48 protein-coding genes (2 of these 48 cut by a window edge) are annotated in these 56953 nt (G+C 71.6%); 19 read left to right on the plus strand and 29 right to left on the minus strand.

The features are described from left to right. The 8 genes from EDD93_RS00795 to EDD93_RS00830 form a co-directional block, all read left to right on the plus strand. Window positions 1-3242 carry the 3' portion of a nitrate- and nitrite sensing domain-containing protein gene (locus EDD93_RS00795; protein WP_123523322.1) on the plus strand. 550 nt of this gene lie to the left of the window's left edge, so 3242 of the gene's 3792 nt are visible here — the last part of the coding sequence; its start codon lies beyond the left edge, outside the window; the stop codon is at window positions 3240-3242. A gap of 9 nt (window positions 3243-3251) precedes the next feature. Beyond that, entirely contained in the window at window positions 3252-3665 is a 414-nt protein-coding gene (locus tag EDD93_RS00800; protein ID WP_024495006.1) for a roadblock/LC7 domain-containing protein, read from the plus strand. Window positions 3666-3798: 133 nt separating this feature from the next. Beyond that, window positions 3799-4206, plus strand: a complete 408-nt coding sequence (locus EDD93_RS00805; protein ID WP_073738726.1) for a DUF742 domain-containing protein — start codon at window positions 3799-3801, stop codon at window positions 4204-4206. Next, window positions 4187-4768: an ATP/GTP-binding protein gene (locus tag EDD93_RS00810; protein WP_073738725.1), complete on the plus strand. Its 582-nt coding sequence runs from the start codon at window positions 4187-4189 to the stop codon at window positions 4766-4768. Before EDD93_RS00805 ends, EDD93_RS00810 begins: the two co-directional genes overlap by 20 nt. A 347-nt stretch (window positions 4769-5115) precedes the next feature. Next, a complete protein-coding gene (locus EDD93_RS00815) occupies window positions 5116-8373 on the plus strand; it encodes a nitrate- and nitrite sensing domain-containing protein (RefSeq protein ID WP_123523323.1) in 3258 nt (1085 codons plus the stop codon). Between the two features lie 10 nt (window positions 8374-8383). After that, window positions 8384-8797 carry a roadblock/LC7 domain-containing protein gene (locus EDD93_RS00820; RefSeq protein WP_037779127.1) on the plus strand — a complete coding sequence of 138 codons (414 nt, stop codon included), beginning with the start codon at window positions 8384-8386 and terminating at the stop codon, window positions 8795-8797. 89 nt (window positions 8798-8886) lie between these two features. Continuing rightward, window positions 8887-9582 carry a DUF742 domain-containing protein gene (locus EDD93_RS00825; RefSeq protein WP_123523324.1) on the plus strand — a complete coding sequence of 232 codons (696 nt, stop codon included), beginning with the start codon at window positions 8887-8889 and terminating at the stop codon, window positions 9580-9582. Continuing rightward, on the plus strand, window positions 9563-10144 hold the full coding sequence (locus EDD93_RS00830; RefSeq protein ID WP_014048542.1) for an ATP/GTP-binding protein: 582 nt from the start codon (window positions 9563-9565) through the stop codon (window positions 10142-10144). The genes EDD93_RS00825 and EDD93_RS00830 overlap by 20 nt, the downstream gene beginning before the upstream one ends. Before the next feature lie 109 nt (window positions 10145-10253). On the opposite strand, the gene EDD93_RS00835 is transcribed toward EDD93_RS00830, so the two are convergent. The 9 genes from EDD93_RS00835 to EDD93_RS00875 all read right to left on the minus strand — a co-directional run bounded on the left by EDD93_RS00835 (window position 10254) and on the right by EDD93_RS00875 (window position 26137). After that, complete coding sequence (locus tag EDD93_RS00835; RefSeq protein ID WP_123523325.1) at window positions 10254-10457, minus strand: acyl-CoA carboxylase subunit epsilon; 204 nt, start codon at window positions 10455-10457, stop codon at window positions 10254-10256. 32 nt (window positions 10458-10489) lie between these two features. Further along, complete coding sequence (locus EDD93_RS00840) at window positions 10490-12073, minus strand: acyl-CoA carboxylase subunit beta (RefSeq protein ID WP_123523326.1); 1584 nt, start codon at window positions 12071-12073, stop codon at window positions 10490-10492. Window positions 12074-12238: 165 nt separating this feature from the next. Beyond that, a complete protein-coding gene (locus EDD93_RS00845) occupies window positions 12239-13477 on the minus strand; it encodes an extracellular solute-binding protein (RefSeq protein WP_123523327.1) in 1239 nt (412 codons plus the stop codon). Further along, window positions 13474-14496, minus strand: a complete 1023-nt coding sequence (locus EDD93_RS00850) for a hypothetical protein (protein WP_123523328.1) — start codon at window positions 14494-14496, stop codon at window positions 13474-13476. The genes EDD93_RS00845 and EDD93_RS00850 overlap by 4 nt, the downstream gene beginning before the upstream one ends. Continuing rightward, on the minus strand, window positions 14484-15941 hold the full coding sequence (locus tag EDD93_RS00855; protein WP_185092182.1) for a hypothetical protein: 1458 nt from the start codon (window positions 15939-15941) through the stop codon (window positions 14484-14486). Before EDD93_RS00855 ends, EDD93_RS00850 begins: the two co-directional genes overlap by 13 nt. 85 nt (window positions 15942-16026) lie before the next feature. Continuing rightward, the gene (locus EDD93_RS00860; RefSeq protein ID WP_123523329.1) at window positions 16027-18339 is read right to left on the minus strand and encodes a tetratricopeptide repeat protein; all 2313 of its coding nucleotides are present in this window, start codon (window positions 18337-18339) and stop codon (window positions 16027-16029) included. Next, entirely contained in the window at window positions 18336-19727 is a 1392-nt protein-coding gene (locus EDD93_RS00865; RefSeq protein WP_185092183.1) for a serine protease, read from the minus strand. Before EDD93_RS00865 ends, EDD93_RS00860 begins: the two co-directional genes overlap by 4 nt. A 79-nt stretch (window positions 19728-19806) precedes the next feature. Then, window positions 19807-22149 carry a polysaccharide lyase 8 family protein gene (locus EDD93_RS00870; protein ID WP_398902635.1) on the minus strand — a complete coding sequence of 781 codons (2343 nt, stop codon included), beginning with the start codon at window positions 22147-22149 and terminating at the stop codon, window positions 19807-19809. Window positions 22150-22267: 118 nt separating this feature from the next. After that, window positions 22268-26137, minus strand: coding sequence for an endo-alpha-N-acetylgalactosaminidase family protein (locus tag EDD93_RS00875; RefSeq protein WP_123527523.1), 3870 nt, complete (start codon window positions 26135-26137; stop codon window positions 22268-22270). Window positions 26138-26598: 461 nt separating this feature from the next. Here EDD93_RS00875 and EDD93_RS00880 point away from each other — a divergent pair, with 461 nt between their 5' ends. Next, window positions 26599-27819, plus strand: a complete 1221-nt coding sequence (locus tag EDD93_RS00880) for a glycoside hydrolase family 64 protein (RefSeq protein ID WP_123523330.1) — start codon at window positions 26599-26601, stop codon at window positions 27817-27819. Window positions 27820-28153: 334 nt separating this feature from the next. Further along, window positions 28154-28804: a peptidoglycan-binding protein gene (locus tag EDD93_RS00885; protein ID WP_123523331.1), complete on the plus strand. Its 651-nt coding sequence runs from the start codon at window positions 28154-28156 to the stop codon at window positions 28802-28804. Between the two features lie 94 nt (window positions 28805-28898). Here the strand turns inward: EDD93_RS00885 and EDD93_RS00890 are convergent, their stop codons facing one another. Genes EDD93_RS00890 through EDD93_RS00910 form a run of 5 tightly spaced genes read right to left on the minus strand, consistent with a single transcriptional unit; the run spans window position 28899 to window position 35257 of the window. Continuing rightward, window positions 28899-29834, minus strand: a complete 936-nt coding sequence (locus EDD93_RS00890; RefSeq protein ID WP_123523332.1) for an ROK family protein — start codon at window positions 29832-29834, stop codon at window positions 28899-28901. After that, complete coding sequence (locus EDD93_RS00895) at window positions 29831-31540, minus strand: ABC transporter ATP-binding protein (RefSeq protein ID WP_123523333.1); 1710 nt, start codon at window positions 31538-31540, stop codon at window positions 29831-29833. The genes EDD93_RS00890 and EDD93_RS00895 overlap by 4 nt, the downstream gene beginning before the upstream one ends. Further along, the gene (locus EDD93_RS00900; protein ID WP_123523334.1) at window positions 31537-32433 is read right to left on the minus strand and encodes an ABC transporter permease; all 897 of its coding nucleotides are present in this window, start codon (window positions 32431-32433) and stop codon (window positions 31537-31539) included. Before EDD93_RS00900 ends, EDD93_RS00895 begins: the two co-directional genes overlap by 4 nt. After that, a complete protein-coding gene (locus tag EDD93_RS00905) occupies window positions 32430-33389 on the minus strand; it encodes an ABC transporter permease (RefSeq protein ID WP_123523335.1) in 960 nt (319 codons plus the stop codon). The genes EDD93_RS00900 and EDD93_RS00905 overlap by 4 nt, the downstream gene beginning before the upstream one ends. 50 nt (window positions 33390-33439) lie before the next feature. Continuing rightward, window positions 33440-35257: a peptide ABC transporter substrate-binding protein gene (locus EDD93_RS00910; protein ID WP_123523336.1), complete on the minus strand. Its 1818-nt coding sequence runs from the start codon at window positions 35255-35257 to the stop codon at window positions 33440-33442. Window positions 35258-35545: 288 nt separating this feature from the next. Here EDD93_RS00910 and EDD93_RS00915 point away from each other — a divergent pair, with 288 nt between their 5' ends. Genes EDD93_RS00915 through EDD93_RS00925 form a run of 3 tightly spaced genes read left to right on the plus strand, consistent with a single transcriptional unit; the run spans window position 35546 to window position 39065 of the window. Continuing rightward, on the plus strand, window positions 35546-36766 hold the full coding sequence (locus EDD93_RS00915; protein ID WP_185092184.1) for an ROK family transcriptional regulator: 1221 nt from the start codon (window positions 35546-35548) through the stop codon (window positions 36764-36766). 23 nt (window positions 36767-36789) lie between these two features. Next, window positions 36790-38313 (plus strand): M81 family metallopeptidase, encoded by a 1524-nt coding sequence (locus tag EDD93_RS00920; RefSeq protein ID WP_123523338.1) that lies wholly within the window; start codon window positions 36790-36792, stop codon window positions 38311-38313. Next, window positions 38310-39065 (plus strand): copper homeostasis protein CutC, encoded by a 756-nt coding sequence (locus EDD93_RS00925; protein WP_123523339.1) that lies wholly within the window; start codon window positions 38310-38312, stop codon window positions 39063-39065. The genes EDD93_RS00920 and EDD93_RS00925 overlap by 4 nt, the downstream gene beginning before the upstream one ends. A gap of 81 nt (window positions 39066-39146) precedes the next feature. On the opposite strand, the gene EDD93_RS00930 is transcribed toward EDD93_RS00925, so the two are convergent. After that, window positions 39147-39668, minus strand: coding sequence for a hypothetical protein (locus EDD93_RS00930; protein WP_123523340.1), 522 nt, complete (start codon window positions 39666-39668; stop codon window positions 39147-39149). A 226-nt stretch (window positions 39669-39894) separates the two neighbouring features. Here EDD93_RS00930 and EDD93_RS00935 point away from each other — a divergent pair, with 226 nt between their 5' ends. Beyond that, window positions 39895-40527 (plus strand): YceI family protein, encoded by a 633-nt coding sequence (locus EDD93_RS00935; RefSeq protein ID WP_123523341.1) that lies wholly within the window; start codon window positions 39895-39897, stop codon window positions 40525-40527. A 65-nt stretch (window positions 40528-40592) separates the two neighbouring features. Here the strand turns inward: EDD93_RS00935 and EDD93_RS00940 are convergent, their stop codons facing one another. After that, window positions 40593-40907: a hypothetical protein gene (locus EDD93_RS00940; RefSeq protein WP_123523342.1), complete on the minus strand. Its 315-nt coding sequence runs from the start codon at window positions 40905-40907 to the stop codon at window positions 40593-40595. A gap of 70 nt (window positions 40908-40977) precedes the next feature. Between EDD93_RS00940 and EDD93_RS00945 the strand changes: the two genes are divergently transcribed. Beyond that, window positions 40978-41877: a LysR family transcriptional regulator gene (locus EDD93_RS00945; protein WP_123527524.1), complete on the plus strand. Its 900-nt coding sequence runs from the start codon at window positions 40978-40980 to the stop codon at window positions 41875-41877. Between the two features lie 44 nt (window positions 41878-41921). Here the strand turns inward: EDD93_RS00945 and EDD93_RS00950 are convergent, their stop codons facing one another. The 5 genes from EDD93_RS00950 to EDD93_RS00970 all read right to left on the minus strand — a co-directional run bounded on the left by EDD93_RS00950 (window position 41922) and on the right by EDD93_RS00970 (window position 45147). After that, window positions 41922-42281 carry a hypothetical protein gene (locus EDD93_RS00950; RefSeq protein ID WP_123523343.1) on the minus strand — a complete coding sequence of 120 codons (360 nt, stop codon included), beginning with the start codon at window positions 42279-42281 and terminating at the stop codon, window positions 41922-41924. Window positions 42282-42349: 68 nt separating this feature from the next. Continuing rightward, window positions 42350-42904, minus strand: a complete 555-nt coding sequence (locus EDD93_RS00955) for a DinB family protein (RefSeq protein ID WP_123523344.1) — start codon at window positions 42902-42904, stop codon at window positions 42350-42352. Window positions 42905-42976: 72 nt separating this feature from the next. Continuing rightward, the gene (locus tag EDD93_RS00960; protein ID WP_123523345.1) at window positions 42977-43624 is read right to left on the minus strand and encodes a cyclopropane-fatty-acyl-phospholipid synthase family protein; all 648 of its coding nucleotides are present in this window, start codon (window positions 43622-43624) and stop codon (window positions 42977-42979) included. Beyond that, on the minus strand, window positions 43621-44676 hold the full coding sequence (locus tag EDD93_RS00965) for an NAD(P)/FAD-dependent oxidoreductase (RefSeq protein ID WP_123523346.1): 1056 nt from the start codon (window positions 44674-44676) through the stop codon (window positions 43621-43623). Before EDD93_RS00965 ends, EDD93_RS00960 begins: the two co-directional genes overlap by 4 nt. Before the next feature lie 15 nt (window positions 44677-44691). Further along, the gene (locus EDD93_RS00970; protein WP_123523347.1) at window positions 44692-45147 is read right to left on the minus strand and encodes an ATP-binding protein; all 456 of its coding nucleotides are present in this window, start codon (window positions 45145-45147) and stop codon (window positions 44692-44694) included. A 111-nt stretch (window positions 45148-45258) separates the two neighbouring features. Here EDD93_RS00970 and EDD93_RS00975 point away from each other — a divergent pair, with 111 nt between their 5' ends. After that, the gene (locus EDD93_RS00975) at window positions 45259-46080 is read left to right on the plus strand and encodes a helix-turn-helix transcriptional regulator (RefSeq protein ID WP_123523348.1); all 822 of its coding nucleotides are present in this window, start codon (window positions 45259-45261) and stop codon (window positions 46078-46080) included. Beyond that, window positions 46077-46328 carry a DUF397 domain-containing protein gene (locus EDD93_RS00980; protein WP_123523349.1) on the plus strand — a complete coding sequence of 84 codons (252 nt, stop codon included), beginning with the start codon at window positions 46077-46079 and terminating at the stop codon, window positions 46326-46328. Before EDD93_RS00975 ends, EDD93_RS00980 begins: the two co-directional genes overlap by 4 nt. 49 nt (window positions 46329-46377) lie before the next feature. On the opposite strand, the gene EDD93_RS00985 is transcribed toward EDD93_RS00980, so the two are convergent. Beyond that, complete coding sequence (locus EDD93_RS00985) at window positions 46378-46863, minus strand: MarR family winged helix-turn-helix transcriptional regulator (RefSeq protein ID WP_123523350.1); 486 nt, start codon at window positions 46861-46863, stop codon at window positions 46378-46380. A 49-nt stretch (window positions 46864-46912) separates the two neighbouring features. After that, window positions 46913-47605 carry a TetR/AcrR family transcriptional regulator gene (locus EDD93_RS00990; RefSeq protein WP_260255581.1) on the minus strand — a complete coding sequence of 231 codons (693 nt, stop codon included), beginning with the start codon at window positions 47603-47605 and terminating at the stop codon, window positions 46913-46915. 235 nt (window positions 47606-47840) lie between these two features. Here EDD93_RS00990 and EDD93_RS00995 point away from each other — a divergent pair, with 235 nt between their 5' ends. Next, the gene (locus EDD93_RS00995) at window positions 47841-48929 is read left to right on the plus strand and encodes a zinc-binding dehydrogenase (protein WP_123523351.1); all 1089 of its coding nucleotides are present in this window, start codon (window positions 47841-47843) and stop codon (window positions 48927-48929) included. Window positions 48930-49143: 214 nt separating this feature from the next. Continuing rightward, window positions 49144-50268: an NAD(P)/FAD-dependent oxidoreductase gene (locus EDD93_RS01000; RefSeq protein ID WP_123527525.1), complete on the plus strand. Its 1125-nt coding sequence runs from the start codon at window positions 49144-49146 to the stop codon at window positions 50266-50268. A 12-nt stretch (window positions 50269-50280) separates the two neighbouring features. On the opposite strand, the gene EDD93_RS01005 is transcribed toward EDD93_RS01000, so the two are convergent. The 6 genes from EDD93_RS01005 to EDD93_RS01030 form a co-directional block, all read right to left on the minus strand. Next, entirely contained in the window at window positions 50281-51534 is a 1254-nt protein-coding gene (locus tag EDD93_RS01005) for an MFS transporter (RefSeq protein ID WP_123523352.1), read from the minus strand. A 131-nt stretch (window positions 51535-51665) separates the two neighbouring features. Next, on the minus strand, window positions 51666-52898 hold the full coding sequence (locus tag EDD93_RS01010) for an RNA polymerase sigma factor (protein ID WP_123523353.1): 1233 nt from the start codon (window positions 52896-52898) through the stop codon (window positions 51666-51668). Further along, on the minus strand, window positions 52895-53266 hold the full coding sequence (locus tag EDD93_RS01015) for a YciI family protein (protein WP_123523354.1): 372 nt from the start codon (window positions 53264-53266) through the stop codon (window positions 52895-52897). The genes EDD93_RS01010 and EDD93_RS01015 overlap by 4 nt, the downstream gene beginning before the upstream one ends. A gap of 123 nt (window positions 53267-53389) precedes the next feature. Beyond that, a complete protein-coding gene (locus EDD93_RS01020; protein ID WP_123523355.1) occupies window positions 53390-53986 on the minus strand; it encodes a dihydrofolate reductase family protein in 597 nt (198 codons plus the stop codon). A gap of 99 nt (window positions 53987-54085) precedes the next feature. Next, window positions 54086-55531 carry a hypothetical protein gene (locus EDD93_RS01025; protein ID WP_123523356.1) on the minus strand — a complete coding sequence of 482 codons (1446 nt, stop codon included), beginning with the start codon at window positions 55529-55531 and terminating at the stop codon, window positions 54086-54088. A 96-nt stretch (window positions 55532-55627) separates the two neighbouring features. Beyond that, a protein-coding gene (locus tag EDD93_RS01030; protein WP_123523357.1) for a discoidin domain-containing protein crosses the window boundary here: on the minus strand, window positions 55628-56953 show its 3' portion. The gene runs 546 nt beyond the window's last position; the window shows 1326 of its 1872 coding nt (coding positions 547-1872); its start codon lies beyond the right edge, outside the window; the stop codon is at window positions 55628-55630.

Here is a 56953-nt window from a genome sequence, read left to right on the forward strand (position 1 = left end):
AGGCGCTGGAGAGCATCCACTCCAGCGTCCAGCAGATCGCCTCGCAGCTCGGCGGCATCCGCGACATCCGCAAGCAGGCATTCACCGACGGCTCCCCGAGCCTGCAGACCGTCGACGCGTACAGCCAGCTGATCACCTCGCTGCTGAGCCTCTCGCAGGACATGGCGCAGGCGACCAGCAGCCCCGAGATGATCAAGCGGACCCGCGCCCTGGCGGCCTTCTCCTCCGCCAAGGAGTACGCCTCGGTCCAGCGCGCGATCATCGCCGCGGCGCTGCCGGGCGGCAACGACAAGCAGCCCGAACTCGACTCGAACGACCGGCAGTTCGGTCTGGCGGCACTGCGCAAGGAAGCCCTGGCGCGCCGCTCGTTCGAGCTGATCTACACGACCACCGGGAACAGCGCGAGCGATCTGACCGCCACGCTGGACGACGGCAACCCCGAGATCAAGGCCGCCGACACCTACGCCAAGAAGGTGCTCGACAGCCCGACCAGCATGACCGGGACGGCCCGGCGTTCCTACCTCGACTGGTACGACCAGGACTCCACCAAGATCCAGGCCATGAAGCAGATCGAGGAGACGCTCCTCAGCGACATGGAGGGCAAGGCGCGCGAACTGCGCGACGAGTCCCAGCGCGAGGCGATCATCTCCGGTGCGCTCATCCTGCTGGTGCTCGGTGTCTCGCTGGTCGGCGCCTTCGTCGTCGCCCGCTCCATGATCCGTTCGCTGCGCCGGCTCCAGGACACGGCGACGCGCGTCGCCCAGGACCGGCTGCCCGAGCTCGTCAAGCAGCTCTCCGAGGCCGACCCGCAGGACGTCGACACCTCCGTCGAGTCGGTCGGTGTGCACTCCCGGGACGAGATCGGCAAGGTCGCCGCGGCCTTCGACGACGTGCACCGCGAGGCTGTCCGGCTCGCCGCCGAACAGGCCCTCCTGCGGGGCAACGTCAACGCGATGTTCACCAACCTCTCGCGCCGTTCGCAGGGCCTCATCCAGCGTCAGCTCTCCCTCATCTCCGAGCTGGAGTCGCGCGAGGCCGACCCGGACCAGCTGTCCTCGCTCTTCAAGCTCGACCACCTCGCGACCCGTATGCGCCGTAACGGTGAGAACCTCCTCGTCCTCGCGGGCGAGGAGCCGGGCCGCCGGTGGACCCGTCCGGTTCCGCTGGTCGACGTGCTGCGCGCCGCCGCCTCCGAGGTGGAGCAGTACGAGCGCATCGAACTGGCCGCGGTGCCCGCGACCGAGGTCGCCGGCCGGGTCGTCAACGACCTCGTGCACCTCCTCGCCGAGCTGCTGGAGAACGCCACCTCGTTCTCCTCGCCGCAGACGAAGGTCCGGGTCACCGGTCACGCACTGCCCGACGGCCGGGTGCTCGTCGAGATCCACGACACCGGCATCGGCCTCTCCCCCGAGGACCTCGCGGCGATCAACGAGCGGCTCGCGTCGCCGCCCACCGTGGACGTCTCGGTCTCCCGCCGCATGGGTCTGTTCGTGGTCGGCCGGCTGTCCCTGCGTCACGGCATCCGTATTCAGCTGCGGCCCTCCGACTCCGGCGGTACGACCGCGCTGGTCATGCTCCCCGTCGATGTCGCGCACGGCGGCAAGATGCCGGTGCCGAAGCAGGCCCAGGGCCAGCAGCCCGCTCCCGGCGGCCTGCTCGCCGGCGGCGGTCCCGCGCCCCGTCCCGGTCTCGACAGTGCTCCGTCGGCGCCCGGCGGCCGGCTCCCGGCCGGCCCGGGTGCCAACCGCGGCCAGGTCGGCGCGGGCTCCGGTCCGCGGGCCGCGCTGCCCGCCCGGGACACCGCGGGCAGGTCCCAGAACCCGCAGGGCCAGGGCGGTCCGAGCGGCCCGGGTGCGCCGAACGGCAGGCCGGGTCAGCCCGGTCAGCAGGGCTCCGGCTTCCAGAGCGCCGGGTTCCCCGGCACCGGCCCGCAGCCCAGGCAGCCGCAGGACGGCTCGCGTCAGGAGCCGCCTCGTCAGGGCGGCGGCCTCTCCGGCGCCTTCGGCGGCGGTGCCCGGCTGGGCGCCCGGGGCCAGGGCGACGGCGCCGGGCGTACGGACTCGGGCCAGCCCAGCCTGTTCGGTCAGCGTCGTCCGGAGCAGAACGGCCAGGGTGCCGGGAACGGCCCCGGCCGGCAGGCTCCGCAGGGCGGGCCGAACCAGGCGGGCCAGGGCGGCTTCCAGCAGCCCGGCGGTCCGGGCGAGAACAGCCGTCAGCTGCCCCCGGTCGGCGGTCCGCGTGCCGAACTGCCCGGTGGCAACCCCTCGCCGGACGCTCCGGACCGGGGATTCCCCGCTCCGCAGCGCCCGCAGACCACCAGCTGGGGCTCGGACGAGCAGTCCGCACCCCAGCAGCGCTCCCCGCTCGACGCCCCCCGCGGTCACGAGGAGCCCGAGTCCGCCAACCAGTTCCAGCGGCCGCTGAGCCCGCCGCCGCTCACCCCTCGCCGGCCGATGGACGACCGGCAGGGGCCGGGCGCGACCTCGGAGTTCGCCCGTCCGGACTTCTCGGCGCCCGCTCCGGGTGCGCAGACGCCGGACCCGGCGAGCACCGCGCAGTTCGCCCGCCCCGACTACAGCCGTCCGCAGGACCAGGGACAGGGACGGCCCGCGCCGTTCGGTGGCGACCGGGGCAACGAGGACTTCGGTGCTCCGCGACCGCCCGAGCAGCAGTACCGGCCGGCCCTGCCCCAGCAGCCCGAGGCGCTTCCGCCGGCCTCCGGGCCCGGCGACGGCCGCACGCCGCTGTACGACACGCTGGAGACGAACTGGTTCCACGGTCCGCAGCAGAACGGTCAGCAGCACGCGCAGAACGGCCAGCAGCAGTACGGCCAGCAGCCGCCCGCCGCGCCGCAGCCGTCCGGCTTCCCGCAGCAGCCCGCCGAGGAGCGTCCCGCTCCCCCCGCACCGCAGCGCGGTCCGGGCGACACCACCGGCGTCACGAGCTCCTGGCGCGCCTCGCCGAACGACGAACTCGGCCGGCAGGCGGAGCGGGTGAAGAAGCCCGCAGCAGGCGGAATTACCACTTCCGGTCTGCCTCGCCGGGTACCGCGTGCCAATCTGGTGCCGGGCACCGCCCAGCAGCAGAATCACCAGTCAGGTCCCCAGGTCTCGCGTGCGCCCGATGATGTGCGTGGGCGTCTTACCAATCTCCGCCGGGGCATCCAGCAGGGACGTCAGGCCAACAACGGCCAGTCGACCGGCAGTTTCCCAATCGGCCCCACTCACCAGCAGGAGCGTTAGTTGAGCCCGATGAGTCAGGCCGCGCAGAATCTGAACTGGTTGATCACCAACTTCGTGGACAACACCCCCGGGGTGTCGCACACGGTGGTGGTCTCCGCAGACGGCCTGCTGCTGGCGATGTCCGAAGGTTTCCCGCGCGACCGCGCCGACCAGCTGGCGGCAGTCGCCTCCGGTCTGACCTCGCTGACCGCGGGTGCCTCCCGGATCTTCGAAGGCGGCGCCGTCAGCCAGACCGTGGTGGAGATGGAACGCGGGTTCCTCTTCCTGATGTCCGTCTCGGACGGTTCCTCACTTGCCGTACTCGCCCATCCGGACGCCGACATCGGTCTGGTCGGATACGAGATGGCGCTGCTGGTGGACCGGGCGGGCACTGTCCTCACCCCGGACCTCCGCGCCGAGCTCCAGGGCAGCCTGCTCCACTAGGCGGCCGTGAACCGGTGACACAGACGATTACCCCAGGTACTGCAATCAACCCTCGCCCGTCCGGCCGCTTACAGCCCCCCACCGGCCCCTTCCGACGGCAAGCCGACATCCTGCTGTCACGCCCGGAGGATTCATGACCCCGCCACCCGCCTCACCCGATCCGTACGGCGCGCTGAACCACGCGTCGTACGAAGGTGAAGGCGACCAGCCGCTGGTTCGTCCGTACGCCATGACAGGCGGCCGGACCCGACCGCGCTACCAGCTAGCGATAGAGGCCCTGGTCAGCACCACGGCCGACCCCGCGCACCTGGGAACGCTGCTCCCCGAGCACCAGCGGATCTGCCACCTGTGCCGCGAGGTCAAGTCGGTGGCCGAGGTGTCGGCCCTGCTGTCGATGCCGCTCGGCGTGGCCCGGATTCTCGTCGCGGACCTGGCGGAAGCCGGCATGGTGGCCATCCACCAGCCGGGCAACGGAGAGGCCGGCGGCGCGCCGGATGTGACACTGCTCGAAAGGGTACTCAGTGGACTTCGCAAGCTCTAGTGGCGGTGCTGCCCGCGCCACCACCTCGGCGAAGATCGTGGTGGCAGGCGGGTTCGGCGTGGGTAAGACCACGTTTGTCGGTGCTGTTTCGGAGATCAATCCGCTGCGCACCGAAGCCGTGATGACGTCCGCGTCCGCGGGCATCGACGACCTGACACACACCGGAGGCAAGACCACCACGACGGTGGCCATGGACTTCGGACGCATCACCCTGGACCAGGACCTGATCCTGTACCTCTTCGGTACACCCGGCCAGGACCGCTTCTGGTTCATGTGGGACGACCTCGTACGCGGCGCCATCGGCGCCGTCGTACTCGTCGACACCCGCCGACTCGCCGACTGCTTCCCCGCCGTCGACTACTTCGAGAACAGCGGACTCCCCTTCGTCATCGCCCTCAACGGCTTCGACGGACACCAGCCCTACACCCCCGACGAAGTCCGCGAAGCACTCCAGATCGGACCCGACACCCCGATCATCACGACCGACGCGCGGCACCGCGGTGATGCCAAGAGCGGTCTGATCACGCTGGTGGAGCACGCGCTGATGGCAAGGCTCAAGTAGGCACAAGTCGGTATTGCCGTACGGCAGTTAAAGTAGTCACACGGGGGCGGGCTGTGTCCTTTGACACGATCCGCCCCCGTGTTCATAACGTTTCGAAAGAGAATTACCTCACGGCCGACACCCGATGCGTACGCGCGGTACCGCTGTGCTCACATGAGCCCCGTCTTTTGGCGGGGCTCGTTCTTTATGCCCGTTTTATCTGAGGCCTGCGCCACTTGGAACCGGTGGTTCCGACTGTTTGGAACGCGGCCGTTTCCCGTGCTGCAATTCGACGAACTCCCGAGTAGGTACGGCCCTGAACAAACACGGCACAGCGTAGGTGCCGACGCCGAGAGGTTGTTGGTCGAGTGAGGCGTAACAACGAGGGCTCCACGGCGCAGCCGGAGCGGGGCAACTTCACCCCGCCGCGCGCCGCGGCGTCGTCCGCCGACGTGTCCGAAGGGGCGTCCGCCGGTGGCAGCACCAGCCGGATGTCCCCGCGCAACTGGCGGGTGCCCACCAGGCTGAACGCGATCCTCCTGATCCCCGTACTGGTCGGCCTGGTCATGGGCGGCTTCCAGGTGAAGGGATCGGTCGACACCTGGCAGGAGGCCCAGGACGCCGAGAAGACCGCGCTGATCGTGCGGGCGGCCTCCGAGTACGGCCAGGCGCTGCTGAACGAGCGCGACCTCAGCGCCCAGCCGCTGCTGTCCAACAAGCGCGACGCGGCGGCCGTCACCGAGGTGCGTGCCACCACGGACGCGGCCGCGGACAAGTTCGACGCGGCCGTGAAGGACATGCCTGGGAAGGAAGGCCTGGAGCGCCGCCTCAAGCTGTTCCGGCTGGAGGAGCCCACCCTTCCCGACCTGCGCAAGTCCGCCTACGCCGAGGCCATGGACCCGGTGAAGACGGAAGAGGGCTACGTCCAGGTCCAGCACTCCCTCATGGAGTTCTGCAACGAGCTCGGTCTCGGTACCGGCAACATCACCAGCTACGGCCGTACCGTCTACGCGATCGAGCTGGCCAAGGCTGCAGAATCGCTTCAGCGCTCCATCGGCATGCACCTGCTGGTACGGCCCAGCCAGGAGAGCGGCAAGTTCAACGACCAGGTCAAGGCGTTCGGCTCGTACAACTACCTGGAGCAGATCGCACTCGGCGAGTTCGTCTCCGGCGGCACGGAAGCCGACGCCGCCCGGCTGAAGAAGGTCATGGCCGGCAAGGCGACCGAGGGCGCTGCCCAGGTCAAGGCCGCCAAGGAGAAGGCCGACGCGGCGGGCGTCCCGTTCGTGACGCCGCCCACCGCGAACGGCTCGGTCTTCGACGGTATGGCCCAGCAGCTCGGCCTCGGCAGGACCCCCGCCCAGCTGAAGGCGAAGGGCATCACCCCCGAGACCTGGATGGCCGCGGCCACCGCGAAGTTCGACGGGTACACCACGGTCGAGGAAGAGCTCGTCGACAAGGCCGTGACCGAGGCCGCGGACATCTCGTCCAGCGCCCGCACCGACGCCATCGTCAACGCCGCGATCGTGATCGTCGCCCTGCTGGCCGCGTTCGTCCTGGCCGGTCTCATGGCGCGCCAGATGAGCCGCTCGATGCGCCGGCTGCGCAACGCCGCCTTCGGCATCGCGGAGCAGCGGCTGCCCTCGCTCGTCGACCAGTTGTCCCGGACCGATCCGGGCCGGGTGGACACCCGCGTGCAGCCGATCCCGATCAACAGCCAGGACGAGATCGGCGAGGTTGCCCGCGCCTTCGACCAGGTGCACCGCGAGGCGGTCCGGCTGGCGGCCGAGCAGGCCATGCTGCGGGGCAACGTCAACGCGATCTTCACCAACCTCTCGCGCCGCAACCAGTCGCTCATCGAGGGCCAGCTGACCCTGATCACCGACCTGGAGAACAACGAGGCCGACCCGGACCAGCTGGAGAGCCTGTTCCGGCTGGACCACCTGGCGACGCGCATGCGCCGCAACGGCGAGAACCTCCTGGTGCTCGCCGGCGAGGAACCCGGCCGCCGCTGGAACCAGCCGGTGCCGCTGGTGGACGTCCTGCGGGCCGCCTCGTCCGAGGTGGAGTCCTACGAGCGCATCGAGCTGTCCGGGGTGCCGGAGAGCGAGATCCACGGCCAGTCCGTCACCGACCTCGTCCACCTGCTGGCCGAGCTGCTGGAGAACGCCACCACGTTCTCCTCGCCGCAGACCAAGGTGCGGGTCACCGCGACCCGGCTGCCCGACAGCCGCGTGATGATCGAGATCCACGACAAGGGCATCGGCCTCACCGCCGAGGACTTCGCCGACATCAACCACAAGCTGGCCAACCCGCCGACGGTGGACGCCGCGGTCTCCCAGCGCATGGGCCTGTTCGTGGTCGGCCGGCTCGCCGACCGGCACGGCATCCGGGTCCAGCTGCGCCCCTCGGGCGAGCAGGCCGGAACCACCTCGCTGGTCATGCTGCCCGACGCGATCACCCACGGTGGCGGCGGCGAGGGCGCGCCCGCGCCCGGCGACTTCACGGTCTCCTCGATCATTCCGCAGCAGCAGGCGTTCGACGCGCCGCCGCTCCAGCCCCAGCTGCGTACGGCGGCGGAGCTCGGCTTCGACGACTCGCGCTACGGCGCGGTGTCGGAGGATGCGGCGCAGCTCGACCCGGTGGGCCGTTCGCTGATGCGCGAGGAGCGCCGTGCGGCCCTGGAGACGCAGGCCGGCGGCGAGGAGCGTCCGGTGTTCCCGCAGCAGGAGTCCCGGGAGCAGTACGCACAGGCCGCGTACGAGGAAGGCCCCTACGCCGCCCCGGACCAGCAGTACGCCCTGGAGCCCCAGCAGGGCGCCCAGGACGGCGGTCAGTACGCCCTGGAGCCGCAGCAGCGGGACGGGCAGCAGGAACAGCAGTACGGGCAGGCCGGGTACGAGGGCGGCTACGACCCGTTCCGCGGTGACACCGGCTACGTCCAACAGCCGGGCTACCAGCAGCAGAACGGCTATCCGGAGTCGGCATACCCGGCCCCCGAGGCACCCCAGCAGGCCTACGACGGGCAGTACAACACCCAGCCCCAGCAGGAAGAGTGGCCAGATCAGGCCGGGTACCAGGGGACCTACGAGCCCTCGGCGCAGGTCGAACCGGAATCTGACGGGAGCGCCCCCGCCGCATCGCTGGACAGCGTAGGCTTCGACCGTTCGGGCCCCGTGCCGAACTCCGGCCACGAGATGACCGAGGCCGGTCTGCCGCGCCGGGGCGGCCAGCAGCACTGGCAGCCCACCGGACGCGGGAACGAGCGGCCCGCCGCCGCGCAGGAGCAGCGGCAGGAGCCGCCGCAGCAGCCTCTGCCCGAGCGGCAGGACACGGACGGTGCGGACGGAACGGAAGACTGGCGATCGGCGAACGACGAGCGCTGGGAGCGGGCCGAACAGCTCCGGGACCCGAAGGCGGGCGGGGTCACCCCCTCCGGTCTTCCCCGGCGCGTCCCCAAGGCCAACCTGGTCGAGGGCACGGCCGAACAGACCCAGCAGGGCGGCCCCCAGGTCTCCCGCGCCCCGGAGGACGTGCGCGGCAGGTTGAGCAACCTGCGCCGCGGTGTCCTGCGGGGACGTAACGCGGGTTCGGACAGCAGTAATACCTACAACCAGGAGCGTTAGTGTGAGCCCGATGAGCCAGGCGGCGCAGAATCTCAACTGGTTGATCACCAACTTCGTGGACAACACCCCCGGGGTGTCGCACACGGTGGTGGTCTCCGCCGACGGACTCCTGCTGGCGATGTCCGAGGGATTTCCGCGTGACCGCGCCGACCAGCTGGCGGCTGTCGCGTCCGGTCTGACCTCGCTGACCGCGGGCGCCTCGCGGATCTTCGAGGGCGGCGCGGTGAATCAGACAGTTGTGGAGATGGAGCGAGGATTCCTCTTCATCATGTCCGTTTCCGACGGATCCTCCTTGGCTGTTCTTGCACACCCGGACGCCGATATCGGTCTGGTTGGGTACGAAATGGCGCTTTTGGTGGACCGCGCCGGCGGTGTCCTCACTCCGGACCTCCGCGCCGAACTTCAGGGAAGCCTTCTTAACTAGTAGACAGACAGTGCGTTTCGCGTCACCGCGCCATAAGGTGCGGTGGCGCGGACCCACTGGGACCGGGACCGGCAGGCGGAGGAGGAATCGTGGGTACACCCCCAGGCGGACACCAGTTCAACGGTGGTCAGCAGGTACCGGGTGAGCACAGGGGCGATGGCTTCGACTTCCCCTCCCCGCCCGGCAGACAGGGCGGGCAGCAGCCTTTTCAGCCGTTCCGGCAGCCCCGGCGCGCCCAGGGCTCGGACGACTGGCCGCAGCAGGACGCGCGCGGCTCGGACGACTGGCCCCAGCAGGATGCGCGTGGCTCGGACGACTGGCCCCAGCAGCCGCAGCAGCCCCAGCGGCCGCAGCGCCCGCACCGGTACGACTCCCCGCAGCCGCCGCCCCGTATCGAGCCGGTGCAGCCGCGGTGGACCCCCGAGCCGACCGCTCCCGCAGCGCACAATCCGCTGGTTCGTCCGTACGCCATGACAGGCGGCCGGACCCGACCGCGCTACCAACTCGCCATTGAGGCGTTGGTCAGTACTACGGCTGATCCGTCCCGGCTGCAAGGGCAGTTGCCCGAGCACCAGCGGATCTGCCGGCTGTGCATCGAGATCAAGTCGGTGGCCGAGATCTCGGCCCTGCTCTCGATCCCTCTCGGCGTTGCCCGGATCCTCGTAGCCGACCTGGCTGAGGCCGGACTCGTCGCTATCCACCAGCCCGGCGGCGAAGAGTCCGCCGGCGGCCAGCCAGATGTGACACTGCTCGAAAGGGTGCTCAGTGGACTTCGCAAGCTCTAGCGGCGGAGCGGCCCGCTCCACTACCTCGGCGAAGATCGTGGTGGCAGGGGGCTTCGGCGTGGGTAAGACCACGTTTGTCGGTGCTGTTTCGGAGATCAATCCGCTGCGCACCGAAGCCGTGATGACGTCCGCGTCCGCGGGCATCGACGACCTGACACACACCGGGGACAAGACCACCACGACGGTGGCCATGGACTTCGGACGCATCACCCTGGACCAGGACCTGATCCTGTACCTCTTCGGTACACCCGGCCAGGACCGCTTCTGGTTCATGTGGGACGACCTCGTACGCGGCGCCATCGGCGCCGTCGTACTCGTCGACACCCGCCGACTCGCCGACTGCTTCCCCGCCGTCGACTACTTCGAGAACAGCGGACTCCCCTTCGTCATCGCCCTCAACGGCTTCGACGGACACCAGCCCTACACCCCCGACGAAGTCCGCGAAGCACTCCAGATCGGACCCGACACCCCGATTCTCACCACGGACGCGCGGCACCGGGCGGATGCGAAGAGCGCTCTGATCACGTTGGTGGAGCACGCGCTGATGGCGCGCCTGCGGTAGGGCCCGCGGCCCGCTTTCCCGTACACGAAGGCCCCACGCTCCCTGGAGGAGTGCGGGGCCTTCGTGGTGTGCGTCCGGCCTTCTGCCGGGCGCCGGGGTGGGCTGGTGGTCAGCCCTGCCAGCTGTGGGGGGCGCGGAAGCCGGGGGTGCGCTCCAGGCGGCGCCAGCCGGCTGTGTCGCGGCCTCGGTGGGCGGGTGCTGCTGCGGGCTGGGCGGCGGCGCGGGCGAGCAGGACCGCGGTTATGGCGGCCAGCTCCTCGGGGTCGGCAAGACCCTTCTCGACGCGCAGCACGGACTCGGCGGCAGTGGTCATGAGTGTCTCCGTCTTCTCGGCAGGGCTGTGGACTACTGCGGGGGGTTGCCGTGCTTGCGGGACGGCAGGTCTGCGTGCTTGGAGCGGAGCATGGCCAGTGAGGCGATCAGGACCTCGCGGGTCTCGGCGGGGTCGATGACATCGTCGACCAGGCCGCGCTCGGCGGCGTAGTAGGGGTGCATCAGTTCGGCCTTGTACTCCTTGACCATGCGGGTCCGCATGGCCTCGGGGTCCTCGGCGTCGGCGATCTGCCGGCGGAAGATGACGTTGGCGGCGCCCTCGGCGCCCATCACCGCGATCTCGTTGGTCGGCCAGGCATAGGTGAGGTCGGCGCCGATGGACTGGCTGTCCATGACGATGTACGCACCGCCGTAGGCCTTGCGCAGGATCAACGAGATCCTCGGCACCGTGGCGTTGCAGTAGGCGTAGAGCAGCTTCGCCCCGTGCCGGATGATTCCACCGTGCTCCTGATCCACACCGGGCAGGAAGCCGGGTACGTCCAAAAGGGTGATGATGGGGATGTTGAAGGCGTCGCACATCTGGACGAACCTGGCGGCCTTCTCGGACGCCTCGATGTCCAGGACACCGGCCAGGGCCTGCGGCTGGTTGGCGACGATGCCGACGACCTGGCCGTCCAGGCGGGCCAGCGCGCAGATGATGTTGCGGGCCCAGCGCTCGTGGATCTCCAGGTAGTCGCCCTCGTCGACGAGCTCCTCGATGACCTTGTGCATGTCGTACGGGCGGTTGCCGTCGGCCGGGACCAGGTCCAGCAGGACGTCACCACGCCGGTCGGCCGGATCATCACTCTCCGCCACCGGCGGGTTCTCACGGTTGTTCGAGGGCAGCATCCCGATCAGGTACCGGACCTCCGCGATGCACGTCTCCTCGTCGTCGTACGCGAAGTGCGCGACACCCGAGGTCTCCGCGTGCACATCGGCACCGCCCAGACCGTTCTGGGTGATCTCCTCACCCGTGACCGCCTTCACGACGTCCGGTCCGGTGATGAACATCTGCGAGGTCTCACGGACCATGAACACAAAATCCGTCAGCGCCGGGCTGTAGGCCGCACCGCCCGCGCACGGGCCGAGCATCACGCTGATCTGCGGGATCACACCCGAAGCCCGCGTGTTGCGCTGGAAAATACCGCCGTACCCGGCGAGCGCCGACACGCCCTCCTGGATACGGGCGCCGGCACCGTCGTTCAGCGAGACCAGCGGCGCACCCGCCGAGATGGCCATGTCCATGATCTTATGGATCTTCGTCGCGTGAGCCTCACCCAGCGCCCCGCCGAAAATCCGGAAATCGTGCGCGTAGACGAAGACCGTACGGCCCTCCACCGTGCCCCAGCCGGTGATGACACCATCCGTATACGGCTTCTTCGCCTCCAGACCGAACCCCGTCGCCCGATGCCGACGCAACTGCTCGACCTCCCGGAACGAACCCGGATCCACCAGCAGCTCAATGCGCTCACGCGCCGTCAGCTTGCCCTTCGCGTGCTGCGCCTCGGTCGCCCGGTCACTCGGCCCACGCCGCGCCTGCTCACGCAGCGCCAGCAGTTCGGCCACACGGCCACGGGTATCGCTCGGCCGGCCCGGGGTTTCGTCCACAACGGTCATGTACCGACCCTACGAAGTCCGGCAAGAAAATCGTGCCGTCGACTCCGTACAGTCTCCCGCCCGGTTTCCTGGTGGAGCCTGACAGAAGCCGTGGACCATGCAGGCGAAGTGCCAGCCCACCCCCCTCGCCGCTTGTGGGAACTCCACAAAGGTATCCGTGGACGTTCACTGTGCTCTGCCACACACCCCGGTCAGCCGGGGGGTGGCGGACGGCTGGGCGTCCTGGACCTTCTGGATGTCCTCCAGCCGGGGCCGTACCGGCTCCTCCGGATGGGCGACGGTCAGCAGGACCGCCTCGTAGAACGCGTCCCGCACGGCGGCCGGCATGACGTCGGAGGCGTCCAGGCAGAGCGGGACCCGCTGATCGGTGAAGCGGGTGCTGATCTCCCTGTCGACCTTGCCCTTCTTGGCCGGGACCGCCGCGTTCGGTGAGAACACCCCGCCCTTGCGCCCCCAGTCCTCCTGCGCTTCCCGGGAGGCGAGCCGCCTGATCATGTCACGGGCCCGGCCGCCCCGGCCGAACAGCGCGGCGAAGTCGGCCGCCACCTCGTGGGCCTTCACCGTGTACGGACCGCCGGGCAGCAGTGACGCCGAGTCCATGAAGCCTGCCTGCTCCTGGTGGTCCCCGTAGAAGGCGCGGGCGAAGGAGCCCTGGTGCTCCAGGTCGCAGCCGCCGCCGAAGAGCAGCCCGTGACCGCCGACCGGGCCCCGGTGGTCGGCGAGCAGCGCCCTGCGGGCGGCGTCCCGGTCCTGGGCGAGCAGCCCGGCCCAGGTGGTCCAGGCGCTGCTCACGCGCTCGTCGGTCCACTTCAGGTCGCCGGTCGCCCAGTCCTCGTAGAGGTTGGGGCCCGCCCGCTGGAGGATCAGGTCCTCGATCCAGTCGCTGCCGGGCCAGCCGGACGCGCCGTCGTCGCCCATGCCGACGCACCAGGAGCTCAGGGGCGCGGGAACCGGGTCCGGGGGCTCGTCCCCCCGGTACCAGACGATCGACTTGAGGTCCGCCTTGAGCGGCACCCACAGGTCGTCAGCTATGCCGCGCGCCCCGGGCCGCCACGGGTTCCCGTACTCTGCGGGCTCGTACAGCCCGCTCAGCGGCTGCAGCCGCTCCTCCTCTGCATACTCGACGAGTTCACCGACGCCCGGCAGGATCGCGATGTCGGGCGGATTGCCGGCCTGCACCGCGGCGAGCAGCACCTCGCGCGTCGCGGCGGTCCCCTGGTAGGTGTACGGGATGCCGAAGCCGTCCAGCACCTCCTTGAACTGCCGTTCCTGCTCGTCGGTCCACGGGCCGAGGATCGTCACCTTCGGCTCCTCGTCGCTGCCGCCGGGCGCCGAGAGCCCGCAGCCCCCGGCGGTCAGCAACAGCGCCAGGACGAGCAGCAGGGCGCGGGTCCGTCGGGTCATCCGGCCCTCCAGTAGTCGGCGTTGAGCCGCCGGCAGATGCCGACGGCGGGCAGCAGGACGATCAGCGCGCCGCCGCCGAGTACCCCGTAGTAGGTCCAGCTCTGCCAGCTCCGTGCGGCCAGCCCGCCGCGCAGGAGCGTGGACTCGTCGATGACGTCCCGCTGGGACTCGGCCAGGTGGTCCCGGTGGTCGTGGGCGCGCTCCTCGATGGCGACGAGCCGGTGGCGGGCGGTGTCCAGGCGCTCCTGGGTGGCGGTGGTCGCCCACAGCGGGACGACAGCCAGGGCGACGGCCGCCAGCAGCGTCAGCAGCAGCCAGGGATCGTGGCTGCGCCCGCAGCGCACGCGCAGTACCCACAGCGCCGAGAGTGCGGTCAGGGCCAGTACCAGCAGGCCCAGTTCGGCCACCGCCCAGCCGGTGCGCTGGAGGGCGCCCATGGAGCTGACCCGGTCGACGCGCTGCATCTGGTGCCGCTGCAGGACGTCCAGGCGCGGCACCACTCCGGTGCCCGGCCGGCTGAGGATGCCCTTGGCCTCCGCGAACTTCTCCCGCTGCATCCAGTAGTCGTCCACGTACTTGACCGAGCCGGGCGTCATCGAGCTGCTGTACGAGGTCAGCAGGCCGCCGTTGACCGTATCGAGCACGCCGCGGCCGCGTTCGCCGTCGATCTGTACGTCCGAGAGCCGGGACAGCCCCTGGCTGGCGGCGGAGAGCTGGTTCTCGTAGCGCGCGCCGGCGCCGCTCACGTTGTCGATGTTCTTGGCGACGGAGATCTGCGCCTCCTCGTGGGCGCGGAGCAGCGCGAGCTGGGTGGCGGCGACTCCCTGGACGGCGGGTGCGCCGCGGGTGCGCATCTCGCCGGCGGAGTTCTGCACCTCGCGGTAGGAGGTGAGCAGGACGGTCATCGAGACGAGTGCGGTCACCACCAGCACCACCAGGTGCAGTTCGAGCAGCCGTCTGGTGCGGGAGCCGCCGGTCCGGGTCCGGAAGGCGCGTGTCCAGCGAGTCAGCCAGGGCATCCCAGCCCCCTTCCGCAGGCGATGCAGTACTGGGCGTGGGCCCCGGCGGGGTGGTCGCAGACCGGGCACTTCACCGGCTTCCCGGCGAGCTGCTCGGGCAGGTCCAGCAGATGGCCGTTGGCGATGTTCAGCCGGCCCCGGCGCACGCTGTCCAGGTCCACGTCCGGGCCGATCCGGACCACGCCCCGGGAGCCGTCCAGGATCTCGGCCACCTCGCGCACCCGGGCCACGACCCAGCTGGCGCCGATCTCGTTGGCCAGCCTGACCGCGAGGCCCAGCTGCTGCCCGGCCTCCTCCCGGCTCAGCGGGTCCAGGGCGAGGAATCCCCGGTCCAGGGCGGCCCGCATCCGGGTGGCGACGTCCATCGTCTGGAGGGTGCTGCCCCCGTCGCCGCCCGCCCCGACCCCGACCGCGTCTCCGGGCGGCAGCCAGCGGACCAGGAGCGGGGCGATGGAGTCACCGACCGAGACGGTGGCCAGCTGCAGCAGCACGCCCAGGGGGTCGGTGCTCGCGTCGACGCCCAGGGTGAGGAGGTAGTCGCGGGTGCCCGGCTCCCACTGGTGGGTCGGGAAGTCGAACCGGCGCGGGTCGCCGGCCGGGTGCACCGCCTGGAGCGCCTGCCGGCGGGGGGCGGTCTCAGTCAGGGTCACCCCGTGCACCGCCGGACGCACGGCCACCGAGACGGGCAGTTCGGGGCTGCGGACCCGGCGCAGCCGACGCACGGCCTCCGTGACCGAGGGCTCGAACCGCTCGGGCGCGTCGACCGGGCTGCCGTGCAGCCGCTCGGCGACGGCGAGCAGCGGCGCGGGGTCCCAGTCGCCGCCGAGCGCGAGCACGTCCGCGGTGAACCACCCCGCGCAGCGGCCCAGTTCGGTGTTCAGCTCGCCGCCGTCCCGGCCGGGTTCGTCGAGGTCGGGGGCGGCCGCCCCGTCGTGGCTGCTCCCGTCGGTGATCAGCAGCAGGTGCCGTACGGGCAGCGGGCGCCGGGCGAACAGTTCGCGGGCTGCGGCGAGCCAGGCCTGGTACCCGGCGGGCGGCCGGTCACCGGCGGCCGGGAGGATCCGGCCCGCGCTGAACGCCGCCCGGCGCTTCTCCCCCCTGCCGGCCAGCGCCCACCGGCCGCGCAGCGGATAGCAGCCGCTCAGAGCCCCGGTCTCGTCGGCGCCGCCCAGGACGGTGAACGAGAGGCCGTCGGGCAGGGCCCGCAGGGCGGCGGCCAGCGCGCCGGCCGCCGCCTCCCGGCGCCCCGCCGCGACGTCCAGCGCGATGACGACGGCGAGTTCGACGGCGGGCAGCTCGTCGCTGGGTCCGATGCCGACCGCCTTGACCCGCACGTGGGCGTCGATCCGCGCGTCGCGGTGCGGCTGCTGATCGCGCCGGACGTCGACGGACACCTTGAGGCCGACGGGCAGCCGCGGGGCGGGCGACGGATCGGTAGCGCCCAAGGGGCTGCCTCCAGTTGAGTCGTTGCGGGCGGACACGGGGAACGGGTCTGCGGGCGGACACCAGGGCCGTTTCGGCGGGCGGGCGTCAGGAGCGGGTCTGCGGGCGGACCGCGTGCGAGAGGTCGATCAGCCGCTCGTACTCGGCCGGCGCCTGCCGCTGCCGGGCCAGCCAGCGGTAGCACTGCTCCAGCTCCATCCGGACGTCCCGTTCCCCGGGCACGGCCGGGGGCGGCAGGCCCGTCCGCGCCCAGCGCCCGCGTGGCTTCGGCCCGCCGGCCGCCGCCCGTACCGCGTCGAGCTTCCACTCGTACAGCTCGGTCCGCAGCAGCCAGGCGGGTTCGTCGCCCGCGACCACCGGGGGATGCGCACCCGGTGTGGGGGCGAGCAGGGCGAGGCAGGCGTCGATGTCCGCCTCATCGGGCAGTGGCCGCTCCCCCGCCGCGAGCCGCGCCGCCCGGATGCGGAAGGCGGCGATCCGCGCGACGGTGTGGTCGCGCGACTCGTCGGGCACCTGGTCGAGGACCTTGATCGCGGCGGCCCGGTCCCCGCGTGCCAGGGCGAGCCGGGCCAGCCCCAGGGCGGCGCCGACGTGCGAGGGGTTGCGGGCGTGCACGGCGCGGAACAGCTCGTACGCGGAGCGCCCGGCGGAGGCCGCCCCCTCCTCCCCGAGGTGTTCGACGCCGAGCTGTTCGGCGCCGTAGGCGAGCGCGAGCTTGGCCGCGTACTCGCCGGGCAGCGCCCGGTGCACGGCGGAGAACTGCTTCAGGGCCTCATCGAGCATCGCCCGCCGGTCGTCCAGCACATCTGCGCCCCGCAGCGCGACGAGCCCCCGGTGCCAGCTGAGCCGCCACTCCCTGACCGGTCCGGGGCCCGGTATGCCGGCCGCCGCCTCGACCTGTTCCCGGGCGGCCGCGAGTGCCTCGTCGCCCTCCTGGCCGAGCAGCAGCCGGGCGTTGTGCAGGCAGATCTCCACGGACCGCTCACCGCGGGAGGGCTGGGCCAGCGGCTGCCCGGGGTCGTAGCTGCTGACGCCGAAGCGGGCCGCCTGCGGGTCGCCGGGGTAGGGCCTCGGCACCGGCAGCCGGCGGGCGATCTCGGTCGGGGTGGGCAGCCCGGAGTCGAGCGCGGGCGAGCGGGGTGTCTCCCGGCGGCCGTGCAGCGGGCGGCGCAGCCAGTGCGCGTAGTCGGGCACCGAACCCAGCCGGACGCCGAGGAGTTCGGTGGACGGGGTGAAGTAGTCGGAGGGTTCGGGCTGGTCGCGTTTGCCGCGCAGGGCCCGGATCTCGCGCAGTACTCCGCGCAGTTGGCCCGCCATGTCGTCGGCGGAGCCGAAGCGGCGCTCCGGGGCGTGTGCCGTGGCCCGCTCCACCACCAGCCGGAAGGAGCTGATGCCGAGTCCCGGCACGTCGTCCCCGACCGCCCAGCCGGCCAGTTCGCCCAGGGTGACGCCGACGGTGTGCAGGTCGTGCGCGACGGTCAGCGGTTTGCCGCCGTCCATCTCGGGGGCGGCGAACCAGGGGGTGATCACCGGAGGCGGGTCGGTGGCACCGGCCTTGCGGACCCCGCCGAGGTCGATGACCTTGATGCCGTCGCGGTGGTGGATGACGTTGGACGGCTTCATGTCGCCGTACAGGAAGCCCATGCCGTGCAGATGGGCGAGGGCTTCCAGGATCTGGCAGCCGTAGGTGATGACGTGCTCGATGTCGAGGACGAAGTCGCCCTGCCTGGTCAGTTCGACGACGGCCGACAGCGTGCGGTCGCCGACGTCCTCCATCACGATGTAGCCGCCGGACACGGTGCCGTCGGCGTTGCGGGTGCTGACGAAGTCGCGGATCTGGACGATGCGTTCGTGCCGGATCGCGACCAGGCTGCGGCGCTCCTCACCGGCCTGGGCCGCGCCGCGCTCCGCGTAGCGGTTGAGGAGACCCTTGACCGCGACGAGGTCCTCCAGGTGAGTGTCCTGCGCCAGGTAGACCCAGCCCTGGCCGCCGTGGGCGATGGGGCCCCGGATCCGGTACTGGTCCTGGAGCGGCGGCCCGCCCTTCGTCAGCTCGGGGCGGTAGGAGTAGGGGGCACCGCAGCGGGGGCAGTGGCCCTCCTGCGGCGGTGACGCCGCGGTGTACGGCGGGACGAACGCCACCCCGCAGGCCTTGGCCGAGCACGTCATCACGATGCGCACCGGCCGCTCGGCCGCGCTGAGCCGCTCGGCCGGGGTGCCCGGCTCCAGCAGCGGGAGTTCGAGGAGTCCGGCGGGCCCGTGCTCCTCGGGGGCGGCGGGCAGCGGCGGAAGTCCGGGGTCCGACTCGTCGCGGCCGCAGGTGTCGCAGTAGCCGGTGGGCTGGACGGCCCCCTCGCAGGGGCCTCCGGTGAAGCGGCGGTGCGGGCACCGGATCCTCATGCGCGCCCCGCCGGACCCGGGCCGGTGCGCTGCCCCGGCAGCTCCGGGGGCCTTGACCGCGACCGCTCGTCGAGGTCACCGCGCAGCTCGCGTAACAGCTGTTTCAGCGCGGCCAGCCGCTCCCCCGGGTCGGCGACCGACCGCAGGGCGTGCAGCTGACGGCGGCGGGTGGCCGCGTCGACGGCGGGGCGGGGGACCAGGGACGCCGAGTCGAGCAGGCCGCTGAGCCTGACCCACTCGCGCTCCGAGCGCTCGGTCCTGCGCACCAGTACCTCGGCCCGTTCCTCCAGGGCCGGTACCAGCAGGTCCCGGCCCACCGCGTCCAGCGCCGCTCCCTCGCCGCTGCGGAAGATGACCAGCAGCCGGAATCCGAGCGCCCGCACGCGCGTCAGCAGGGAGACCAGTGCGCCCGGGTCCGGGTCCTCGTCCAGGCCGATCACGGCGAGCACCGGGCCCGAGCCGGCCGGGGAGCCGGCCAGCGAGCGCTCCGGCTCGTCGCCGCCCTCCAGGAGCCAGTCGCGGTAGGCGTTGCGCTGGTGGCGGGGCGGCCGCAGCTGCCTCACCAGTGTCTCGACGAGCTCCTCCGGCCGGGTGCGCCCGCCCCGGTGGACGAGGTGGGCCCGGTGGAGCTGGTGCTGCAGCGTACGGTCCCGGCCGCCGCCGTGCGGGACGACCCCGACCCGCACGGCGGGCTGGTCGACGCCCGCGAACCAGGCGCGCAGCCGCTCGGACAGCCCGCTGTCCCAGCCGTCGGGCCCGCTCAGTTCGGCCACGAGCGGCACGAGTTCGGCGATGCGGTCGACGGGGATCATGTACGAGAACGCCAGGTCGTTCTCGTCGGGCAGTTCCAGTTCCAGATCGCCGCGCCAGCTCACCACCAGACCGACGACCAGGTCGGTGCCGGCTCCCTCGCCCCGGGTCTGGACGGCCGCGCCGCTGAAGCCGGGGCGTACCACCTCGACGTTCCGGCCGGCGTCGAGCTGCACCCACGCACCGTGCAGCCCGCTGATCCGGCCGGTCAGCCACATGCCCTCGTCGAAGGCCTGGGAGTAGCCGCCGATCCACACTTCCTGGCCGCGCTCCATCCGCCGCGCCAGCCGGGCGGGGGCCGCCTGCGGGCGTGGGCTGTCCAGCGCGAGCACGGCGATGTCCTCATGGGCGTGCCCGTCCCGGCCGGGCAGCCAGCCGTCCGGTGCGACCCGGGCGGCGACCGGCGGGATCGCGGGGCTCTCGGCGAACTCCACCCACATCCGGGCGTCGGCCTCCCCGACGACGTGCGCGCAGGTCAGCATCCGGTCCTGGGTCAGCAGCACGCCGGCCCCGCACACCTCGCCGTCGGGACCGCCGCGGCGTAACCGGAGCCGCCAGTCCGCTCTCAACTCCCCCATGGCTCCTGAGCGTACGCGTGCGACGGCGGTCCTTCCCAGACTCCCGGCAGACTCCACCCGCCGGATCGCGCGCGAGGAGCTACCGGAGGTCACACCTGAGGGTGGCCCCTGCCTTCCCCGGATCGACGCCCAGCACCAGTCGCCGGCCGGTGGCGCGGACCTCGATGCCCGGGTCCGCGGGGACGGCCTCGCGCACCGTATGGTCCCAGACCACCTCGAAGGGGCTGCCGCTCCGGTCGGGGCCGCTGATCCGGATCGTGGCGGTGCCCCGGCGCTCGCGCAGGAGGACACTGGCCGGTCCGGTCGAGGAGAGCCGCCCCGCCGGGCCGGGCTGCCAGAAGTTGGCGGCGGTCAGCCCGAGCGAGCGCACGGCGACCGCCTGCACGGCCGGGGTGTTGGCGAGGACCCGCAGCCAGTGCCGGTCGGCGGCGCGGGCGGCGACGGTGCGCCGGGAGGCGCCGGGCATCAGGAGGTAGAGGTAGCCGGCGTCGGCCGGGTCGGTGCCGTGGTCGAGCCAGAGGGTCTGCCAGTGGCGGGTGCGCTGTTCGGCAGAGCTGGTGGTGTTGATGTCGGACCAGGCGCCGGTCCGGGCCTCGCGCAGGGTGCGCAGTTCGGCGCCGCCGGGCAGCACCCAGCCGCCGTGGCCCGCCAGATGGGCCCAGCGGGGGCGGCGGCGGTCCTCGACGGTGAGGGCCTGCCCGTCCCCGTCCGGGCCCAGGTTGCGGTTGTCGACGACGGTCTCGACGGGCACGCCGTCGGCGGCGGTGATGCCCGCGCCGAGGCAGATGACCGTGTCGGCGGCGCAGAACCAGGACTTGCGGGCCTCCAGGGTGGAGTCCAGGCCCTTCACGTGCTGGCCGATCGCGGCGAACTCGCCGTCGTGCGCGCCGCCGGTCCAGCGCACGTCGGGCCGGGGTTCGCCCCACTCGCCGCCCGCCCGGTCGGCGAGCCGTTTGGTGGAGACGGTGGTGCCGGGCAGCCGGTACCAGTCGACGGTGGGCCAGAACCAGTCGGTGTACTGGTCGCCGCCGTCCCGGCCCTGCCACCAGTAGAGCATTCCGGCCCCGGTGTGCCAGCCGCGCGGGTTCTCGCCGTTGCCGCACTCGTAGGAGCTGATCCGCTCCGACGACATGGCGAGGTTCGCGACCCAGCCGGGGCGCCGGTGCACGGCCCGGTCCATCGCGGCGAACAGGGTGTGGCCGACGGGTTCGGGCGCGGCGGGCACCGGGGCGCCGGCCGCCGCGTGCAGCCGGGCGAGGTCGGCGACCCCGAACTGCGGGGCGGTGAGGACCGGGCTGACGGTGTCGCGTTCGATCCAGCCCTTGATCATGCCGTGCCACCGGTCGCGCTCGGCGGCGGAGGCGCCGTTCGCCAGGAGCGCGACGGCGGCGATCAGCCCCTGACCGTGGAAGTGGTCGCTGCGCATGACGTGGAGTTCGTCGCTCTTGAGGAGTCCGCGGCTGATGGCCCGGCCGTTGACGCTGTCCATCATCAGACCGTCGTGGATGAGCGGCGCGTAGGCGTGCTCGACGCTGTCCAGGATGACCTGGCGGCCCGGGTCGGTGACCTCCCAGGTGGATCCGGCCAGCAGGGCGAAGAGGCGGCCCAGGCCGTCGAGCATGACCTGGCCGTACGTGCCGGAGTAGGCGATCCAGGTGTGCTGGATGAACGAGCCGTCGGCGTAGAGGCCGTCGCCCTCGTTCACGTAGGGGAAGACCGGTGAGAGGGCGTCGCGGGCGAGCGCCGTCTTGGCGGCGTCGCGGCCCAGGATGCCGCGCAGGGCGACCGAGCGGCAGAGGTCGACCCGGTTGGCGCCGGTGGAGGTGCCGCTGTAGTCGGTGAGCGCGGTGTCGGGGATGAAGTGGTCGACGGCGGCGCAGGCGGCCTGCACGCGCTCCTCGCCCAGGTCGGGGCGGAGCACCGCGACGATGTCCATGAGCAGGCGCGGGCTGCCGATCTGCCATTCCCACCAGTTGCCGTACGGGGTGGTGGACGGGTTGTAGACGGTCGTGGAGAGGTGGTCGAGTCCGCGGACGATGTCGGCGAGCAGCCCCGCGTCCCCGGTGTGGCCCGTGCCCTGCTGGGCGTAGGCCTGGGTCATCGTCCACAGCCGGGTGTAGCTCCAGGTGATGCCGGACGGCGGGTCGAAGGTGTGCCCGGCCCAGAGCGAGTCGGCGGCGGGGGCCATGGTCGAGCGGAACCCGGCGGCGAGTTCACCGGTGCCGGCGAGCCGGGAGGCGTAGGGCTCGGCGGCGGGGTCGTAACCGGTGCCGAGCGAGAGCTCGTTCCAACGCAGCCGCAGCGTCTCGAACTCGTCGTCGGCACCGGCCGCGCGGGCGGCGGGCGCGAGCGCGAGGCCCAGCGCGGTGGCACTTGTGGTGGCGAGGAAGGTGCGGCGTGACCAGGCGGGCAGAAGTGACACGGGGCTACCTCCGGTGTGCAAGTGGTTTAGACCGGGCGGAGCTTGGTCTAGCACGCGCTTACTACGACGGGGAAGGGGCGGGCCGTCTTCGGCCCGCCCCCTCCCCTCATGGAGCCGGTCAGCCTCCGCAGTGGAAGCGGGCGCTGCCCCAGTCGGCGTGGTCGTTGCCGTTGCTGTCGCCGCCGTCGCCGACGACCAGTTCGGCGTACTTGGCGCCGGTGACGTCCGCCGTCAGCGACCAGGCGCTGTCGGCGGCCTTGAGGACCGGCGACTTCACCTTCTCGGTGCCGTCGGCCGTCACGGAGAACTGCACGCTGCCGGCGCTCTTCTGCACGTCGTCCACGCCCACCTCGGCGGTGAACGAGGTGCACTTCCCGCCCAGGTAGTAGCGGACCTTGGCGGGTGCGTGGGTGCCGAGGCCCTTCTCGTAGACCGCTCCGCCGATGGTCAGCGGGGTGCCGTCGCCGGTGCCGGTCTCGCCGTTGGAGAGGTCGCGCTCGACCGGTCCCCAGCCGTTCTCGGAGGCCGTCCAGTCCAGGTCACTGGCCCAGCTGTCGGTGGTGGGCGGCGGCGGCAGGGTCCGTACGGAGGTCTGCGCGCCGAGGGTGCGCCGTTCGCCGCCGACCGTGTACGCCGCCTGCGAACCCAGTGCGTACGTCCGGTACTCGGCATCCACCGGCGGGGTGACCTGCCAGCTCCCGGTGACCTTCGCACCGGCGGCGACCGAGTCGAAGGTGACGGGGCCCGCAGGCTCGGCGTGCCAGCCCTCGGGGACGGTCAGGCCCACGGTGACGCCGGTGACGCCGGTGGCCTCGTAGTTGGTGAAGCTCGCCTTCACGGTGTTGGCCGTGCCCGGCTCCAGGGTCTCTGCGGCCGGTGCGACGGTGAGCGTGCCGCAGGCGGCCTGCTCGCCCGCGGGGGCCTTGCCGAGGTCGGTCACGGTGAAGCCGTCGAGGGCGAAGTCGGCGCCCTCGGGGGCGTCGCCGCGCTTGCGCAGCCCGGTCCAGGTGTCGCCGCAGCCCGCCGTGACGGTCTCGGTGAAGTGGCCGGTGGTGTGCTGGGCGCCGATGGCGGTGGCCCGGGTCTCGACCGAGCCGGGCTTGCCGTCGGCGGTGATCCGGTCGTAGCCGTCGACCCACTCGTAGGCGCCGGCGTGGCTGGACTGGTAGTCGTACTCGACCCGGTAGCGGTGGCCGTCGGCCATCGGCACGGTCCAGGGCGTGGTCCGGTAGACGAGTCCGGCGTTCTCCTCGTGGGCCTTGAGGGACTCGCTGCCGCCGAGCACGTCGTCGATGAGCTTCCCGTTCCAGCCTGCCTGGGTGTACGGGGCGTGCAGCTGGGAGATGCTGGTGCGGGGGTCTGTGGAGCCGCCCGCGTCGCCCTTGAGGAAGGGGCCCCAGCCCTGGTCGACGTCCTCGAAGTCCTCGTACACGACGGTGTTCTTCTTCGTGGCCGGGGCGTTGGCGACGACGCGTACGTCATCGGCGCGGACGGTCGCCGCGCTGCCGCCGGCCGCCTCGATGCGCAGGGTGGTGCGCCCGTTGGCCGGGGCGGTGAAGTTCACCTTCGCGCGCTGGAAGTAGGTGCCGTGCCAGTCGGACGCGGCGACCTGGTCCTTGGCGGTGGAGCGGTCCACGGCGACGGACTTCCCGCCGGCCGACAGGGTGGTGTGCCTGGTCTTTCCGGGCTGGACCTCGATGAGGGCGGACGCGGTGTAGCGCGCGCCGGGCTTCAGCCCGCCGATGGACTGGGAGAGCGCGGCCGTGCCGGTGCCGGAGAGCTTCGCGCTGTTGCGGCCCTGGCCGTCGGTGTCGCGGACGGCGGTGCCGGTCTTCGACCAGTCACCGAGCCTGCCGTCGTTGAAGCCGGGGTCCTCGACCGGGGTGCCCTCGCCCCACTTGGCGTCGGCGGCCTTCGGTGCCTTGTCCGGGTAGAGGACGTAGGGCTGTCCGGCCTCGGACGTCAGCGTGACCTTCCCGTCCACGGGACGCACCGTGCCGGTCTTCACCCGGCCGTTGTCGGTGAGCTTGTAGACGGTGTACGTGCCCTTGGAGGGCACCGCCCAGCTGCTCGTGCCGCCGGACTCGCTGTAGTGGTACAGCTTCTTGCCGCCGTCCCAGGGCAGCAGGTAGTCGGTGCCGCTGAGCACCTTGCGGCCGTGGTCGTAGAAGGTCCGCTTCCCGTCCTCGACGCTGCCGCTGACTCCGCCGGTGAAGGTGATGTCGTTGCCGTCCCAGCGGGTGATCTTCTGCTGCTGGAGGTACTTGGCGGGCAGGTTGCGCTGCCAGATGTTGTCGTAGAAGGCGTTCCAGTCCGTCTCGCCGGTCCAGCCCTCGAACTCGTCGATCGCGCTCTGGCCGAGGACCGGGTCGTTGTTCCAGACGTCCTTCTCGTCGTTGCGGATGAAGCGGATGATCTGCGAGTTGAGGCCCTTGTTGGTGGCGCCGCCGTAGTCGAGGTCATTGGCCCAGTGCGACCAGAGCGAGCCGCGCTCGAACTTGTCGGCCCACTCGCTGGAGACGTTCCAGCCCTGCTTCTGGAGGGACTGGAGGGTCTTGTCGGCGATCCAGCCGTGCGTGTAGTAGACGTCGATGTACAGCATGCTGAGGTTGCTGTCCGTCTCGTCCCGCAGCTGCTGGAAGCGCCTGGCGAGGTCGCCGCTGTTGATGTCGCGGCGCTGGTCTATGTAGTAGCTCTGGTTCAGCCAGTTCCAGCCGGGCTTCGACTTGTCGACGAGCTTCTCGTCGAACGCCTTCGCCTCCGGGTAGGCCTCGGTGGCGTTGACGTGGACGCCGAAGGTGGCGCCCCACTTCTTGCCGTCCTTCAGGAGCTCGTTGAGGTCCTTCAGCCCGCCGGCGCGCTTGTTGTAGTTGCCGCCGTAGTCGGGGTGGGCGGAGTCGTGGCCCTCGGAGGCGTACCCCTTGAGCAGCGCGAGCTGTCCGAGGCCGTCGGTGGCCAGGGAGATCCGCTTGACGTCGTCGAGGGTGCGCAGGAAGGGGTGGGTGGCCTGGCTGGCGAAGTTGAACGGGATGTGGGTGACGACCCGGTCCGCGGTGTCCTCGCTGCCCGGTGCGACCACGCCGATGGAGCGGAAGGCGACGGCGCCGTCCTGCCAGTCGACGGACCTGTCGCCGTTGGCGTCGGGCGTGACGACGACCTTCGCCCAGGGCAGGTCGTCGCCGCTCGAAGGCTTCGGTGCGCCCTCGCCCCGGTAGGTCCACTGCCCGGACCAGACGCCGACCCGCGTCGAGCCGTCGTCGGCCTTGCGGGCCTGGTGCCAGAAGCGGGCGTCGTCACCGCCGGTGGCGCCGGCGGGCTTGTCGTACGAGGAGTTGGACTCGACGGCGGCCGCGAGCGATCCGGTATTGACGATCGCGTAGGTGCCGCCGACCGGTGCCGCGTCGGCCTTGGTGGCGTCGGTGACCTTCGCGAAGACGTCGGCGGTCCTCGTCGAGTCCGGGTCGAGCTTGGTGAAGGCGGTGGCGGCTCCGGCGTCGGTGCTCGCGACGGAGACGAGGTCGTGGCCGGGGATGTCGATCGTGCCGACCCGGAAGGCGGCGGTGTCGCGGACGGCGGTCACCTTGAAGGTGGTGGCGCGCCCCGAGACGGAGAGCGAGGCGTCGATCTCGACGCCGGGCAGGTCGGGGAAGGTCAGCGTGTAGCGGGCGGCCGACCTGGTGATCCGGGGCGCGCCCTTGAGCTTCACGTCGTGCGCGGCGCCGTTGAGGGTGACGGCGGTGACCGGCCGGGTGCTGCCGGACAGCTGATTCCCGGAGGCGCGGTCGGTGTACGTCAGGACGCGCGGGAAGTCGTCCGCGACGGCGACGGCGAGCTGCGCGGAGGCGATGACGGCGCCCGACGGGACGGCCGATGCGGCCGGGGCGGGCGCGGGGGCGGCGGCTGAGGCGGGGAGGGCGGTCCCCACCAGAGCCAGGACGGCGGCTGAGGCGGCGGCAGCAGCGCCCGCCGTAGTGAATCTTGGCGACATGTGCTCTGCGTAGTCGCCGTGTCCGGACACCGTCAACGACGTACGGCGCCGAGGGCCCCTCCAGTCCAACAACCGCTCTGCGTAAGTCCAAGTAAGCCCACGTGGGGAGCGCGTGGGGAGCGCGGGGCGCGGCACCGGCTCCGTGTTCAGTTGTTGATCACGGCGGCCGGATGCGTGCGGGGTGGAACACGTCAAGTAGCGACTCTGTGCGTCGAGTTGTGAAGACCTTCGATTTTTGAGAGCGCTCTCAGTCACAAGTCTTGACGGTCGCCGCAGCCCTCGCAAGAGTGGTGCGCACCGCGGACGCGCTCGTTCCACCTCCCCCGCACCATCCCGCCGTCCACAGTCTCCTGTCCCCCGCCGATCGCCACCCCCCACATCTCCCCCCCCACCCTTCATCTCCCCCCATCACCACCCGCTTCACCTCCCCTCACCACCCCCCACGCCTCAGGAGTCCCCTCGTGATTTCGCGCAGACTGTTCCTGACGGGCGGCGCCGCCGCCTCCGCGACCGCACTCACCTACCCCCTGTGGGGAAGCGCGCTGAGCCCGAGCGCGTCGGCGGCCGCCGCGACCTGCGAACTGGCCCTGGAGAACAAGTCCCTGTCCGGCAAGGTCAACGCCTACGTCACCGGCCACGAGCAGGGCACCGACCGCTGGGTGCTGCTGCGGGCCGACGGCAGCGTCTACCACCCCGAGTCCCCGTCGGCCCCGCAGACCCCGCTGCCGGTCGACTGCGCCATCCCGCTGAACGCGGCGGGCGGCGCGCCCGTCGTCGTGACGCTCCCCCAGATGTACGGGGCGCGGGTCTACTTCGTGCGCGACGACACCCTGGACTTCTACCTCAACCCGGGACCCGCCCTGGTCGAGCCGGCCTTCGCCAACGCCACGGACTCGAACTACGGGCGCACCTGGTCGTTCTGCGAGTTCACCTTCAACCCGTCGCAGCTGTACGCGAACATCAGCTACGTCGACCTGGTGACCGCGCTGCCGATCGGCCTGACCCTGGAGGGCGACAGCACGCACACCGTGGCCCCGCTCCCGGACGGCGCCGTGCAGCGGATCGCCGACGACCTCACCGCCCAGGCCGCCGCGGACGGGCAGCCCTGGGACCAGCTGGTGAAGCGGGGTTCGGACGGCAACGTACTCCGCGTCATCTCACCGCAGAACCTGATGGCGTCGTCCGGCGGCGACATGCCGTTCGGGAACCTGTTCACCTCACAGGTCGACGAGGTCTGGGAGAAGTACCGCTCCACCGACCTGCGGATCGACCTCCAGGGCGGACGCGGAGTCCTCGCCGGACGGGTCACGGGCGACACCCTGACCTTCGACGGCGGGCACACCTTCTCCAAGCCCAGCTCGCAGGACATCTTCACCTGCAACGGCGGCCCGTTCGCCAACAACCCGGCCGACAACGACGACAAGAAGGCCCTGCTGGCGCGGATCGCGGCCGGCTTCAACCGGTCGATCATGCTCAGCCACCCGGACCAGCCGAACGGCACCACGGTGGCGGACTACTACCAGGGCGACGTGACCAACCACTGGTCGCGGATCGTCCACGCCAACAGCCCGATCGGCTACGCCTTCCCGTACGACGACGTACGCCCCGACGGCGAACCGGACGTCTCGGGCGCCGCGAACGACGGCAACCCGCGCCGCTTCACGGTGAGCGTCGGTTCCTGACCTTCCCCACGCAGACCGGCAGGGCCCCCGTCCGGGCGGGACGGGGGCCCTGCCATGCGCGGGCGTCGGTGCGGGTACGGATACGGATACGGATACGGGCACCCGGCCCCGTACCGGCCGGCCGCGTCAGGACTTGCGACAACGGGAAACAAAAGGGAATTGCTTCATTGGTCGAACCGATGACGGTGCGCATTTCCCTGCTTTCGTTTCCCCGCCGTTCCCCTTCGTGCGCGACTCCCTCACCTGGGACGACAGCCGATTCACCGCTATCCGTCAACTCTCTTTCCCAATAAGGACCTTGACGCCATATTCGGTCCCGCGACACCGTGCCGTCATGCGACAGAAGAGAATGGTTCAGCTCATCGCCGCACTCGCGGCCGCCGCCGGGATTCTGCTTTCCGTTCCGGCGGCCGCCCAGGCGGCACCCGCCCCCCACCACGGCCTGCGCTCCTTCCAGGCCGCTCACGGTCTTCGGCCCACCGGCACGGTCGACGCCGCCACCGCCCGGTCGCTCCGGGCGGCGCCGGACAGCGAACTGCGGACGGTCTTCACGGTCGCCGCCGATCTCGGCCCCGCCGAACTGGCCAACGCCCGTAACGTCATCGGCGTCGGAAAGGGTGCCCGGATTCCGGATCAGGGGCAGGTCATCGCTCTGATGACGGCCATGCAGGAATCCAAGTTCGTCAACTACACGACGCCGGTCGACCACGATTCGCTCGGCATCTTCCAGCAGCGGCCCAGTACCGGCTGGGGAACACCGGAGCAGATCACGGACGTCCCCACGTCATCGAAGTCCTTCTACGGGGTGGCCCCGTTCGGCAGCAATCCGGGCCTGATCCAGATCGCGAACTGGCAGACCAGGCCGCCCGGCGAGGTGTGCCAGGCGGTGCAGGTGTCGGCCTTCCCCGACGCGTACGCGCAGTGGGAGCAGTTCGCCCGTGACCTGCTCGCCCAGGAGGGCCCCACGGTCGACCCGATCTACTGAGACACTCCCCCCATCCCGTCGCTACCCCCACGCGTACAGGCGCCCCCCGGCCGTGTCGGCCGGGGGGCGCCGTCGTACGTGCGGCCAGGGGCCCTCAGACCCGGGAGCCCACCGCGAGTTCCCGCCGGGCCCGTGCCGCGGCGCCGACCGGCACGGCGTCGGCGCCCAGGCCGGACCGGACCAGCCGGACGGGGTGACCGCTCACCGGCGGTTCCTCGGCCAGCGACGCGCGGACGACCGGGCCCAGCAGCGGCCAGGCGTGGCTGACCCCGCCGCCCACGACCACCGTGGTGATGTCGACGACGCCCGCCGTCATCACGATGGCCCGCGCGATGCCCGCACCGGCGGCCCGGTACACCGCGAGGGCGTCCTCGTCGCCGCGCTCCGCCGCCCCCGCGACCTCGCGGGCGGTCAGCCGCCGGCCGGTGCGCTCCGTGTAGCGGGCGCCGATGGAGCGGCCGGCGGCCAGGGTCTCCAGGTGTCCTCGTCCGCCGCACGAGCAGAGCAGGTCGCCGAAGCCGGGGATGTGCCCGATCTCGCCGGCCGCGCCGTGCGGGCCGGTGAACAGCCTGCCGCCGCTCCACAACGCGCCGCCGACACCCGTGCCGAGGGTGATCCCGAGTACGTCCGGCTCGTCCCGGACCGCGCCGGACGACGTCTCCCCGGACAGGAAGGCGTTGACGTCGTTGTCCAGGAAGGCCTGGACTCCCAGCGCGTCCTGGACGGCGTCCGTCACCCCGAAACCGGCCCAGCCGGTGAAGGAGTCGCTGGCCACCAGGATGTGACCGGTGGCGGAGTCCACGACGCCCGCGGCGCCGACCCCGCAGCCGGCGAGCCGGCCGGGGGTGCGCTCCAGCAGCGGGGTCAGCGCGTCCAGCGCCGCGCGGATCATGGCCGGGCCGCCGTGGGCGGCCGGGGTGGTCGTCCCGGCCCGGTCCAGGACGGTCAGGTCGTCGTCGCACAGGACCACCTGTGTGGTGGTGCCGCCGATGTCCACGCCGGCGAAGAGCCTGCGGTCGTACGCGTTCATGCCCGGTCCTCCGTTCGGACGGCCGAGAGTGCGGCCAGGCGCTCGGCCCTGCGGCCGCGCTGGATCACCGGGTCGGGCACCGGTACGGCGGCCAGCAGGCCGCGCGTGTAGTCGGTCTCCGGGTGCAGGAGGGTCGCCCCGGTGGGGCCCTGCTCCTGGATTTGGCCGTTCCGCAGCACCACGACGCGCTGCGCGAAGTGCTGGACGACGGCCAGGTCGTGGGAGACGAAGAGGCAGGCGAAGCCCAGCTCGTCCTGGAGCTCGGAGATCACTTCCAGTACGGCCTGCTGCACGCTCACGTCGAGCGCGCTGGTGGGTTCGTCGGCGACCAGCAGCCGGGGCTCCAGGACCAGCGCGCGGGCCAGGCTCACCCGCTGGCGCTGACCGCCGGACAGCTCGCGGGGTGCCCGGTCGGCGACGTCGCGCGGCAGCCGGACGCGGTCGAGGATGGCGGCCACCTTGCTCCGGCGGTCCGCAGCGGAGATGCCCCGGTGGTGGACCCTGAGCGGCTCGGCGACGCACTCGCCGACCGTCATCCGGGCGTCCAGCGACGCGACCGGGTCCTGGAGGACCACGCCGACGCCGGCCCGCAGGGCCCGGCGGGCGCGGGACCGGACGCGGCCGAGGTCGGTGCCGAACAGGGAGACCGTGCCGGAACTCGGCGCGATCAGACCGAGCGCGACCCGGGAGGCGGTGGACTTGCCGGAACCCGACTCGCCCACCAGCCCCAGGGTCTGGCCGGCGTGCACGGCGAAGGAGACCCCGTCCAGGGCCCGCACGGCGTTCTTGCCGCGGCCGAAGTCCACGCTGACGTCGCGCAGTTCGGCCACCGGCTCGGCCTCCGGGTCCGGGGCGGAGGCAGCCGGGGCCGTCTGGCCCGCCTCGGCCACCGACAGCCGGGGCACGGCGGCCAGCAGGCGGCGGGTGTATTCGTGGGACGGCCGCAGCAGCACGTCCTCGACCGGTCCGGTCTCCACGATCTCGCCCCGGTACATCACGGCGACCCGGTCGGCGAAGTCGGCGACGACGCCCATGTTGTGGGTGACCAGCAGGACGCCGGTGCCGGTGTCGGCGGCGAGCCGGCGCAGCAGGTCGAGGATCTCGGCCTGCACCGTGACGTCCAGAGCGGTGGTCGGCTCGTCGGCGATCAGCAGGGCGGGGTCGTTGGCGATGGCCATCGCGATGACCACGCGCTGGCGCTGCCCGCCGGAGAGCTGGAAGGGGTAGGCCCTGGCCCGCTTCTCCGGTTCGGGGATGCCGACCTTGCGCAGCAGCCCGACGGCCTCGGCCGAGGCGTCCTTGGGGGACATCTCACGGTGGTTGCGGATCACCTCGGCGATCTGCCTGCCGACCCGGGTCAGCGGGTCGAGGGCGGTGGCCGGCTCCTGGAACACCATGGAGGCGGTCCGGCCGCGCAGCGACGCGAGGTCGTTCTCCCGGGCGCCGACCACCTGGGTGCCCGCGATGACGGCGCTGCCGGTGGCACGGGCGTTGCCGGTCAGCAGGCCCATCGCGGCCAGCGCGATGGTGGACTTGCCGGAGCCCGACTCGCCGACGAGGGCGAGCGTCTCGCCCGGTTCGACGTGCAGGGAGACACCGCGCACGGCCGGTACCTCACCGGTCTCCGTGGTGAAGACGACGCCGAGGTCGTCGAGTTCGAGAATCGGTCCGGCCTGTGGTGCGGCGGGACCCTTGGTGACGGTCATCCGCGTCCCCTCACGTCGAATGCGTCGCGGAGCCCGTCCCCGATCGCGTTGAACGCCCACACCACCAGGATGATGGCCAGGCCGGGCGGAACGATGAGCCACCAGTAGCCGGAGTACGCGGCGGTGAGACCGGCCGACAGCATGCCGCCCCAGTCGGTGGCCGGGGGCTGGACGCCCAGGCCCAGGTAGGAGACGTAGGCGATGAGCAGGATGGCGTCGGCGATCTGGAAGGTGGCCGCGACGATGATGGTCGAGACGGAGTTCGGCAGGATGTGCCGGATGATCGCCCGGCCGTGCGTCCCGCCGATCGCCCGGAGCGTCAGCACGTAGTCGCGGTTCTTCAGGCTCAGCGTCTCCGCCCTGATCAGGCGCGACGGCACCAGCCAGGAGACGAAGCCCAGGATGACGATCATTCCCGTCAGGTCCGGGGTGGTGATCGCCGAGACCACCAGCAGGATGAAGAGCGCCGGGATGGCGATCCCCGCGTCCACGACCCGCATCATGACCGCGTCGACCCAGCCGCCCGCGTAGCCGGCGACGGCGCCCCACAGGGTGCCGATGACGGTGGCCAGCACGCCTGCGGCGAGACCGACGATCAGCGACACCTTGCCGCCGTACATGAGCCGGCCGAGCACGTCGTGGCCGACGGCGTCGGTGCCCAGCCAGTGCGAGCCGCTGGGTGCGAGGTTGACCTGCTGGAGCATCGTGTGGGTCTGGTCGGTGGAGTACACCAGCGGACCGACGAAGCAGAACAGGATGAAGAAGGCCACGACGCCGAGCCCGACCACGGCGAGCCTGTTGCGGCGGAAGCGGCGCAGGGCGAGGCGGGAGCCGGACGCCGCGGGGGTGGTGGCCGTGGCGGGCACCTGGCCCGGCTGGATGACGGCGCTCATGCCCGGCCTGCCTTCACTCGGGGGTCGATGACACGCTGGACGATGTCGGCGAGGAGCGTGCCGGTCACCGTGGCGACCGCGATGACGAGCACGCAGCCCAGGAGCACGGGGTAGTCGGAGGACTGGGCGGCGGTCCAGAAGAGCAGGCCCATACCGGGGTAGTTGAAGAGCTGCTCGACCACCAGCGCACCGCCGAACAGCACCGGCACGTAGTACCCGAGCATGGCGACCACCGGCGTCAGCGAGTTGCGGAACACATGCCGCCGCAGGAGGGCGCGGGAGCGGGTGCCGCCGGCCCGCGCCGTCCTGACGTAGTCCTCCGAGAGGTTCTCCAGGGTGGCCGCCCGCATGTAGCGGCTGAACACCGCGATCATCGAGGCGGCGCCCGCGACCACCGGCAGGACCAGTGCCTGCGGATCGGAGATCACCTGGGCGAGCGTGTCGCCCTGCGGCGCCTGGGAGGGGAACCACGGCAGCGTCTGGCTGAACACCAGCACCAGGACCAGCCCGAGGAAGTACACGGGCGTGGAGTAGGCGATGAAGCTCAGCGTGGTGATGACGTAGTCCGCCGGCTTGTTGCGCCGCATGGCCTGCCACATGCCCAGCGGGATCGCCAGGAGCAGGCCGACGACCGCCGACAGGACGGTGAGGAGCAGGGTCTTCGGCAGCCGCTCGGTGATGAGCTGGGAGACCGGCTCGTTGAGGGTGTACGAGGTCCCGAGGTCGCCGTGCAACAGCTGGTTCAGGTAGTAGAAGTACTGCACGGGCAACGGCTTGTCGAGGCCCTGCTCGTGGTTGAAGGACGTGATCTGCTGCGGCGTGGCCTGCGGGCCGAGGATCCCGCGTGCGGGACCCCCGGGCAGGGCGTGCAGCAGACCGAAGACCACGATCGTCACGATGACGATCACCACGACGGCCTGGAGGACCCGCCTGATCAGGTAAGAGGAAGTACTCATGTGTTTTCCGGTCGCTTCGGCTCAGTGGTGCGCATGGTCGGCGACCGGGCCTACTTGTTGGTCCACTTCCACATGGCGGGGTGGAAGTTGGCCAGCGAGTCCTGGGCGAAGCCGCCGAGGCCGCTCTTGACCACGGAGACCTGGTAGTCGGGTTCCGGCAGCCAGACCACCGGGAGGTCCTCGGCCAGCGCGGCGCTGTACTTCTGCATGGCGGCGGGGGAGGAGTCGGTGGTGGTCTCGCCGATCAGCTTGTCCACGGCGGGGTTGGTGTAGCTGCCGAAGTTGGAGGCGCCGCCGGTGGCGAAGAGGGAGTCACCGCTCGGGTAGGCCGGGAAGTACCAGCTGCCCGCGCTGCCGAAGAAGGAGAGCTGCCACTTGCAGCCGGAGTCGCCGGCCTTGCACTGACCGGCCTGTGCGAGAACGGAGTTGACCGGTGCGGTCTTGATGCTGAAGCCGATGCCGGACTTGGCGAAGGAGGACTGCAGGGCGCTCATCAGGTTGTCGGTCACGGTCGAGCCGGACTGCGACAGCACCTGCATCTGGAACTTCGTGCCCTTGTCCACGCCCGCGCCGCACTGGTCGTCGCCGCTGCCCGGGTGGGTGCAGACCATGGTGCCGCCCTGCTCGGCCCAGCCGTGGTCGGTGAGCAGCTTCTTCGCCTTGCCGGTGGAGAAGGGGTACGGGTTGTCCTTCTGCTTCGAGGAGACGAAGGCGGAGGTCTGGCCCTGCGGAACGGGGCCGTAGGTCGAGACCGCGGTGCCGTTGAAGATCACCTTGGAGAGGGTCGTCTGGTCGACCGACATCTGGATCGCCTGGCGGGCGTAGAGCTGCTTGAAGACCGGGCCCATGGTGGGGTTGTTGAAGTTGTAGGGCATGTACGTGATCGCCCAGCCGGCCCACGGCTTGAGGGTGTAGCCCTTGGCGGTGAAGGACGCTTCCTGGCTGAGGTTGGTGGCGTTGATGTAGCCGTAGTCGACCGTGCCCGCCCGCAGTGCGTTCTCCTCGGCGTCCGCGGTGGTGAACGGGAGCAGGTTCACCGTCTTGATGTTGGCCTTGCCGCCGCCGTCGTACTTGGCGTTGGCCAGCAGCTGCACCTTGCCGGCCGTCGAGAACGACTTGATGGTGTACGGGCCGCTGACCGTCTTCCAGAGCGGGTCGGTGGCGTAGGCCGAGATCTTCTTGGCGGCGCTGTTGAGGTACGCCCAGACCTTCTTGGCGCCTGCGGGGGTGAGATCGAGGTCCGACACCTTGCCCGCGTCGCTGGTCTTGTCCCACACGTGCTGCGGCATCGGGCGGATCATGCTCAGCTCGTTGGCGAGCATCCACTGGGTGTTGTACGCCTTGTCGAACGTGATCGTGAAGTGCGTGTCGTCCGCGATCTTCAGCGAGGTCCAGTTGTCCGGCGCCTTCCCCGGGCTGTAGCTGGCCCAGTCCTCCCTGTTGGCCTTGACCAGGTTGAACCAGAACTGCACGTCGCGCGAGGTGATCTTCTCGCCGTCGCTCCAGTGCCGGTCGCCGAGGGTGATCGTGACGCTCTTGCTGTCCTTCGCGAAGTCGGCGCCGGTGGCCAGCGAGTTGTTCTTGTTCCAGCCGACCTTGCCGGTGGAGCCGTCGTACGCGATCAGGGGCTCCCAGAGGGACTGGGATATCGAGGCGTTGTTGGTGTTGAGGTGGGAGGCGGTGCCGACCGGGAGGATCCAGTTCGGCGTGAAGTTCGCCGGCAGCGCGTAGTTGATGCTGTCCTTCGAGCCGGCGCCGGACGAGGTCGTGCCCCCGCCGGAACAGCCGGACAGCAGAACGGCGGCCGTGGTGGCGACGCCCGCGGTGAGGGCCCAGCGGCGGCTGTTCGCCGTGCGGGTAAGGATCATGACTCTCCTCGGAGTGAAAGGGCCCGCAGCCGCTCGGAGGGGGTCGGCGCTGCGTTCACGACAGCTAACGCCGCCATTGCCGAAGAAACAAACAAGAATTAATAACAAGTAAGTTACTGCACTTTCGACGAAAGCCCTCTCGCCCCATTCATCCCGACAACTTGGGTCCCTTTGGGGTAATAAAGGGGATTTTACGGGTGACGCACTTCCTTCATGGGACTGTTCCCCTGTGCGAAGCGCGGGCGTATCGTCTCCGCCACATACCCCGTTGCGGAAGTAACTTTGTACATGACTGGAATAAGTGCGTGGGACCGCAAGGCCACGAAAGGGACCCCCTCCCTCGCCGTGCGGGTTCTGGAACTGATCGCATCGGGCGAGGCGACGTCACGTACGGAACTCGCCGAGCGCCTCGGGGCCGCCGCCTCGACCATCTCCCTCGCCGTGGGGCACCTGGTGGAACGCGGCCTGGTCGCCGAGGAGGGCACCCAGTCCTCCACCGGCGGGCGTCCCCGCAAGGCGCTGCGGATCGGGAGCCATGACGAGTTCGCCGTCGCCGCCGACCTCGGGGGCCGGCACGCCAGGATCGGCGTGGTCCTTCCGGGCGGCGGCCTGAGCGACGTCTCGACCGTCCCCTTCCTGATCGGCGACGGGCCCGAGGCCGCCCTGCCCCGGCTGGCCGAGGCGCTGGAGGCGCTGGCCGGACAGCGCGGCCCCGGCCGCCTGCGCGGGGTCGGGCTCTCGCTGCCCGGACCCGTGGACGTCGCCTCCGGGTCGGTCGTCCGGCCCTCGCGGATGCCCGGCTGGCACCGCTTCCCGGTCACCGACTGGCTGGAGGAGCGCTTCGGAGTCCCGGCGGCCGTGGACAACGACGCCAATTGCATGGCGGTCGGCGAACACACCGTCCGGCTCGACGGGAACGCTCCGACGATCATGGTGAAGATCGGGTCCGCGATCGGCGCGGGCGTGATGGCCGAGGGGCGCCTCTACCGGGGCGCGACCGGCGCCGCCGGGGACATCACCCACATCCGGATCGACGCGGGTGCCGGTATCCCCTGCTCCTGCGGCAACACCGGCTGCCTGGAAACCGTGGCGTCCGGCGCCGCGCTGGTCCGCATCCTGCGCGAGCGCGGGGCCGATGTGAGCAGCACCGAGGACGTGGCCCGACTGGCGCTCGACGGCGATCCGCTGGCCACCCGCACGGTCCGCAGGGCCGGCGACTACCTGGGCCAGGTGCTGGCCGCCAACGTCAACTTCTTCAACCCGGACGCCGTCTACCTCGGCGGCATCCTCTCCACCCTGGAGCAGTTCGTCGCCGCGGTGCGCAGCCGGCTCTACGAGAGCTGCCACCCGCTCGTCACCGAGCACCTCACCATCGAGCGGACCAGGCTCGGCGCCGACGCCGGACTGGTCGGCGCCGGGCAGTTCGCCCTGCAACGCGCCCTGGCCCACGCCCTGCACGAGGTGGGCGGAGCCGAACGGTCCGGCGCTCCCGCCCCCCGTCACGTCTGACACCCGACCCCCTACGAGGAGCCATGTCGCAATCCCGCACCGCAGCATCCCGCCCGGTCATCGCCATCGCAGGGCTCGGCATCGAGTCCTCCACCTTCTCCCCCGCCCGGACCCGGGCCGCCGCCTTCCGCCCCTCGCGCGGCGCCGAGGTGCTGGACCGCTACCCCTTCCTGGCCGACGGTGAGGAACTGCGCGAGGCGGCCGACTGGCACGGCGCCCTGGTCGGCAAGTCGCTGCCGGGCGGCACCGTGACCGCCGCCGCCTGGACCGAGCTGACCGACGAGCTGATCGAACGGCTCGCCGCGCTGCCCCGCCCGGACGGCCTCTGGTACGACATCCACGGCGCGATGACCGTGGAGGGCATCGACGACGCCGAGGTGGTCCTGCTGGACCGCATCCGCGCCACCGTCGGCCCCGACGTCATCATCTCCACCTCGATGGACCTGCACGGCAACGTCTCCCGCGAACTCGTCCACGGCAGCGACCTGATCACCTGCTACCGGATGGCCCCGCACGAGGACCACATGGAGACCAAGGAGCGGGCCGTCCGCAACCTGGTGGAACTGCTGGCCTCCGGGGCGCCCCGTCCGGTCAAGGCCTGGGTGCCGGTACCGGTGCTGCTGGCCGGCGAGCAGACCTCCACCCGGATCGAGCCGGCCAGGAGCGTGTACGCGGCGGTGGACGACGTCGAGGCCATGGACGGCGTGACCGACGCCGCGATCTGGGTCGGCTACGCCTGGGCCGACGAACCCCGCAACCGTGCCGCGGTGGTGGTCACGGGCACCGACCGGGCCGCCGTGTCCGCCGGTGCGGAGCGGCTGGCCGAGGGCTTCTGGAAGGCCCGCGACGACTTCGACTTCGTCGCCCCGACCGGCACCTTCGACGCCATCCTGGACGAGGCCCTGGGCTCCGACCGGCTCCCGTACTTCATCAGCGACACCGGGGACAACCCGACCGCCGGAGGTTCCGGTGACATGACCTGGGGGCTGACCCGGCTGCTGGCCCGCCCGGAGTTCCGGGAGGACGACGGCCCGACCGTCATCTACGCCTCGGTGCCGGGCCCGGACGCCGTCGCGACCGCCGTCGCCGCCGGTGTCGGCGCCACCGTGACCGTCACCGCCGGGGCGGAGGTCGACGACCGGCACGCGGGCCCGGTCACCCTGACCGGCACGGTGCACTCCGTCCGGCACGGCGACCGCGACGCACGGACCGAGGTCGTGATCCGGGTGGGCAGTGTGTACGCGATCCTCACGGAGCTCCGCAAGCCCTACCACCACGAACACGACTTCACCGACCTCGGCCTCGACCCGCGGGGCGCCCACATCGTGATCGTGAAGATCGGCTACCTGGAGCCCGAGCTCTTCGACATGTCGGTCGGCTGGAAGATGGCGCTCACCCCCGGCGGCGTGGACCAGGACCTGGTGCGCCTGGGTCACCACCGCATCCGCCGCCCGATGTTCCCGTTCGACCGGGAGATGGCCGACCCGGACCTGTCGGCCCGCGTCATCCCCGCCTCCGACCAGCCGCTGACCGGGGACGACGAGTGACCGCCCGTCCCGCCCTGGAGATCGCCGTCACCTCACCGGCGGGCGCCCGCGCCGCCAGGGAGAACGGCGCCGACCGGGTCGAGCTGTGCTCCGCGCTGGAGCTGGGCGGCCTGACCCCGTCGGCCGCGCTGGTCGAGGCGGTCGCGGCTCAGGGGCTGCCGGTGCAGGTGCTGGTCAGGTGCCGGCCCGGCGACTTCGTCCATGACGCGCAGGAGGTCGCGCTCATGGCCGCCGAGGTGCGGTCCGTCATCGCCTCCGGCGCCGCCGGAGTGGTCATCGGCGCGCTCACCGCCGACGGCGCCCTGGACACGGACGCGGTCACCCGGCTCGCCGAGGCGGCGCGCGGCGCGGGCCGTCCGGTGGACATCACCCTGCACCGCGCCGTCGACCAGTCCGCCGACCCGGTGGCCACCGCCGCGCTGCTGGCCGACCTCGGCCTGACCCGGGTCCTCACCTCGGGCGGCGCGCCCGCCGCGGCCGACGGGCTGGAGACGATCGCCGCGATGGCCGCCGCCGCCCCCGGCGTGCAGGTGATGGCCGGCGGCGGGGTGCGTCTCGCCGACATCCCGGCCCTGCTCTCGGCCGGCGTCGCCTCCGTCCACCTCTCCGCCAAGACCCGCGCGCCGCGCCGCCCCGGCGGCACCTGGGTCCCCCTCGGCGCGGGTGGAGCGTCCGCCGAGCAGGACACCCACTTCGTCACCGACCCCGAGGTCGTCGCCGGTGCGCGACGGGCCCTGGAGGCGGCGGGCTGACCACCGCCGCCCGCGCATGACGGCGCCCCCGCCCGGGATTCGGGCGGGGGCGCCGTCATGCGCGGGGCCGCCCGTGGGGCGTCAGCAGCCGCCGCAGTTGTAGTAGGTCACGTCCCAGTGGCTGCCCTCGTCCGCGTAGATGTTGCCGGAGCCGGACTTGTACTGGGGCGCGCCGTCACCGCGCAGGCCGATGTAACTGAACACGCCGTGGATGTAGTTGGTGAGACAGGTGGTCTTGCCGAAGTCGAGCTTGTAGCCGTTCCAGTGCGAGTACGTGCCGCTGGCGTGCCCGGTCTCGGTGCCGCCGGTGATGTTGAGCGCGCAGCCGGTGGCGCTCTTCAGCGTCTGGGCGCCCTGGGCGCTCGGGAGGTTGAGCTGGTCGAACGAGGTGCAGGTGGCGACGTTGCGGTTGGAGCAGCCGCCGGAGGACGACCAGGTGACGCCGGACGAGCTGAATCTGGCGGTCGCCTGGCTGTGGGTGAGCTTGCTGACGGCGAAGGCGTCCGTCGCACCGGAGACGACACCGATTCCGGGGGCGAAGAGGACTCCGAGGACGAGGGCGAGAGCGGTCAGGACGGGGCGCAGCGTCATTCGGGACACCATGAGGGACTCCTCCTGTGCATGACAAGGTGGGGGCAGGGAGATAGTGCCCGAGTTCTACGCGCGTCCGCCAGAGGGCGTGGAGTGGCGGTCGCGTGAATGCGTGACGGCGCGACGAACAACCTGGACCCTAGATGTTGAACTTTGAAGAAGATGGGGTTACGGTGAATCTCGTTGAAGCTTAAACAACTACGTCGAGCCCGCTCGATCACGTCCCCGAGGAGGAGCCATGGCTCTGTTCAACCGCAAGAACGACGACACCGCGACCGCCGCGACCGCCGCGACCACCACCGCCACCGTCGACCCGGCCCTGGCCGCCCTCACCGGCGACTACACGATCGACCCGTCCCACAGCAGCATCGGGTTCACCGTGCGCCACGCGATGGTCACCAATGTGCGGGGCTCCTTCGGTGAGCACGAGGGCAGCCTGAAGCTGGACGGCGGCAACCCGGCCGACTCCACCGTCTCGATCGACGTGAAGATCGCCAGCGTGGACACCGGTATCGCGGACCGCGACGGCCACCTGGTCAGCGGCGACTTCTTCGACGCCGAGAAGTTCCCCCTCATGACGTTCCGCTCGACCTCCACCGAGCAGCTCGGCGGCGACAAGTACCGCGTCACCGGCGACCTCACCATCAAGGACGTCACCCGCCCGCTCGCCATCGACCTGGAGTTCAACGGCTCCGCCACCGATGTGTACGGCAACGAGCGCGTCGGCTTCGAGGGCGGCACCGAGATCCTGCGCTCCGACTGGGGCCTGACCTGGAACGCGGCGCTGGAGACCGGCGGCGTGATGGTCAGCGACAAGGTGAAGCTGAACTTCGACATCTCCGCGATCAAGGCCGCCGCACCGCAGGCCTGACGCCGGAGCACGCCGGGCGCCCGCCGTCCGCTCCTCGCGAGGAGCGGACGGCGGGCGCGGTCGGGTCAGAGCGGCCGGTGGTTGGCCCAGACGACCTGGTACGGGTAACGGGCCTGCCAGCGCCGGATGAGTTCCTCGGCCCCGGAGGCGGTGAACGAGGCGTTGAGCGCGTCGAGATCCGCGAAGCCGAACCGCACGATCGCGGTGGCAGCGAACACGGGGCTGTGCTCGTCGGCGGGCACGCGGATGTGGTGCTCCGCCGAGAACGACGTGATCTGCCCGGAGTCGCGCATGAGCTGTTCGATGTCCTTCAGGAACTGATCCAGCTCCGCGTCCGGGACGGGTTCGGTGAACGAGACGATCATCGTGTGGTCAATCATGAGCCAATCCAACCCCGGCATCCGGGGCGGAGTCCAAGACCGATCGGGCCTCGGACGATAACCTGTGGGCATGGCTGACCTGGAGACGCGTGAGATCGAGTACTTCGTCGCGGTGGCCGAGGAGCTGCACTTCGGCCGGGCCGCCGAGCGCCTGTCCATCGCCCAGCCGGCGTTGTCGAAGGCGGTCCAGCGTCTGGAGTCGCGGCTCGGTGTCCAGCTGCTCATCCGCTCCAGCCGCCGGGTCTCGCCGACACCGGCCGGCCAGGCGCTGCTGCATCACGGCCGCCACGCGCTCAACGCGGTGAGCGCGGCGGCCGAGAGCGCCCGCCGGGCGGGTGCGCCCGAGGCCCATCTGCGGCTGGTGATCAAGCCGGGCGGCGACGCGAACCTGCTGTCGGGGATCCTCGCCGCGTACGCCCGCAGACCGGGCGCCGGCCGAGTGGACGTCCTGTTCGGCGGCGCCACCGACCGGGCCGACCATGTGCGCGACGGACGGGCCGATCTCGCGCTGCTGTACGCGCCGTTCGACGATCTGACCGGGTTGGACCACAGGACCCTGTTGGTCGAGGGACGCGTCGCGATCCTGCCGCGCGGGCACCGGCTGGCCGGTCGCGAGGAGCTGCGGATGGCCGACCTGGCGGGCGAGACGCTGCCGCGCTGGAAGGGTGTGCCCGAGAGCGGCGACGGCGTCATCGGCGGCAGCGGCCCGGAGATCGCGGACGTGGCACAGATGACTCAGCTGATCATGCTCGGCCGGACGGTCGCGATCCTGCCGCGCTCGTCCGTCGAACCCGTCCACCCGGGGCTGGTGTACAAACCGGTGACCGATGCGCCGCCCAGCCGGATGGTCGTGGCGTGGTCACGGCTCGACGAGCGGCCGCTCGTCGCCTCGTTCGTCGACGCCGCGGTCTCCGCGAGCGGGTCGCGGCCGGACCCGGCCATGCACCAGGATTCAGGTGCTGTCGGCTGAATGGGCGGGTCCGGGCCGCGAACCGGCCTGCTACGGCCGCCGGTTCAGCACTCGCGCAGGCCGGGGGCCGGGTCCACACCGGTCTTCAGGGAGACGGCGGGGACGTTGCCCCACTGGCCGTTGTCGAGCTGGGTCCAGTACCAGATGTCGTTCTGGCCCTGGTGCGGGTCGCCGTGGCCCCAGCAGGCGAACCAGTTGAAGCCGGTGGTGAGCGTGCCGCGGGTCGCCGAACGGTAGGAACGGTCCGCGTACCCCTTCGCGCCCACGGCGTTGCCGCAGTACAGCCGGCCGTCGGAACGGACCCCGCACTCGGCGGCGTGGGCGGTGGTGGCGGGCACCATGAGTGCCAGCAGGGCGGTGGCGGCGAGGGTGCCCACCGCGGTGGTCAGGCGTCGAGTATTCATGATCGACCCAACGGCCGGGCCGGAGCGGGGGTAACGGCCACCGCCCCGGTCTCACCGGACCGGCCGGGTCAGCCCATGCTCTTGGCGCCGTCGAGCGACTCCCGGATGATGTCGGCGTGCCCGGCGTGCTGAGCGGTCTCCGCGATGATGTGCGTCAGCACCCGGCGGACCGTCCACCGCGCGTCCCCCTCGTACCAGGGAGCCTTCGGCAGCGCGTGGCTGACGCCCAGGTCGGGCAGGGTGGAGACCAGCTCGTCGGTGTGGTCCGCCGCCTCCGCGTAGTCGGCCAGCACGCCTTCCAGCGTCTCGCCCGGCAGCAGCCGGAAATCGTCCGCCCGCCGGCTCCAGTCCTCCTCGGTCATGGCGGTGAAGTCCGGCATCGCCGAGGCTCCGTGCACCATGAACCCCGCCCAGGCCTGTTCGACCCCGGCGACGTGCTTGATGAGCCCGCCCAGACACAGCTCGCTCGCGGTGGGCCGCAGCCCGGCCTGCTCGTCGGTGAGGTCACGGGTGGTGAAGCGCAGGAAGTGCCGCTGCTTGGCCAGCGCCTCCAGCAGGTCGGCGCGCTCGCCGGTGGGGGCCGGTGCGGCCGTCTCGTGAGTGGCCGTCTCGTTGACGTTCATGGTCTCCGCCTTCGGTCGTTCCTGTTCCGCCGTCAGGAACGACCTTAGAATCCGTACAGGTCGGATCCTGTCCTATATGGCGGACGGGAGGCGGCGGACCTTCAGCGCGTTGTCGGTACGGGTGGTGGGGTTCCCGTCCGGGTCGTTCTGCACGCGCTCGTGCTCCGCGCTGACCAGCACCTCCCACTCCCCCGCCGGGAGCTGAAGGGCTGCCAGCACCTCGTCGGTGGTGGGCAGTTCCATGTCCGCGTGGCTGTGCTCCCAGGACGGGAAGCCCGCGTGCCCGACGATCAGGAGCACCCCGCCGGGCGCGACGGCCGAGACGGCCCGGCGCAGGATCTCCTCGCGCGGCAGGTCCCCCATCGAGTGCAGGAACGAGGCGGTGACGAGGTCGTACTCCCCCTCGGGGAAGGAGACCCCGAGGTCGTGGAACTGCCAGTCGACCCGGTCGGCGACCCCCGCGTCGGCGGCGTGCTCGGCCGCCCGGTCGAGGGCGACGCGCGAGATGTCCGTGGCGGTGACCTGCCAGCCCCACCGTGCGAGCCAGACCGCGTCGGCCCCTTCCCCGCACCCGAGGTCGAGCGCGCGCCCCGGTGTCAGCCCCTCCACTTCACGGACGAGCGCGGTGTTGGGATTCCCGCTCCAGATCCGGTCGCTCTCGCGGTAGCGCTCGTCCCAGAGTTCCGCGCCGGAGGGGGAGGAAGTGCTGTCGGTTGTCATCGTGTCTCCTGCAGTCCGTGACGGCGGTTTCCGAGGGCCTTCTCGCAGACCTGGCGCTCGGCCTCCGCCGAGAAGGGCGCGCGGCGGGCCTCGACCGCGCGGCGGGTGTCCTCGCCCACCAGGTCGGCGTTGATGGCGGAGGCCGCCTTCAGCCCGGCGGCGGCGGCCCCGATGACCTGTTCCATCAGGTTGGCGACGTTACCGGCGACCCAGACACCGGGCACGTCGGTCGCACCGGCCGAATCGGCCGCGATGTACGTACCGACGGTGTGACCGCCCACCTCCATCGCGGTGGCGCGCAGGCCGAGCCCCTCCAGGACCCCTGACCTCGCGGTGAAGCGCGGCTGGACCACCACCGCCTCGCGCGGCACGACCCGGCCGCCGGCCAGCCGCACCCCGGTCAGCCGGTCACCGCTCGCCTCGATCCCGGTCACCTCTCCGTCCACCACCGCGATGCCCCGCGCGGCGAGCTGCTCGTACTCCTCGTCGCTGGGCTCGGGCGCGTCGTGCAGGAAGAGGGTGACGTCGTCGCTCCACTGCCGCCAGAGCAGCGCCTGGTGCACGGCCATCGGGCTCAGGGCCACAACGCCGATCGGCGCGTCCCGTACCTCCCAGCCGTGGCAGTAGGGGCAGTGCAGTACGTCCTTCCCCCACCGCTCGGCCAGGCCCGGGATCGCCGGAAGCTCGTCGACGAGCCCGGTGGTGACGAGCAGGCGGCGCGCGGTGACGACGCTCCCGTCCTCCCGCTCGACCCGGAATCCGGCCCCGCCCGGCAGCCTCCGCGCCGACACGGCCTCGCCCTCGACGATCTCGGCCCCGTACCCGGAAGCCTCGTCCCGGCCGATGGCCAGCAGTTCGGTGGGCGGGACGCCCTCGCGCCCCAGGTAGTTGTGCGCGTGGGACGCCGGTGCGTTGCGCGGGCTGCCCGCGTCGATCACCAGCACCGAACGCCTGGCCCTGGACAGCGCCAGGGCCCCGCTCAGCCCGGCGGCCCCACCGCCGATCACCACCACGTCGTACGACCGCGTCGTCCGCGTCGTCTTCTCGCTCATGCGAAACACCTCCATCTACGGAAGAGAGTGCGCGCTCCCGTCCCGTACGGCAAAGATCCTTGCCGAAGCGGCAAATTCGCACCAGACGACCTTCCCCGGGTTCCGCTCCCCCACCCCCCACGCGGCGGCGAGCGCCGAGACCAGCATCAGCCCGCGCCCGCCTTCCGCGTCGGGCGCGGGACACCGGACGGCCGCCACCTCGCCGCCGCCGCTGTCATGCATCTCGATACGGAGCCTGCCCTCGGCCCGCTCCCAGTACAGGTGAATACGGAACCCACGCCCCGGCGGCACGCCATGGATGAGCGCGTTGGTCGCCAGCTCACTCACACACAGCAACACATCGCCCATCGGCACCTCGCACGCCCAGTCGACCAGCGCCTCCCGCACGAACGTCCGCACGAGCGGAATCGATCTGCGTTCGCGGCGGTAGAACGCCTCGCGAAAGCCGGGGAGTTGAGTCGTCTCGTTCATGAGACGACTGTCACAGGCAGTCACTACGCTTGATCAGTGAGTCAGGTCGTACGGCGCGACTGTACGACCCCTGACGGGTCGTCCGGCATGCGTTACGGGGAGAGGCACCACATGCAGTCACCCAAGAAGAACAAACGCGTCACATCCTGGCATCTGATCGGCGCCCAGCTCGCCACCTTCCGCAGAGCGGCCGGACTGACACAGGCGGCGCTCGCGGAACGGTTCCGCGTGGGCGAGGACACCATCGCGTCGATCGAGCAGGGACGGCGGCCCCTCCAGCTGGATTTCGCCATCCAGCTCGACGAACTGCTGGACACGAAGGGCGCGTTGCGGGTCGCGGTGGAGAAGGTGCCGCAGAAGGAGCGGTTCCCGGCGTTCGTCCAGGACTTCGTGGAGTACGAGCAGGAGGCGGTGACACTGCTGTCGTACCAGAACCAGGTGGTGCCCGGTCTGCTCCAGACCGAGGGGTACGCGCGATTCGTCTTCTCCTGCCTCTACCCGCCCATCGAGGAGGACGAGCAGGAAGAGTGGGTGGCCGCCCGGCTGGACCGGCAACGGCTCCTCACCCGCAAGCCACGCCCCATGCTCCACTTCATCCTGGAGGAGAGCATTCTGCGCAGCGAGATCGGGGACCCCGCAGTGATGCGCGACCAGATCAAGCGTCTGCGCGAATGTGCAGCTCTCCCCTTCGTGGGCTTCCAGATCATGCCGATGAAGCTGCCGAAGCACGCGGGCCTCGCGGGCCCCATGGTCCTGCTGGAGACCCCGGACCATGACCATCTCGCATACATCGAAGGGCAGCGTGTCAGTTTCCTCCACGAGGATCCGGACGAGGTCAGCGTGCTCCAGCAGATGTATGGGATGCTCCGATCGCAGGCGCTCTCGCCCGAGGAGAGCATGCGCCTACTGATCGCACTGCTTGGAGAGACATGACCCGCGCAGCACACCGCACAGGCCTCAGTTGGTTCAAGTCCAGCTACAGCAGCAGCCAGGGCGGCGACTGCCTCGAAGTCGCCTATAACTGGCGCAAGTCCAGCCGCAGCAGCGATCAGGGCGGCGACTGCGTAGAGGTCGCCGCCCACCCCGCCGCCGTGCACATCCGCGACTCCAAGGTCATCGACGGCCCCGTCCTCACCGTCCCGCCGCACGCCTGGTCCGCGTTCCTCGGCGCGGACTTCTAGGGCCAGGAGCCCTGCGGCGCGGGCGGAGAACAAGGGCCGCCCGCCGGGATCAGTGGTGCCAGGCGTCGCCGCGCACGTTATGGATCATGCGCTGGAGGACCTTGAGGGCGCGGGCGTACTCCTCGTCCGTAATGCCCTCGTGCACCTGGCGGCGCAGCTCCAACTGCCGTGCCGCCGCACGGGAGTACAGCTCCGCGCCCGACTCGGTGCGCAGCAGGTGCCCATCCGCGTCCTGGGTGATCAGGCCCCGGGCGACGAGGCTGTCGATGTCGCCCTCCAGGTCGTCGCCGGAGCTCGGGTAGTACCTGAGGAACCGGGTCAGTTCCGCGCGGTCCCAGCCTTCCGGGCGCTCGCTGAGGTGGTGCAGGACCCACCAGGCGGGCTGGGTCAGGCCGAGGGCGCCGAGGGCGGTCCGGATGTTCTGGACGACCGCCTGGCCGGCCGCGTTGGCCCAGTACCCGATGGGCTGGGCGATGAGGCCGGCGTCGTCGTGGGACGGGGTGAAGGGGGCCGAGGTGCTGTTCGAAGTGGTCATGGGAAGAACGTAGAAACTCAACTCCACTTGAGGTCAAGCGTTTCGCGCCCTACGCGCCACCAGCACCTTCCCGCGCGCCGGGTATCAGCCAGGACGGCAGCAGAACCGTCGCCGCCGACACGAAGAGGCGCCGTTCGCGCGGGGCGGGGAGCGAGAGCCACGCCTCGACTATGCCGACCTCGCCGTGCGCCATGAACCGGCTCGCCGCCTCCACCCGCCAGGCGACGCTGCCGTCCCCGTCGGGCACCGCTCGCGGGTCGCGCTCCAGGAGGGTGGCGACCGACGCCGTGAAGTGCTCGACCAGGAGCTGGTGGAGCACGGCGCTGCGGTGGCCCACCAGGCCGACCGTGTACAGGGCGTCGTAGCGCTCCAGGTGGTCGAGGAGGACTCCGGAGGCCCGCTCCCAGATCTCGTGCACCGGCAGTTCCGCCGCCAGCACGTCGGCGATCCACACCGCGCGGACCCGGTCCAGCTCCTCGTACAGCACCTGCTCCAGGACCTTCGCGGGGCTGGTGGCGTGCTTGTAGAAGGTGGTGCGGTTGACGCGCGCCTCGCGCACCAGGTCCGCCACCGCGATCTCCTCGACCGGGCGCTCGGACGCCAGGCGCAGGACCGCCTCCCGAAGCCGGTCGCGCGTGCGTCGGGCGCGGACGTCGAGCGGGGGTGCTGCGTCCGTCCCCGCAGCCGGCGCCGGGGTGTCGGAAGGCGGGGCGGGCGGGCGGCTCTGTGAGTGTGCTGACACAGACAGAGCTTATCGCACCACCTCCCACATGCACTGATCGACAAGTGTCTCTTTTCTTTTTGGCGCTCCGGTGCCACAATCGAGGCAGTGGCAGCGCGGCCCGTATCCAGGCCGGAGTGCGTGCCACGACCGCGCCCGCGCCCCCCGCTCGTCGAGCTCGCAGGCCCCGCGCGGCCTCCTCCTCGCCGTCGCCGATCCCGACGAGGGCGATGATTCGGACGAAAGAAGCAGCATCATGAGGGCATCTGTCACCAAGGGTCTGGGCCAGGGTTTCGTCGTCGAGGACATCGACCTCGCCGATCCGGTCGGTCATGAGGTCCGCGTCGAGGTGCGGGCGTCCGGCCTGTGCCACTCGGACCTGAGCGTCGCCACGTTCATCGGCGGCGAGTTCCCCGTCGTCCTGGGCCACGAGGTCGCCGGTGTGGTCACCGGAACCGGACCGGAGGTCACCCAGGTCAAGGAGGGCGACCATGTCGTCGGCAGCCTGATCCAGTACTGCGGATCCTGTGTGAACTGCCTGAGCGACCGCACCCACATCTGCCGTCACCCCGAGGCCACCCTGCGTACTCCGGAGCAGGCGCCCCGGCTCAGCCGGCACGGCGCGCCGGTGGCCCAGGGCATGGGCCTGGGCGGCTTCGCCCAGGAGGCGCTGATCCACGAGAACCAGCTCGCCGTCGTCCCGCAGGAGATGCCGTGGGCCCCCGCCGCGCTCATCGGGTGCGGTGTGCTCACCGGCGCCGGCGCGGTCCTGAACAGCGCGAACGTCCGGCAGGGCGAGACGGTCGTCGTCATCGGAGCCGGCGGCGTCGGCATGAACGCGGTCAGCGGCGCCCGGATCGCCGGTGCCGGCACGATCATCGTGACCGACATCGAGGACGCGAAGCTGGAGCGGGCGAAGGCCTTCGGTGCCACGCACGTCGTCAACTCCCGCTCGGTCGACCCGGTCGAGGCCGTCCGTGACATCACCGGCGACGGCGCGGACCACGTCTTCGACTTCGTCGGCGTCCGGTCCGTCACGGCCCAGGGCATGCGGATGCTCGGGAAGGGCGGCGGGCTCTACCTGATCGGCGTCGGCGGCAACGACGCCGGGATCGACGTCTCCGCGATCTCCGCGCTGACCAACTCGCAGAAGGTCCAGGGCGTCTACATGGGCTCCTCCCACCTCAAGCGGGACATCCCCTTCTACGCCTCGATGTACCTCCAGGGGCGGATGAACCTCGACGACCTGGTGTCGAGGGAGATCGCCCTGGCCGACATCGAGAAGGGATACGAGTCGCTGAAGGACGGCACGACCGCGCGCGTCGTCATCACCGACTTCTCCTGACGGGCCGCGCACCCCACACATCCCGCGCACCCCGTCGCGGGCACCCGGGGCCGTACGGAATCCTCCGTGCGGCCCCGCCGCCGTGTCGGTCGCCTGTCGGCGCGGCCGGTGCGGTGTCGGTGCGCTGTCGGCGGCCTGTCGCCGCAGGCCCGGACGCTTGCTGGAGAGCCTGCCGGAACCCGTCCGGCAGGTGTGCGACCAGCAGGGAGTCAGCATGAGCACTCATGTCACGATCATCGGCGCCGGACTCGGCGGCCTCACGCTCGCCCGCGTCCTGCACGTCCACGGCATCCCGTCCACCGTCTACGAGGCCGAGGCCTCCCCCACCGCCCGTACGCAGGGCGGAATGCTCGACATCCACGACTACAACGGCCAGCTGGCCGTGCGGGCGGCCGGTCTGATGGACGAGTTCCGCTCCATCATCCTGGAGGGCCGTCAGGCGATGCGGGCGCTCGACCGGGAGGGGAACGTGCTGATGGACCAGCCCGACGACGGCACCGGCGGACGCCCCGAGGTTCAGCGCGGCGAGCTGCGGCAGCTGCTGCTGGACGCACTGCCGGAGGGCACCGTCCGGTGGGGCCACAAGGCCGGCGACGTCCGGAGCCTCGGCGGGGGACGCCACGAGGTGACCTTCGCCGACGGCTCCACCACCGTGACGGAGCTGCTGGTCGGCGCGGACGGGGCCTGGTCACGGGTCCGGCCGCTGGTCTCCGACGACGTACCCACGTACACGGGCATGTCCTTCGTCGAGACGTACCTGTTCGACGCCGACGAGCGGCACGCCGCCGCCGCGAAGGCGGTCGGCGGCGGGTCGATGTTCGCGATCGAGCCGGGCAGGATCCAGCTGGCCGCCCACCGGGAGAGCGGCGCGACGCTCCACACGTACGCGATGCTGACCGAGCCGCAGGCCTGGTTCGCCGAGATCGACTTCACCGATGTCCCCGCGGCCACCAGGCGGATCGCGCAGGAATTCGAGGGCTGGGCCCCGGAGCTCACCGCGCTGATCACCGACAGCGACACCCCGCCGGTCGTGCGCCCCCACCACACGCTGCCGGTCGGGCACCGGTGGGACCGGGTGCCGGGCGTCACCCTGGTCGGCGACGCCGCCCACCTCATCCCCCCGAACGGCGAGGGCGCCAACCTGGCCATGCTGGACGGCGCGGAGCTGGGTGAGGCCCTCGCCGCACACCCCGGCGATGTCGAGGCCGCTCTCGACGCGTACGAACGGGTGATGTTCCCCCGCAGCGCCGAGGTCGGCGCGGCCGAGGCCGAGTCACCGGACAACCCCACGCTGGAGGACGTCATCAGCTTCTTCGCGGCCGCCGACGAGACCGCCTGAAGCCGGCCGGTCTCAGACCCGGTCGACCGCTTCCCCGGCGCCGGCGGGTGCCGGCCCGGGGGCACTCGCCCGGCGGGGCAGCAGCAGCGGAGTGGCCAGGAGGAGGATTCCGGCGACGGCGATCGCGGTCCGGGGCCCGGTGACGGCGGCCAGCACACCCCACAGGGCGGTCATGGCCGCGATCGCGGCGCTGCTGCTGACCGACCAGGCGGACAGGGTGCGGGCGACCCGGTCGGGCCCGGTGTGGTCGAGCCGGTAGGTGGCCAGCAGCGGGTTGAACAGTCCGCAGCAGGTCACCAGGCCGAGCTGGACGACGATGATCAGCACCATCCCCGGTACGCCGGGCCGCACGAAGGCCAGCCCGATCGGCCAGACCGCACGCAGCACCCCGCTGGTGAGCAGCATCCGGTCCCGCCCGAACCTCTGCGCGAGCGGGTGCGCGAGGCGTGAGCCGACGAGGCCGCCGATGCAGGGGGCCGCGAAGACGAGGCCGTACTGCCAGGGCGCGAAGCCGAGCGGGCCCAGCAGGAGTACGGCGAGCAGCGGGCCGGAGGCCATGATCAGGCCGTTGACCACGATGGAGTTGATGAGCAGCGGGCGCAGCGTGCGGTGGCCGAGGAGGTAGCGCCAGCCTTCGAGCAGGTCGCCGGCCCGCAGCCGGGGCGCGCCCTTGCGCGTGGGGCCGGGTTCGCTGCCGCCGATGGCGCGGATGCCGAGCGCCGAGAGCAGGTAGCTGACCGCGTCGGCGATCACGGTGGCCATCGGGCCGAACAGTCCGATCGCGGCCCCGCCGAGCGGCGGCCCGACCATGGTCGAGGTCCAGGTGGTGGATTCGAACCGGCCGTTGGCGACGAGCAGGTCCCGCGACGGTACGAGCGCCTTCAGGTACGCGCCACTGGCCGCCTTGAACGCGATGTCGGCCGCCGCGACGACGACGGAGACCAGGAGGAGCTGGGTGAAGCCGAGGCCGCCGAGCGCGAACGCGGCGGGAACGCTCATCAGCGCGGCGAACCGGATCAGGTCCATCGACACCATGACGGGCCGCTTGGGCCGGAACTCGACCCAGGGGCCGAGCGGCACCGCGAGCAGCGCCCCCACCGCCCGCCCGGTCGCGGCCAGCGCCGCGACCTGGGTGGGCCCGCTGTGCAGCACGAGCACCGCGATCAGCGGGAACGCGCCGAACCCGAGCCCGGTCCCGTAGGAGCTGACCGCGTACGCCGCCCACAGCCATCCGAACTTCCGCCCCAGCGACCGCCTGCCGGCCATGCCCCGCACCCGTACGTCTCCCGCCGGTCCCGGCCGGCGCGCGCCGGTCCTCCGGCATCAAAGCGAGTCCGGGCGCCGGGAGCAAACAACGGACCGCCGCCCGGCACAACCACGGGTTGTGCGGCCCGGCGCTACGGGGTCCGGGGCCGCACGAGGCGGGCCCGGGACTCCAGGTAGCGCTGCTCGGCGAGGCTCGCGGTCGACTTCGCGGCGAGCCGGTAGTGCTCGTACGCGGCGGCCGTGTCGCCGGCCCGCTCCAGCAGGTGCGCGCGTACCGACATCAGCCGGTGGTGGCCGGCCATCCGGTCGTCGGCGTCCAGGGTGGACAGCAGGGCGAGTCCGGCCGCCGGGCCCTCGGTCTCGGTGAGGGCGACGGCCCGGTTGAGGGTGACCATCGGGTTGGGCGCGATCCGTTCCAGGATCAGGTAGAGGCCGTGCACCTGCGCCCAGTCGGTCTCCCGGGCGGTGTCCGCGGCGGCGTGCGTGGCGGCGATGGCCGCCTGGAGCGCGTAGGGCCCCAGCGACGGCAGGGCCAGTGAGGCCTTCACCAGCTCCAGGCCCTCGTCGATCATCGCGCGGTCCCACGCCGTACGGTCCTGCTCGCCCAGCGGCACCAGGTCACCGGCCGCCGTCGTACGCGCCTCGCGGCGGGAGTGGGTGAGCAGCATGAGCGCGAGCAGGCCGCTCACCTCGCCGTCCTGCGGCAGTTGCGCGTGCACCGCCCTGACCAGCCGGATCGCCTCGCGTGCGAGGTCGGCGCGGTACAGCTCGCTGCCGGACGAGGCGCTGTAGCCCTCGTTGAAGATCAGGTAGAGCACGTGCAGGACGACCCGCAGCCGCTCCTCGCGCTCCGCGCCGTCCGGCAGCCCGAACGTGCTCCCGGCGGCCCTGATCCGCTGCTTGGCCCGGCTGATCCTGGCCGCCATCGTGGCTTCCGGCACCAGGAACGCGCGGGCGATCTCGGCCGTGGTCAGGCCGCCGACCGCCCGGAGCGTCAGGGCGGTGCTGGAGGCCGCCGTCAGCGTCGGGTGGCAGCACAGGAACAGCAGGAGGAGCGTGTCGTCGCTGTCCGGTACGTCGTCGGGCGGCAGCTCGGCGGCCGTGGCCGCCTCCCGTTCGCGACGCGCGTGCTCACTGCGCACCTGGTCGATGAGGCGCCGGGACGCGACGGTCACCAGCCAGCCGCGCGGGTTGTCCGGCACGCCCTCGGCCGGCCACTGCACGGCCGCGGCGAGGACGGCCTCCTGCACGGCGTCCTCGCACCCCTCGAAGCCCCCGTCGAACCGCCCGTTGCGGCGTACCAGCGTGCCGAGGACCTGCGGCGTGAGCTCACGCAGCAGGTCCTCCACGGTCGGCTGTGTCATGCCTCCAATTGTCCGTCGGCGAACATCACCTGGCGCACCTCGACGCCCAGTCCCTCGATCGCGCTGTCCGGGATCTGTGCCGCCAGCTCGATGGCCCGGTCCTTGTCCTCGCAGTCGATCAGGTAGAAGCCGCCCAGGAACTCCTTGGCCTCCAGGAAGGGCCCGTCGGTCACCACCGGCTGCCCGTCGCGCACGGACACCACGACGGCCTGGGACGGGTCGACCAGCGCCTGGGTGCTGACCAGCTCGCCGGACCTCTTCAGCGCTTCGAGGAACGCGCCGTGCCCGGCGCCGATCGCTTCCTTCTCCTGGTCCGTCAGGGCGTCCAGGACGGCGGGGTTGATGTGCAGGCCGATCAGGAACTTCATCGTGTACTCCTCGTGGTCGACGGGCCCCGGCGGGCCCTCGCACCCTCTGGTCGGAGCCGCCACCGCCGTCTTGACATCCCCGCCGGAGGAAATTCCGGCCCGCCCGGAAAACGTGACGTGCCGCTACGCCTTCGGCGCGGGCCGGTAGGTGCACACCTGGACGCCTGCGGGACTGGTGACGGCCGAGACCAGTTCGAGCGTGCGCAGTCCGCCGTCCGCCGGGAAGATCGACTTGCCGCCGCCCAGCAGCACCGGCATGACCACGAGCCGGAGCTCGTCGACCAGGCCCTCGCCGAGCAGTCCGCGCACGAGCGTGGGGCTCCCCATGACGAGAAGGTCGCCCTCGCCCTTGTCCCGCAGCTCCTGGATGCGGGCGGCGGCCCCCTCGCCGGGGACGCGCTCGGTGTTGTTCCACGTCAGGTCGTCGTCGCCCAGCGTGTCGCTGACGACGTACTTCGGGAGGGCGTTCATCCGGTCGGCGAAGGGGTCGCCCGCCCGCTCGGGCCAGGCCGCGGCCATCGTCTGCCAGGTGCGGCGGCCGAAGAGCAGGGCAGCGGCGCCGGCCAGCGATTCGCTGAAGGAGGCGCCGACCACTTCCGCGTCGAAGAACGGGTGCGACCAGCCGCCGTGCGCGAAGCTGCCGTCGCGGTCCTCCTCGGCGCCGCCCGGTGCCTGCACGACCCCGTCCAGGCTGATGAACTCGCTGATGACAACGCGCATGCCGCTCACTCCTCGGTACTTCGGATCAGGGTTACGGCAACAGAGACTGCCACGCCGTCCGGAACTCATCGGCGTACGGAAGACGACGCCGGGGCTGCCTCAGAACCCGCCGCCTCCGAAGTCCCCGCCGCCGCCGAATCCGCCGCCGTCACCGAAGCCGCCGCCCCCGCCGTCACCGAACCCGCCGCCGCCGAAGCCCGAGGAGTCGAAGTCGGAGCCGGAGAAGTCACCGCCGCCGAAGTCGCCGCCCGAGCCGAAGTCGCCGCCGCCGTACTCCGCCGCGTACGCCGGGGTGGAGAGCACCGAGCCGAGCATCGTGCCGACCAGCAGGCCGGGCAGCAGGCCGCCGCCGAAGTAGCCGCCCGCCCAGGGGCCGTAGGCCGGGCCCGCCTCCCAGTAGGGGCGGCGGCTGCCGTCGCCCGTGTCCACGGTGCGGCTCATCGGGTCCTGGCCCTCGCGCAGCCGGATCTCGTCGGCGCCGCAGACCGGGACCTCGCGGGCCGCGCCGCCCGACGGGGACCAGCGGACGTCGGCCACCGACGGGCCGTGGCGCGGGTCGAAGAAGCAGGGCGGGCGGCGCGCGGGCAGTTCGGCGCCGGTGCGCCGGGCGGCCAGGACGGCGAGCGAGAAGCGCCCGTCCTCCAGTGCCTGGGTCACTCCGCGCACGTCGGAGGGGTGCCGGGCGTGCTCCATGCGCGATTTGGCGCTCTCGTAGGAGTCGAGGGCGCGTTCGTAGTCCGCGCGCATCGCGTCGTCGGCGCCCGCCTCGGCCGGGTGGAAGTCGAGCCGGTCCAGCCTCTCGCCGTACTCCGTGATGTCCTCGTCCACGACGACCCGGAGCTTGTCGAGCGCAGCCTGCTCCTCGGCCTCCTTGCGCGTGCGGTTGCGGCGCACGATCGTGTAGGCCCCGGCGCCGCCGACGACGACCACGGCGCCCACCGCGATCAGCCCGGCGGTGGACGAGCTCCCGCCGGACGGGGCGCCGCCCCAGGAGTCGGGGGCGTGGCCCCGGGCCTGTTCGACGGCGCTGTCGACGAAGCCGTTGAGCTGGGTCGCGGCGTCGGGGGCCGCGCCCGGTGCCTTCACGGCGGCGGTGAGGTTGCGCACCGCCTGCTCGGACATCACCTGCGGGTCGGCGCCCGCGTTGAAACCGTCGCCGAGCCGGATGGCGTACACGCCGGTGATCCCGGTGTCGGTGCGCAGTGTCCTGAGCACGCTCGACGCGGGGAAGGCCGAGGTCTGCGGGAGCACGGCCACGAACACCGGCTTGCCGGCGTCCTTGATCTTCTTCGTCAGGGCGGCCGCCTGACCTCGGGAGAGCTGTGCGGACGCGGCCGGGTCGACGTAGACCGGGCTCTTGCGCAGCGCCCGCGCCACCTCGTCGACGGTGGAGGCCCGCGTGGCCGAAGCGGCGGCGGGAGCGGCGAGCGGGGCGGGCGTGGCAGGCGGGGCGAGCGCCAGGACCAGGGCGGTCACCGAGAGGACCAGCAGCACCCCGGCCAGGAGCGCCGGGAGCAGCAGGGCCTGGAACGGTCTGTTCCGCATACCTCGAACGTAACCCACACGGCCGATCGCCGCGTCCCGGCGCCCGGACGCGGCGATCGGCACCCACCGGGGCGCGCCCCGGTGGGTGCTGTGGCGCTACTTCTTCTGCTCGACCTTCACCCAGTCGATCTCGGCCTTGATGCCGCCCTGGGCGACCCGGTCGACGCTGGACTGAGGCAGGCCCCAGTAGGGCTGGGTGACCTTGTTCCAGCCGGCCGGGTAGGCGCCGCCGAGGGCCAGGTTGAGGATCACGTACTGGTTGTGGTCGAAGACCCACTGGCCCCGGGTGGACTCCAGCTTCTGGCGGGAGGTCCGCTGGACGACCCGGTCGTCGACGGTGAACGTCATGCCCTCGGCCGTCCACTCGACGCCGTAGGTGTGCCATGCGTCGGCGCGGCCGCCGTTGGGATAGGTCTGCTGCTTGCCGATGTTGCCGTCGGCGGAGTAGCCGGGGCCGTGCAGTGCGGAGCTGGTCCAGTCCCCGTAGCCGATGTTCTCCATGATGTCCGTCTCGCCCGAGCCGGGCCAGGAGACCGTCGGGTCGTCGACGTTGCTGCCGAGCATCCAGAAGGCGGGCCAGTAGCCGTCCCCGACCGGCAGCTTCATACGGGCGCTGACCTTGCCGTAGGTGAAGTCGAACTTGGTGTTGGTGTCGACCCGGCCGGAGGTGAAGTCGAAGGTGCCGTTGGGTGTGGAGGTGCAGCCCTTGCAGTACTTCGACTGGAGGACGAGTGCGCCGTTCTCGGTGCGGATGTTGTCGGGCGAGTCCACGTAGGCCTGCGACTCGCCGTTCACCGGGCCCATCTCGGTGCCCGTGCGCACCACCCGCCACTTGGAGCGGTCCAGGCCGGAGCCGGTGAAGTCGTCGAAGAACGTGGTGCTGTAGGCGCCGCCGGGGTCCTTGGGCAGGGCCGGGTAGGCGGCGGACGCGCTGCCTCCGGTGCCCCAGACCTGGAACTCGTAGAGCGAGTAGCCGAACTGGGCGGTGGCGGGCGCCGGGTTGTAGAAGGAGCGGCGCTCCACGCCGAGCATCCGGACGTAGCGGCCGGTGGCGGGGGTGGCCAGATCGACGGTGTCGTGGCGTCCGGCGGCGTCGCCGGGCGACTTGACGTCGGCGCGGCGGGCGGCGACCTCGGCGGCGGAGGGCTGGTGGACGGTGCGCCAGGTGCGGTTGTCGTCGGAGACCTGGATGCGGTAGTCGACGGCGTAGGCCGCCTCCCAGTACAGGTCGACGGAGCTGATGGTGGAGGTGGCGCCGAGGTCGACGCTCACCCAGCGGTCGGCGTTCCAGTCGCTGGACCAGCGGGACTGGCCGCCCTTGAGGTCGGCCGGCCAGCCGCCGTCGGTGACGAAGCCGGGTGAACTGCCCGCGTCCTGGTAGAGGTTGCCGTACGCGGGGTGGTTCAGGGCCAGGTTGGTGCG

Source organism: Streptomyces sp. 840.1 (assembly GCF_003751445.1).
Classification (GTDB): Bacteria; Actinomycetota; Actinomycetes; order Streptomycetales; family Streptomycetaceae; genus Streptomyces.

What these genes read in the sequence shown, in the direction of transcription:
- EDD93_RS00800 (WP_024495006.1), top strand. Translation starts at nt 3,252, where the DNA reads ATGAGTCAGGCCGCGCAGAATCTGAACTGGTTGATCACCAACTTCGTG.
- EDD93_RS00805 (WP_073738726.1), top strand. Translation starts at nt 3,799, where the DNA reads ATGACCCCGCCACCCGCCTCACCCGATCCGTACGGCGCGCTGAACCAC.
- EDD93_RS00820 (WP_037779127.1), top strand. Translation starts at nt 8,384, where the DNA reads ATGAGCCAGGCGGCGCAGAATCTCAACTGGTTGATCACCAACTTCGTG.
- EDD93_RS00835 (WP_123523325.1), bottom strand. Translation starts at nt 10,457, where the DNA reads ATGACCACTGCCGCCGAGTCCGTGCTGCGCGTCGAGAAGGGTCTTGCC.
- EDD93_RS00840 (WP_123523326.1), bottom strand. Translation starts at nt 12,073, where the DNA reads ATGACCGTTGTGGACGAAACCCCGGGCCGGCCGAGCGATACCCGTGGC.
- EDD93_RS00845 (WP_123523327.1), bottom strand. Translation starts at nt 13,477, where the DNA reads ATGACCCGACGGACCCGCGCCCTGCTGCTCGTCCTGGCGCTGTTGCTG.
- EDD93_RS00850 (WP_123523328.1), bottom strand. Translation starts at nt 14,496, where the DNA reads ATGCCCTGGCTGACTCGCTGGACACGCGCCTTCCGGACCCGGACCGGC.
- EDD93_RS00860 (WP_123523329.1), bottom strand. Translation starts at nt 18,339, where the DNA reads ATGAGGATCCGGTGCCCGCACCGCCGCTTCACCGGAGGCCCCTGCGAG.
- EDD93_RS00865 (WP_185092183.1), bottom strand. Translation starts at nt 19,727, where the DNA reads ATGGGGGAGTTGAGAGCGGACTGGCGGCTCCGGTTACGCCGCGGCGGT.
- EDD93_RS00875 (WP_123527523.1), bottom strand. Translation starts at nt 26,137, where the DNA reads ATGTCGCCAAGATTCACTACGGCGGGCGCTGCTGCCGCCGCCTCAGCC.
- EDD93_RS00885 (WP_123523331.1), top strand. Translation starts at nt 28,154, where the DNA reads ATGCGACAGAAGAGAATGGTTCAGCTCATCGCCGCACTCGCGGCCGCC.
- EDD93_RS00890 (WP_123523332.1), bottom strand. Translation starts at nt 29,834, where the DNA reads ATGAACGCGTACGACCGCAGGCTCTTCGCCGGCGTGGACATCGGCGGC.
- EDD93_RS00895 (WP_123523333.1), bottom strand. Translation starts at nt 31,540, where the DNA reads ATGACCGTCACCAAGGGTCCCGCCGCACCACAGGCCGGACCGATTCTC.
- EDD93_RS00900 (WP_123523334.1), bottom strand. Translation starts at nt 32,433, where the DNA reads ATGAGCGCCGTCATCCAGCCGGGCCAGGTGCCCGCCACGGCCACCACC.
- EDD93_RS00905 (WP_123523335.1), bottom strand. Translation starts at nt 33,389, where the DNA reads ATGAGTACTTCCTCTTACCTGATCAGGCGGGTCCTCCAGGCCGTCGTG.
- EDD93_RS00910 (WP_123523336.1), bottom strand. Translation starts at nt 35,257, where the DNA reads ATGATCCTTACCCGCACGGCGAACAGCCGCCGCTGGGCCCTCACCGCG.
- EDD93_RS00915 (WP_185092184.1), top strand. Translation starts at nt 35,546, where the DNA reads ATGACTGGAATAAGTGCGTGGGACCGCAAGGCCACGAAAGGGACCCCC.
- EDD93_RS00920 (WP_123523338.1), top strand. Translation starts at nt 36,790, where the DNA reads ATGTCGCAATCCCGCACCGCAGCATCCCGCCCGGTCATCGCCATCGCA.
- EDD93_RS00930 (WP_123523340.1), bottom strand. Translation starts at nt 39,668, where the DNA reads ATGGTGTCCCGAATGACGCTGCGCCCCGTCCTGACCGCTCTCGCCCTC.
- EDD93_RS00935 (WP_123523341.1), top strand. Translation starts at nt 39,895, where the DNA reads ATGGCTCTGTTCAACCGCAAGAACGACGACACCGCGACCGCCGCGACC.
- EDD93_RS00940 (WP_123523342.1), bottom strand. Translation starts at nt 40,907, where the DNA reads ATGATTGACCACACGATGATCGTCTCGTTCACCGAACCCGTCCCGGAC.
- EDD93_RS00945 (WP_123527524.1), top strand. Translation starts at nt 40,978, where the DNA reads ATGGCTGACCTGGAGACGCGTGAGATCGAGTACTTCGTCGCGGTGGCC.
- EDD93_RS00950 (WP_123523343.1), bottom strand. Translation starts at nt 42,281, where the DNA reads ATGAATACTCGACGCCTGACCACCGCGGTGGGCACCCTCGCCGCCACC.
- EDD93_RS00955 (WP_123523344.1), bottom strand. Translation starts at nt 42,904, where the DNA reads ATGAACGTCAACGAGACGGCCACTCACGAGACGGCCGCACCGGCCCCC.
- EDD93_RS00960 (WP_123523345.1), bottom strand. Translation starts at nt 43,624, where the DNA reads ATGACAACCGACAGCACTTCCTCCCCCTCCGGCGCGGAACTCTGGGAC.
- EDD93_RS00965 (WP_123523346.1), bottom strand. Translation starts at nt 44,676, where the DNA reads ATGAGCGAGAAGACGACGCGGACGACGCGGTCGTACGACGTGGTGGTG.
- EDD93_RS00970 (WP_123523347.1), bottom strand. Translation starts at nt 45,147, where the DNA reads ATGAACGAGACGACTCAACTCCCCGGCTTTCGCGAGGCGTTCTACCGC.
- EDD93_RS00975 (WP_123523348.1), top strand. Translation starts at nt 45,259, where the DNA reads ATGCAGTCACCCAAGAAGAACAAACGCGTCACATCCTGGCATCTGATC.
- EDD93_RS00980 (WP_123523349.1), top strand. Translation starts at nt 46,077, where the DNA reads ATGACCCGCGCAGCACACCGCACAGGCCTCAGTTGGTTCAAGTCCAGC.
- EDD93_RS00985 (WP_123523350.1), bottom strand. Translation starts at nt 46,863, where the DNA reads ATGACCACTTCGAACAGCACCTCGGCCCCCTTCACCCCGTCCCACGAC.
- EDD93_RS00995 (WP_123523351.1), top strand. Translation starts at nt 47,841, where the DNA reads ATGAGGGCATCTGTCACCAAGGGTCTGGGCCAGGGTTTCGTCGTCGAG.
- EDD93_RS01000 (WP_123527525.1), top strand. Translation starts at nt 49,144, where the DNA reads ATGAGCACTCATGTCACGATCATCGGCGCCGGACTCGGCGGCCTCACG.
- EDD93_RS01005 (WP_123523352.1), bottom strand. Translation starts at nt 51,534, where the DNA reads ATGGCCGGCAGGCGGTCGCTGGGGCGGAAGTTCGGATGGCTGTGGGCG.
- EDD93_RS01010 (WP_123523353.1), bottom strand. Translation starts at nt 52,898, where the DNA reads ATGACACAGCCGACCGTGGAGGACCTGCTGCGTGAGCTCACGCCGCAG.
- EDD93_RS01015 (WP_123523354.1), bottom strand. Translation starts at nt 53,266, where the DNA reads ATGAAGTTCCTGATCGGCCTGCACATCAACCCCGCCGTCCTGGACGCC.
- EDD93_RS01020 (WP_123523355.1), bottom strand. Translation starts at nt 53,986, where the DNA reads ATGCGCGTTGTCATCAGCGAGTTCATCAGCCTGGACGGGGTCGTGCAG.
- EDD93_RS01025 (WP_123523356.1), bottom strand. Translation starts at nt 55,531, where the DNA reads ATGCGGAACAGACCGTTCCAGGCCCTGCTGCTCCCGGCGCTCCTGGCC.